Here is a 55,195-nt window from a genome sequence, read left to right as displayed (position 1 = left end):
CACTTTTTCCGTTGCCGACATCCGCAAGACGTTTCTGGAGTTTTATGCCTCCAAGGGCCACACGGTGGTGCCTTCCAGCTCGCTGGTGCCGGGCAACGATCCGACGCTGATGTTCACCAACTCGGGCATGGTGCAGTTCAAGGACGTGTTCCTGGGCACGGACAAGCGCCCCTACGTGCGCGCGGCTTCGGTGCAGGCCTGCCTGCGCGCTGGCGGCAAGCACAACGACCTCGAGAACGTGGGCTACACCGCCCGCCACCATACCTTCTTCGAGATGCTGGGCAACTGGTCTTTCGGCGACTACTTCAAGAAGGAGTCGATCGAGTGGGGCTGGGAGCTGCTGACGCAGGTCTTCAAGCTGCCGGCCGACAGGCTGCTGGCCACCGTCTACCACGAGGACGACGAGGCCTACGACATCTGGAAGAACGTGATCGGCCTGCCGCCCGAGCGCATCATCCGCATCGGCGACAACAAGGGCGGCAAGTACAAGAGTGACAACTTCTGGATGATGGCCGACACCGGCCCCTGCGGTCCGTGCTCGGAAATCTTCTATGACCACGGCGAACACATCGCCGGCGGCCCTCCGGGCAGCCCCGACGAGGACGGCGACCGCTTCATCGAGATCTGGAACCACGTGTTCATGCAGTTCGACATGAAGGAAGACGGCTCCGTGGTCAGGCTGCCCGCGCCCTGCGTGGACACCGGCATGGGCCTGGAGCGCCTGGCCGCCATCCTGCAGCACGTGCACAGCAACTACGAGATCGACCTGTTCCAGGCACTGATCCGGGCCGCAGCCCGCGAGACCCACGTCGAGGACCTGGCCAATCCTTCGCTGAAGGTGATCGCCGACCATATCCGCGCCACCTCCTTCCTGGTGGCCGACGGAGTGATTCCTTCCAACGAAGGCCGTGGCTACGTGCAGCGCCGCATCATCCGCCGCGCCATCCGCCACGGCTACAAGCTGGGCCAGAAGACGCCGTTCTTCCACAAGCTGGTGCATGACCTGGTGCTCCAGATGGGCGAGGCCTATCCCAAGCTCAAGGAGCAGGAAGCGCACATCACCAGCGTGCTCAAGGCCGAGGAAGAGCGCTTCTTCGAGACCCTGGCCCACGGCATGGAAATCCTGGACAACGCCCTGGCCGGCGGCACCCAGGTGCTGCCGGGCGACGTGGCCTTCAAGCTGCACGACACCTACGGCTTCCCGCTGGATCTGTCCAACGACGTGGCACGCGAGCGCGGCGTGACGGTGGACGAGGCCGGCTTCAAGGCCGCGATGGAGCACCAGAAGAATACCGCCCGCGCGGCCGGCAAGTTCAAGATGGACCGCGCGCTGGAGTACAGCGGCGCGGCCAACACTTTCACCGGCTACGAGCACCTGGCCGAGTCCGCAAAAATCGTAGCGCTCTACGCGGATGGCGAGAGCGTTTCCGAGCTCAAGAGCGGCCAAAGTGGCGTGGTGGTGCTGGATACCACTCCTTTTTATGCAGAATCCGGCGGCCAGGTCGGTGACCAGGGTGCTATCACCGCAGGCGCTTCGCGCTTTGCCGTGCAGGATACGCTCAAGATCAAGGCCGATGTCTACGGCCACCACGGCGTGCTCGAATCCGGCAGCCTGAAGGTCGGCGACGCCGTGCAGGCCGAGGTGGACACGCAGCTGCGCGCCGCCACCATGCGCAACCACTCCGTGACCCACATCATGCACAAGGCGCTGCGCGAAGTGCTGGGCGGCCATGTGCAGCAGAAGGGCTCGCTGGTCAATGCCGAGCGCACCCGTTTCGACTTTGCGCACAATGCGCCGGTCACGGCCGAGCAGATCCGCGAGATCGAAGCCCGCGTGAATGCCGAGATCCTGGCCAACACCGCCACCGATGCGCGCGTGATGGACATCGAGAGCGCCCAGAAGACCGGCGCCATGATGCTGTTCGGCGAGAAGTACGGCGAGACCGTGCGCGTGCTCGACATCGGCTCCAGCCGCGAGCTGTGCGGCGGCACCCATGTGCAGCGCACGGGCGACATCGGCCTGTTCAAGGTCGTGGGCGAATCGGGCGTGGCTGCCGGTGTGCGCCGTATCGAAGCCGTGACCGGCACCAATGCGCTGGCCTATCTGCAGTCGCTGGAATCCACCGTGGACCAGGCTGCGGCCGCCTTCAAGGCACCGGCTGCCGAGCTGACCCACCGCATCGGCGGTGCACTGGACCAGATCAAGGCCCTGGAAAAGGAAATCGCCGCGCTCAAGGGCAAGCTGGCTTCCAGCCAGGGCGACGAGCTGGCCACGCAGGCGGCCGATGTCAAGGGCGTGAAGGTGCTGGCCGCCCGGCTCGAAGGCGCCGACGCCAAGACGCTGCGCGAGACCATGGACAAGCTCAAGGACAAGCTGGGCGCGGCCGTTGTCGTGCTGGCCGCCGTGGACGGCGACAAGGTCCAGCTGGCCGCCGGCGTGACCAAGGCCGAGACCGCCAAGGTCAAGGCCGGCGAGCTGGTCAACTTCGTGGCCCAGCAGGTGGGCGGCAAGGGCGGCGGCAAGCCCGACATGGCCATGGCCGGCGGCACCGATGCCGGGGCTGTGCCTGCAGCGTTGGCCAGCGTGCAAGCCTGGGTGGCGGAGCGCCTGTAAGACGGGAGCAAAAGGCAGCCAGGCTGCCTTGCCTTCAAAGGAAAACGCTCCTCATCGAGGAGCGTTTTTCATGCTTAAAACTGGCGCAGACCAATGTCAGAGATGCCGAGCAAGAGCCTAGGCGGCGCCGCCGTCTCGCGGCGACGGCATCGTCCCCCCTTCCATAGCGCGCAGCGCGTAGAGAAAGGGGGAAGGCGCGAGCACCTCAGGGGGTTACTTTTTCCTGAACACCAGGTCCCACACGCCATGGCCCAGGCGCAGGCCGCGGTTCTCGAACTTGGTCAGCGGGCGGTAGTCGGGCTTGGCGGCATAGCCGTCGGCAATGTTCTGCAGCAGGGGCTCGGCACTCAGGACTTCGAGCATCTGCACCGCATAGGGCTCCCAGTCGGTCGCGCAATGGATGTATCCGCCGGGCTTGATGCGCGCGGCCAGCTTGGCGATCAGCGGTGGCTGGATCAGGCGGCGCTTGTTGTGCTTCTTCTTGTGCCAGGGATCGGGGAAGAAGATATGCACGCCGTCGATCGAGGCTTCGGGCAGCATGTTGTCTATGACTTCCACGGCATCGTGCTGCAGGATGCGGATGTTCTCGATCTGCTGCTCGCCGATACGCTTGAGCAGCGCGCCCACGCCGGGCTCGTGCACTTCGCAGCACAGGAAATTGTCATCGGGGCGCACGCGCGCGATATGGGCCGTGGCCTCGCCCATGCCGAAGCCGATTTCCAGGATCAGCGGGGCAGTACGGCCGAAGGCAGCTCCAGCGTCCAGCGCTGCCTTCCGGTATTGCAGCAGAAAACGCGGGCCCAGCTCTTCAAAAGCCTTGGCCTGGCCGGTGGTCGTGCGGCCGGCGCGGCGCACATAGCTCTTGATGGTCTTGGGATAGGCCACGCCCTCGGGGGCCTGGCCTTGGGGAGCTTGGGTGGAAACTTCAGCGCCGCTGGTATCGGTGGCGGCCACGGCTGAGGTTTCGGGTAGGGAGGAGGTAGAGGAAGTCACGGGTGGATTGTAAATAAGGACGGGTGCCGGCTGCAGCGCCAGCCGCAATGCCGGAGCGCGCCGGCGTTGCGTCAGTCGCGCTGGATTTCACGCCAGTGCCGTACCCAGAAGGCCAGTGCATCAGGCACGGTGGAAGCGGAATGATGCGGGGCCGGCAGGTCCAGGCAGGCTGCGGCTTGCGTCAGCGCTGCAAGAGGGTTGGAAAGATCCACGGCCGGCGCGCCATGCTGCTTGGAGAGTTTTTCGCCGTTGGCCATGCGCACCAGCGGCGTATGCAGATAGCGGGGAAGCGGAAGATGTAGGGCCTGCTGCAGCAGGATCTGGCGCGGCGTGTTGTCGGTCAGGTCTTCGCCGCGCACGATGTCGGTGATGCCTTGCTCGCCATCGTCCACCACCACGGCCAGCTGGTAGGCCCAGAGGCCGTCGGCCCGGCGCAGCACGAAGTCGCCCACAGTGGCAAGCACATCCTGCTGCTGCGGGCCCAGGCGCCGGTCCTGCCAGCACACCCGTCCTGCGGACATTGTTTCATCATTATTCATAGCTGCTTGCGCAGGTGTGCCAAGCGTTTGAGCTGGATCTGGTGGATACCGGTCGATCCAGCGCTGCAGCGCAAAGCGCCAGGCCCGTGCCGGCTTGCCATGCAGGCCGTTGCGACAGGTGCCGGGATAGGGGCGCTCCACATGGCGCTCATGGGCCAGCCCCATGGCCTGCCAGACCGCTTCGAGGTCCTTGCGCGTGCAGCCGCAGGGATAGGCCAGCCGGTCCTGCACGAGTTGCTCGAGCGCCTGGGCATAGAGCGCATGGCGCCGGGATTGCCAGACCACGGGCGCATCGGAATGCAGACCGCAGGCCGCCAGCTGACGCAGGATTTCCTGGTCGGCGCCGGGCTGGCAGCGTGGCGGGTCGATGTCTTCGATGCGCACCAGCCAGGTGCCGCCATGGGCGCGGGCATCGAGCCAGCTGGCCAGTGCGGCCACCAGCGACCCCGCATGCAGAGGGCCTGTGGGCGAAGGGGCAAAGCGGCCGGTATAGCCGGGCCGGAGAGGGATGGCGGACATAGAGGGCGCCCATCATAGCGGCGCGTGCGCCCGCTTGCCTGGAGTGCGTACTCAGGCCAGCGCCAGGCCCATCTCCAGTCCCGAGAGGAAGGCATCCTCGACACGGTGGCCCAGGCACCAGTCGCCGCAAAGGCCCAGTCCGCTGGACGGATCATGCAGATGCGGCCGGCCCAGCGGCGCCAGTGTCTGCGCCTGCGGCCAGAGATAGACGCTGGCATGGCGCGGTGCCACGCGTATTCCCGTGATCTCGCCAAAGGCCTTCTGCAGCTTGGACAGCACGCGCGAAGGATCGTCGCCGCGGTGCTCCTGCGACCACAGCGGATTGGCGTGCACGGTCCAGCGTTCGGTCTGGGCCCGGCCGGGCTTGGAGGACTCGCGGGCCACCCAGGCGATGCGGTCGTGCGTGGTGCGGGCCGCATTCCATTGCGGCCCCAGCGTGGTCAGGCCGGCCTGGGCCGCCATGGGGTAGGACAGCGTCATGGCCCAGCAGGGGGCCATCTCCACCAGGGCCAGCGATTGCGCCAGCTGGGCACCCTGCGGGGTGGACTGCAGCAGCTGGCGCGCCAGCGGCGCGGGCACGGCCAGCACCACGGCATCGAAACCGTCGGCATTTTGCTGGCCGTGGTCCTCGGTATCCAGCGTCAGCTCCCACTGGTGCCTGCCGGCGCGGCGCGGGCTGCCGGCCACATGGTGCACCAGCCGTGTCACGGACTGGCCCAGGTGCAGCCGGCCGCCCTCCCACAGCGGTCCGGCCCAGGCCAGGGGCAGGGCCTGCATGTCAGGCGTGCCGACCCAGTGGGTCTCGCGTGCCGGAGGCGCTTCCTGCGTCTTGCGGCCCTGGGCGTTGCGGATCTGGACGCTGCTCACGCTCCAGGCGCGCACCGTGCCGGGCGCCGTGTCCAGCGCCATCTGGAAGCGCGTATCGCGCACGGTGAAGAACTGGGCGCCGATGTCGAAGCTGCCATAGGGGCCGCTGACCGAGCGCAGCCGGCCGCCGGCCTGGGACAGGCGCTCGTAGACATGGACATCGTGGCCGGCCTGCATCAGCGTGCGGGCGCAGGCCAGGCCGGCAATGCCGGCGCCGACCACGGCGATGCGCCGGGGATGGTCCGATGCGGCAGGCTGGGGGTAAGCTGAAGCGGAGCGCGAAGCTTTGGTGGCCGAGGAAGCACGGGAAGCGTTCATGAACAAGCCTTTTCAACACAGGTCCGTCATAGCGTAGCAGCTATTCAAAGCATAGCAAGCGGTATTGCGCATGGTCTGACCGGGCCGGAGCCGGCACAGGGGGGACAGCGGTGCCGATGCTGCAACGCATCACAGCCAGCCACTCTACACCCGGCGCATGACGCCAGGCCGCCCGGCGGCGTTCAATGGCGGTGATGGTTTTCCATGAGGGCCTTGCGTGTGGCCGGGCTTTCCAGCTGCGCTATCCACCATTGCAGCGCCCGCCCCGGCGTATGCTGGGGAGCGCCGGACCAGGCATAGTGCACGCGCAGCGTGCGCTTGGAGCGCTGGACCTGGCGGGTGACCAGCAGCCCGGCCTCCAGATAGGCCTGGACCATGCCGCGCGGCAGGAAGCCGCAGCCTATGCCGCGGATCTGTGCCTCCACCTTGGCCTGCATGCTGTCCACGGTCAGCACGTCCTGGCCGTCGATCAGACCGTAGCTGATGTTGCTGCGCACGCCCGAATCGGCCACGGCAATCAGCCGGTGCTGCAGCAGTTCCTCATCGGAAATCGGCTCTTGCGCCTGGGCCAGCGGGTGGTGCGGCGCCACGGCGAAGATGAAGTCGGCCTCGCCCATCTCGCGCGTCTGCAGGTCCGCGGCGTTGCTGGTGTTGACGACCACGCCTATGGCCAGGTCGGCCTGGCCGCTGGTCAATGTCTCCAGGGTGCCGCTCAGGATGGCCTCCTTGAGCTTGAGGCGGGTGGGCGGCTTGAGGGCGTAGAAAGCCTCGATCAGCTCGAAGATCGGCGTGCGCGCGACGGCACCGTCCACGACGATGGTCAGCTGCGGCTCCCAGCCCGTGGCCACGCGCTTGACGCGGTGTGCCACGGCATCGATCTCCTGCAGCAGCCGCGCGCCTTCGGCCAGCAGGGCCTGGCCGGCCTCGGTGGGCTGGGCATGGCGCGAGCGGCGGTCGAACAGCAGCACGTCCAGAGCGTCCTCTATCTGGCGCACGCGGTAGGTCAGCGCGCTGGGCACCAGTCCCAGGGAGCGTGCAGCGGCGGCAAAGCTGCCGGTTTCCGAGATGGCCTGCAGCATGGCCAGGCTGTCGGGGGTCAGGACGTCGCGGGAGCTGGGCATGGTGGTATCGGAGGACTATTCAAAGTTTTCGAATGATGCCATCAATGCTCCTCAGCCACGGCATGGGGGGGCGCTTCTACAGTGGAGCCATCGAGATTTGATTGACGCTTCGCAAAGAAAGGACTCCACCATGATGACTCTGCGCCGATCCCAGGAACGCGGCTTTGCCGACCATGGCTGGCTGAAGTCGTTCCACAGTTTTTCGTTTGCCGGCTACTACGATCCGCGCCACATGGGCTTTGGCAACCTGCGCGTGATCAACGAGGACCGCATCGCTCCGGGCACGGGCTTTGGCGCCCACGGCCATCGCGACATGGAAATCATCAGCTACGTGCTGGAAGGCGGGCTCTCGCACAAGGACAGCATGGGCAATGAGCAGACCATCGTGCCTGGCGAGGTGCAGCGCATGAGCGCCGGCACGGGCGTGGTGCACAGCGAGCACAACCATGCCGCGGGCCAGACCACGCATTTCCTGCAGATCTGGCTCTTGCCGGCGCGCACCGGCGTCGAGCCCGGCTATGAGCAAAAGGCCTTTCCCGCAGCCGAAAAGCGCGGCCACCTGCGCCTGGTGGCATCGCCCGACGGCGCCGAGGGCTCGGTGTCCATAAATGCCGATGCCCGCCTGTTCGCCGGCCTGTTCGATGGTGGCGAATCCTTCGACATGGCACTGCCGGCCGGCCGCAAGACCTATGTGCACCTGGTGCGCGGCAAGCTGACGGTCAATGGGCAACGGCTGACAGCCGGCGATGCGGCACTTCTGGAAAATGAAGCCGCCTTGCGTCTGGACGCGGGCGAACAGGCAGAAGTGCTGGTGTTCGATCTCGAGGCCTGAACGGTTTCCGTGCGTGTCTGGTTCCCCGGGCTTGCACCGGCGCGCATGCGGTAGGGCGGTGGCCGGTAAGGCCATGCCCTGGCGCTTGTGGTGTGTGCGAGCCGTTTCACCTGTCATTGAGCGGCCACAGCCGCAAGGAGTTTGTATGCTGAATCAACTGAAGAATCCCCTGGCCCTGATTGGCCGCATCCTGATCGCCGCACTGTTCGTGCCGGCAGGCCTGCAGAAGCTCACCGGCTTTGCCGGTACCGTGGGCTATGCCGCTTCCGTGGGCATGCCTTTGCCGCAAGTCGGCGTGGCTGTGGCCCTGGTGGTGGAGATCGTGGGCGGCCTGGCCTTCCTGCTGGGCTGGGGTACGCGCTGGGTGGCTCTGGTCCTGGGCTTCTTCACGCTGGTGGCCTCTTTCTTCTTCCACAACTTCTGGGGCGTGCCGCCCGAGGCGGCCATGATGCAGCAGCTGCTGTTCTGGAAGAACATCGCTGTTGTCGGCGGCCTGCTGGGCTTCGCGGCCCATGGCGCCGGCGACTGGAGCGTGGATGCCCGCAAAGCCGCCTGAGCTGCCTTGAATTTCGTTTAGGCTCTCATATGCCCCGCAGCCTCTGGCTGCCGGGGCTTTTTCACAGCCGGGCCGCCCCCAAGGTGAAATGTCCCTCCCGAAGGAGCTGCGCGCACGCGCATGAGGGAGCGTGGGGCGCGTTTTTCAAGTCAAGGAAGAGTACATGGCGAATATCGTGGTGGTCTACCACTCGGGCTACGGGCATACGCAGCGGCTGGCCCAGGTCGTGGCCCAGGGCGCGGCGGCGCAGCTGCTGGCCATCGATGCGGACGGCAATCTGCCGGCCGGCGGCTGGGAGCAGCTGGCGGCGGCCGATGCCATCGTGCTGGGCGCGCCCACCTACATGGGTGGGCCCAGCTGGCAGTTCAAGCGCTTTGCCGACGCATCGTCCAAGGCCTGGTTCGCCCAGGCGTGGAAGGACAAGCTGTTTGCCGGCTTCACCAACAGCGCCGGCGTGCAGGGCGACAAGCAGGTCACGCTCGACTATCTGTATCACCTGGCCATGCAGCATGGCGGCCTCTGGGTGGGCCTGGGCATGCTGCCGTCCAACACCAAGGCCGCGCAGCGCAACGATGCGAACTGGATGGGTGCCTATTCGGGCGCCATGGCGCAGTCGCCCTCGGATGCTTCGGTGGCCGAGATGCTGCCCGGCGACCTGGAGACGGCGCGCCAGTTCGGCGCGCGCGTGGCCCAGGCAGCGGCGCGCTGGGCCCGATAGGCGCTATTCAATCGGGATCGGCCAGCGCTGGACTGCATTGGATTTCATGATGTTTTCTATCTGGAATCCATGCGTGGCAGGCGCTGTCTGCTTCTCTTTATGAGCGGACCGTTTACCGCAAGTGCTTTTTGACGGGGCGGGGGTGGACCAGCGCCGTGCGCTCCAGGTCCGTGCCCAGCGCGTCGCGCTCGTCGAAGACGAAGCAGCCGCCGTTGTAGAACTTGCCGTCGGTTTCCTCGAAGTACTTGAGGATGCCGCCCTCGAGCTGGTAGACATGCTCCACGCCTTCGTCCTGCATGAGCAGGGCGGCCTTTTCGCAGCGGATGCCGCCCGTGCAGTAGCTGACCACGGTCTTGCCGACCAGTTGCGCCTTGTGCGCGCGCAGCGCGGGCGGAAATTCGGTGAACTTGTTCAGGCGCCAGTCGATGGTGCCTTCGAAGGCGCCTTCGTCGACTTCGTAGTCGTTGCGCGTGTCCAGGGTCACCACTTCTCGGCCCTCGTCGTCATGGCCCTGTTCCAGCCAGCGGCGCAGCGTGGCTGGCGCCACCGAAGGCGCGCGGCCGCCAGCCGGGCGGATGGAGGGGTGATCCATGCGGATGATCTCGCGCTTGACCTTGACCAGCATCTTGCGAAACGGTACGGCGTCGGACCAGCTTTCCTTGGGCGCCAGGTCGGCAAAGCGCTCGTCCTCGCGCAGCGCATCGACAAAGGCACGCACCTGGGCCGCCGGGCCGGCCAGGAAGAAGTTGATGCCTTCCTCGGCCAGCAGCACCGTGCCCTTGAGATCCAGGGCCTGCGCGCGTTGGGCCAGGATGTCGCGCAGTGCCGCGGCATCGGGCAGCGGCGTGAACTTGTAGCAGGAGATATTGAGGATTTCAGGCACGGGCAGGCATACGGTGGGGTTGCGGCGCTGCAGCCAGCGCACGCGGGCCGAAGGAAAAAGGACAGGGCCGGGCATCCGGGGGGGACGCCTGGAAAACACGAAGGCGACCGCCGGCCTTGCGCCGTAAAAAAGACGGGCTGCGCAAGGTGGCCCGGCAGGCATTCGGCGGTTCAGGCGCCGGTGGTCAGGACCGCCTTGATTTTATTGGCCAGCTGAGCCACTGCGAGCGACGCGGGTGCTCCCGGCATGGCCTGCAGCAGCAGCTGGCGGCGCATCACGGCCTCGCGCACGGCGGGGTCGATGGGAATGTCGCCCAGATGCGACAGGCGCAGCGGCTGGCCCGAGGCCGTGCTCACGAAGCGGTTGAGCACCTGCTGCAGCTGGCTGGTGATGGCGCGGCCGTCGCCTGGGCGCTGGGCCTGGTTGATGACCAGACGGATCTGCTGGCGCTTTTGCTGCGTGGCCAGCACCTTGATGGCCGCATAGGCGTCGGTCAGCGAGGTGGGCTCGGGCGTGGCAACCACCAGCACCTCCGTGGCCAGGGAAACCGAGAACAGCACCACGTCGGAAATGCCGGCGCCGGTGTCGAGCAGAATGATGTCGTAGCGCGGAGCCAGCAGCTCGATGGTGCGCATGAACTGGGTGCGGATCTCGGGCGTAAGGCGCGAATATTCGATCATGCCCGAGCCGGCGAGCAGCACGGAGTAGCCGCCGGCCGTGGGCAGGATGGCCTCGTCCAGCGAGGAGCGGCCGGTGAAGACATCGTGCAGCGTGATCTTGGGATTGAGGTTGAGCACCACGTCCAGATTCGCCAGGCCCAGGTCCGCATCCAGCACCAGCACCTTGTAGCCATGGCGCGTGAGCGCCGCCGCCAGATTGACGGACACGAAGGTCTTGCCCACACCGCCTTTGCCGCTGGTCACCGCGATGATGTGCGCGCGTCGGGAACGGGCTTGCGCCTGCACGGCATCCCCCATCGAGATGCCGGCTGGAAAGGAAGGGCTGGGCGCCACAACGTCAGTCATCAGAAGGCTTTCTGACTTGGCTTGCAATGTCGGTGTTCACGTCGAGTTCAATCTCGTTATCGTTGTCATTGTCATCGAGCGATGGCTCGAACAAAGGCCCGAAAAGAAGGCTTTTTTCCTCGGCACTCACCGTGCTGTCGGGCGGCTCCTCGATCTGTATGCAGTTGCGGCCGCTGGATTTGGCCAGATACAGCTGCCGGTCGGCGCGCTCGGTCCACAGCGCCGAGGTGCTGCGTATCCATTGCAGCGCAAAGGCGCCGCCGATGCTGACCGTGACCTGCAGCGACAGCCCGGGCGAGATCACGATCGGCGTGCTCTCTATGCTTTCGCGCAGGCGCTCGGCCACGGACTGGCCGAAGGCTGCGGCGCACATGGGCAGCACGATGGCGAATTCCTCGCCGCCGTAGCGTGCCAGCGTATCCATGGGACGTATGCCCTGGGACAGGGTCTGGGCCACGGACTGCAGCACGCGGTCGCCGGCGATATGGCCGTGTTCGTCATTGATCTGCTTGAAGTGATCGATGTCCAGCATCAGCATCAGCGCGCTTTCGCCGGAGCGCGCCACACGGTCCATTTCGCGCTCGACCACCGAGCGGAAGTGCCGCCGGTTGGCCAGGCCTGTGAGCGGGTCGCGCAGGGACAGCGCACACAGGCCGTCGATCAGTGCCTGCAGATACTGGGTCGGCGAGTCGTTGGGCAATTGCATGCCCCCTGCGCTCGCACGAGCCACCAGGGAATGGGCTGTGGCCAAGCGCAGATCGCGTAGATATACGGATTGGAGAGGGGCGGGAGAAATCACAATTTGCTACGAAAACTCCAGCCAGTGTATCAGCGCTGCGGATGGCTGTGCAGGCGCATTGCCATCGTGTTGCGGCCCTGCGCGGGCGCTTTGTGTCAACCCTGTGGCAGCGCGGCCAGGAATTCCGCATCGGTGCGGTACAGGCGCAGATGCTGGCCCTGGTGGGACAGCATGCCCGCGCGCTCCAGCCGCTGCTGCACGGGCAGCTTGAGCCCCACCACATGCAGGGTGCCGCCGCGCTGGGCCACCAGCCGCTCCAGGCGGGCAAAGGTCTCCACGCCGGTCACGTCGATATTGTTGATGGGCTGGGTCAGCAGTGCCAGATGCTTGGCATCGGCTTGCTGCTGCCACAGATCGCTGGTGAAGCGCTCCATGGCCGAGGCCGAGGCGAAGTCCAGGTCGGCGTCCATGCGCAGGGTGATCAGCCCGGGTGCCAGCGGCGGCAGCTGCCACAGCTGGCGGCTGCGCAGGCTGCCGTCGCCGTGCAAGCCCACTTCCAGGATGCGCGGATGCAGGCGCTGGTAGAGGAAATAGCCCAGGCTCAGCACGATACCGGCGAACACGCCCCAGTACATGCGCGGCGCGGTCAGCAGCGTGAGCGCCAGCGTAGCCACGCTGATGCAGCCTTCCACCAGCGAAATGCGAAACAGCTGGATGATGACCGAAGGCTTGATCAGATTGACCACCGCCGTGATGACGATGGCCGCCAGCGCCGCCTTGGGCACATGGTAGAGCCATGGAATGAACCACAGCACCACGATCACCACCAGCAGGATGGAGAAGACGTTGGAATAACCGGTCTTGGCGCCCGCCAGCAGATTGACGGCCGAGCGCGAGAACGAGGCGCTGGTGGCAAAGCTGCCGAACAGGCCGGCGCTGATCTTGGACAGGCCCTGGGCGACAAGGTCCTGATTCTCGTTCCAGCGCGTGCCGGCCTGCTGGTGCTCCACCTGGGCACTGGATGCAGTCTCGAGAAAGCTCACCAGCGAAATCACCAGCACGGGCATGACCAGATCGCCGAATTCTTCCCAGGACAGCAGTCCGGGCCACTGGAAATGCGGCAGGCCTGCGGGCAGGTGGCCCACCACGGCACCGCCGCCGTCGGCAAAGCCCGTGGCCCAGCTGACCAGCCCCGTGAGCGCGATGATGAAGATCGCCGAGGGGAATGCGGCGCGCCACTTCTTGGCTGCGACGAGCAGCACGATGCTGCCTAGGCCATAGGCAATGGAATGCCAGTCGAACAGATAGATGGAAGGGGAATGCCACAGTGCGGACCAGTCGCTGCGCAGGCCCAGCAGCGTGGGCAGCTGGGAGGCCAGGATGAGCAGGGCCGCGGCCTGGGTGAAGCCCGTGAGCACGGGCGAGGTCACCAGGTTGAGCAGCCAGCCTGCACGCACCATGCCCAGCATCCACTGCACCAGGCCCGACATGATGGCCATCCAGGCCGCCAAAGCCACCCAGTGCGCCGACCCCGGCTCGGCCAGGCCCATGAGCGAGGCACCGATCAGCAGCGCGCTCAGCGCCGTCGGCCCCACGCCCAGGCGGGGCGAAGGACTAAACACGATGGCCACCGCCGCGGGCACGATGGACGCGTAAATGCCCGTGATCAGCGGCATGCCGGCCAGGGCGGCGTAGGCCACTCCCTGGGGCAGCAGCATGAGCCCAACGGTCAGGCCGGCCCAGAACTCGCCACGCAGCAGTGCTGCCGTGGGCTTGGGCCAGGAAAGGAAAGGAAACCAGCGCGCCAGAGAATGCATGGACGCTATTGTCATGTGAACCAGCCGGGCTTGCAGGTCACATCGGCGATCCGAGCTTGTCCTACAGGCAGGCGCGGGCTCGTCGGATCGGCGAAGCATGTGCGCGTGGATACAGTCACTCATGTTTTAGAACAGATTAGGGGGTAAATCATGACTGTTATGACAAAGCGTTATGTGCAAATCATGGCCGTGACGGCCCTGGCCTTTGGTCTGGCGGCCTGCGGCAAGAACGACGATAGCCAGACGGCGGGGCAGAAGCTCGACTCCGCCATCTCGCAAACCAAGGAAGCGGCCGACAGCGCAGGCAAGAAGCTGGAAGAAGGTGCCAGCCAGGCGGGCAATGCCACCACCAATGCGCTGGACAAGGCCGGCGACAAGATCAGCAGCGCCGCCGATTCGGCCGGAGCCAAGATCGAAGAAGGTGCCGCCAAGGCTGGCCAGGCGCTGGACGATGCCGGCATCACCGCCGCCATCAAGGCCGAGCTGATCAAGGCGCCCGAAGTCAGCGCACTCAAGGTGGATGTGGATACCAAGGGCGGCGTGGTGACCCTCAGCGGCACCGTGCCCAGCGAGGCCGTGAAGAACCGCGCTGGCGACATCGCCAAGGGCGTCAAGGGCGTGGCCTCGGTGAACAACAACCTCGCCGTGCAGGCGAACTGACAGGCCGCGGCCTGAATCGAAAAAAGCCGGGTGGCTGCGGCCCCCGGCTTTTTCTTTTGTGCCGGCACCCGGTGCAAGCTGCGAGACACGGTTTCGAAATCATCCCGATTGCACTCCAACGCAGCTGTGTAGAGATCATTAACACGTTCTAAGATGCAGGCATGACCCAAGCAGACCACCGACCCGATCCATCGTGCGCTTCCCGGCTGCCCACGCAGCTGATCCACCATCCCTACCAGCCGCCGCAGGACTTTGCCGGCCCCCAGCCCGCCGTGCACAAGGCCTCTACCGTGTTCTTCGAGAACGTGCAGGCCATGCGCGAGCGCCGCTGGCTGGACAAGAGCAGCTATACCTACGGCCTGCATGGCACCCCGACCACCTACACGCTGGAAGAGCGGCTGTGTGCCCTGGAAGGGGGGCTGCAGTGCCTGCTGGTGCCCAGCGGCCTGGCGGCGATCGCCACCGTGTCCCTGGCCCTGCTGCGGACTGGCGACGAGGTGCTGATCCCCGACAACGTCTACGGCCCCAACAAGACGCTGGCCGAAGGCGAGCTCGCGCATTTCGGCATCACCCACCAGTATTACGACCCCACGGATGTGGCCGATCTCGCTGCCCGCATCACGCCGGCGACCAGGCTGGTGTGGCTGGAGGCGCCAGGCTCCGTGACCATGGAATTCCCCGATCTGATCGCCCAGGTGCGCCTGTGCCGTGAAAAAGGCGTGACCACGGTGCTGGACAACACATGGGGCGCGGGCCTGGCCTTCCGCCCCTTCGACCTTCTCGGCGACGGCAGCCTGGGCGTGGATGTGTCCGCGCATGCGCTGACCAAATATCCCAGCGGGGGCGGCGACGTGCTCATGGGCAGCATCGTCACGCGCAACCAGCCGTTGCACATGCGCATCAAGCTCGCCCATATGCGCCTGGGCCTGGGCGTGGGCGCCAACGATGCCGAGGCCGTGCTGCGCAGCCTGCCCAGCATCGCGCTGCGCTACCACGCCCAGGACCGCGCGGCGCGCCAGCTCGCCCGCTGGCTGTCCACCCAAAGCGCGGTGGCGCAGGTGCTCCACCCGGCCTTGCCCGGGGCGCCCGGCCATGCGCACTGGCAGCAGCTGTGCGGCGCCAGCCGCGGCGGCGAGGGGCTTGAGGGCGTGGCCGCGGGCCTGTTCAGCGTGGTGATCGATGCACGCTTCGGGCAGGACGCCGTCGACCGTTTCTGCGACCACCTGCGGCTGTTCAGGCTCGGGTACAGCTGGGGCGGACCGGTCAGCCTCGTCGTGCCCTACGAGTTGTCCGAAATGCGCAGCCGCGCCACGCCGCATCTGCGCGCAGGCACCGTGGTGCGCTTTGCCATCGGCCTGGAAGATCCTGCAGACCTCCAGGCCGATCTGGCCCAGGCGCTGCACACTGCCTTTGGCTGATCCCCGGTTTGCTATTGAATAAGTAGCTGCTGGCGCATTGTGGCGAATGATTACGGCATTGATGGATGCTGTGTCTATCTTGCATCAAGCGCCAGCAGCTTTGTTTTCGATAGCGGCCTGCGGGCTTTCCGCAATGGCAGCGCCAGGCGGGCAAGGTAATTTGTGACCATTGCGCCCCTTTGGCCTGGCGGTGTACCGCTGCCGGCAGGGCGTCCTGGTTGCAAGGAGGTTCCCGCATGCAAGCTTCCCCTGTTACCGACACCCGTGCCCCGGCTGCGGCGCTGCATCCATGCCGGCTGCGCTGGAACCAGCCCTGGCAATGGCTGGCGCTGGGGGTCAGGGATGTCCTGCGCGCGCCGGCAATTGCCCTGTTTTACGGGCTGTGCTTCTGGGCCATGGCTTTGATGATGGCCTGGGTGTTCCGCGCCAGCCCCGAATACGCCATGGCCATGGCCAGCGGCTGCCTGCTGGTGGGGCCCTTCATGGCCATGGGGCTGTACGAGGTCAGCCGCCAGCTGGAGTTGGGCGGGGCACCGCGGTTTTCGGAGTCGCTGACCTGCTGGGAACGCAACCTGTCCGGCATGGGCATGCTGGTCATGGTGCTGCTGGTGCTGGAAATGCTCTGGGCGCGCGCCGCCATGGTGGTGTTCGCAGTGTTCTTCGACACCGGCATGCCCACGACGGCCACCCTGATGCAGACCCTGTTGCGCTGGGAAAACTGGGAGTTCCTGGCCGTCTATGCGGCCGTGGGCGGCGTGTTTGCGGCCCTGGTCTTCGCCAGTACGGTCGTGGCCCTGCCCGCCATGCTGGACCGCGGCACGGATGCGCTCACGGCCTGCATCACCAGCATGCGCGTGGTGTGCCTCAATCTGCCGGTCATGGCGCTGTGGGGCTTGCTGATCGCTGCGCTGGTGATTCTGTCGATGGGCTGGGGTGGCGTGTTCCTGCTGATCGTGGGGCCGGTGCTGGGCTGCGCGAGCTGGCATGCCTACCGGGACAGCGTGGCTGGCGATGCGGCTGCACCGGCCGGGGAGGAGGGCACATGACGGGCCGCAAGCAGGAAATCCGCAATGGCGGCGCAGCAGAGCGGCCGCTGGAAGGCACGCTGGCGCCGGCTGCCGGCCTGGATGCCGCCGCTGCGGCGCAGGAAGCCTTCAACGATCCGTATTTCGATGCCCATCCACCGGAGCCGGACACGGGCTGGGACTGCCTGGGGCGCGAGGACCTGCCAGGCTGAGCTAGCCTATTTGAGCAGGGGCCTGAGCTGCGGCCAGACGTTTTCCAGCATATGCGGCTGGGCCTTGGCGTTGGGGTGGATGCGGTCGGGCTGGAACCACTGGTCGCTGTCCCTGGCATCGCCGATGCCCGACAGCAGAAATGGCACCAGCGGCAGCTTTTCCTTGGCGGCGATCTGGGTGAACATGTCCGCGAACTGCTGGGTATAGGCGGCCCCGTAGTTCGGCGGCACCTGCATGCCGACCAGCAGTATCCGGGCCCCCGACTCCCGCGCCATCTTGACCATGGCCTGCAGATTGCCTTGCGTGCTTTGCAGCGCCAGGCCGCGCAGCGCGTCGTTGCCCCCCAGTTCCAGCACCAGGACCGAGGGCTTGTGCTGTGCCAGCAGCGCCGGCAGCCGCGAGCGTCCGCCGGCCGTGGTCTCGCCGCTGACGCTGGCGTTGACGACCGGCAGCGGGTTTTTTTCGGCCTGCAGCCGTTGCTGCAGCAGCGAAACCCATCCCTTGCCGCGTGCCAGCCCGTATTCGGCGCTCAAGGAGTCGCCCAGCACCAGCACCGGTCCCGGGGGCACTGCCGGCTTGGCGTGGGTGGGCGCTGCCAGGGCGCTGCCACCTGCAATCCCGAGGGCCAGGCCGAGCAAGATACAGTGGCGGCGTTGCGTTAGGCTGCGGCTGGCGCTTTTGCAAAATTCCATCGTCCAATCTTTCATGTCAGAAACCACTGCCCTTCCTCTGATCGCTGTCGAGCATGTGTTCAAGTCGGTGACCGATTCCACGGGGTCGCTGGATATTTTGCGGGATATCCATCTGGACTTCGCCGAGCGTGAAACCGTGGCCATCGTGGGCGCATCGGGGTCGGGCAAGAGCACGCTGCTGTCCATTCTGGCCGGTCTCGATACCCCCAGCCGCGGCACGGTGCGCTTGCAGGGGAAGGACCTGTTTGCGCTGAGCGAGGACGAACGGGCCGCCGTGCGCGCGCAGAAGATCGGCTTTGTGTTCCAGAGCTTTCAGCTGCTGGGCAATATGACGGCGCTGGAGAACGTGATGCTGCCGCTGGAGTTGGCCGGCGCACGCGATGCACGCAGCCGCGCGGCGGAGATGCTGGAGCGCGTGGGGCTGGGCGAGCGCCTGAACCGCTATCCCAAGGTGCTGTCCGGCGGCGAGCAGCAGCGCGTGGCGCTGGCGCGTGCCTTTGTGGTCGAGCCCGCCGTGCTGCTGGCCGACGAGCCCACGGGCAGCCTGGACTTCGCCACCGGGCAGAGCGTGATGGAGCTGATGTTCGCGCTCAACCGCGAGCGCGGCACCACGTTGGTCCTGGTCACGCACGACCGCGCCATTGCCGAGCAGTGCGAGCGCAGCATCACCATCGAGGCTGGTCGCGCGATGGCGTCGCCGCGGGCAAAGCGCGCCGCCTGAAGTGTGGGAGATGAAAATGGCCCGAAGACCAATCTGGTAAAGCGCGGAATGCTCCCGAATCGGGAGCAATCGCGAAGTGCCGGGTGTGGGGGTGTTCAGACGGCTGGGATTTCCAGCCCCTGGCGGCGCTCGGCGCCGCGGCAGGCGGCGGCCGTGAACAGCACATCGGTGGAGGAGTTCAGCGCGGTTTCGGTGGAGTCCTGGATCACGCCGATCACATAGCCCACGCCCACGACCTGCATGGCCAAGTCGTTGCTGATGCCGAACAGGCTGCAGGCCAGGGGAATCAGCAGCAGCGAGCCGCCGGCCACGCCCGAGGCGCCGCAGGCGCAGACCGCGGATACCACGCACAGCAGCAGGGCGGTGGGAATGTCCACGGCAATGCCCAGCGTGTTCGCGGCAGCCAGGGTCAGCACGCTGATGGTGATGGCTGCGCCGGCCATGTTGATGGTGGCGCCCAGAGGGATGGAGATGCTGTAGGTTTCTTCGGCCAGCTGCAGCTTTCGGGCCAGCGCCAGGTTCACCGGAATGTTGGCGGCCGAGCTGCGCGTGAAGAAGGCCGTGACGGCGCTTTCGCGCAGGCAGGTCAGCGTCAGCGGATAGGGGTTGCGGCGCGTCTGGGTCCAGACGATGGCGGGGTTGACGACCAGCGCCACGAACAGCATGCAGCCCACCAGGACCAGCAGCAGCTGCGTGTAGTCCTTCAGCGCTTCCAGGCCGCCTGCCGAGAACGTGGCGGCTACCAGGCCGAAGATGCCCAGCGGCGCCAGCCGGATCACGCCCTGGATGATCTGGGTGATGGCCTGGCCCAGGTCTTCCAGCACCGTGCGGGTGGTGGGGTTGGCATGGCGCAGCGCAATGCCCAGCGCCACGGCCCAGGCCAGCACGCCGATGTAGTTGGCCTCCAGCAGCGCATGCACGGGATTGTCGAAGGCGCTCTTGAGCACGTTCATCAACACCTGGGTGATATCGCCCGGCACGCCCTGCACGGCCGGCGCTGCGCGAAAGTGGATGACCGAGGGAAACAGCGTGCTGGCGGCCACGGCCACGCAGGCGGCGGCCAGCGTGCCCACGGCGTACAGCCACAGCACGGGCTTGATCTGGGTTTCCTGGCCCGGGCGGTGGTTGCTGATCGCCGCGATCACGAGCAGGAACACCAGCACCGGCGCAATGGCCTTGAGCGCGGAGATGAAGAGCGTGCCCAGGATGGACACGGAATCCGCGGCCGAGGGCCAGAGCCAGGCCAGCAGGCCGCCTGCCACCAGGGCCAGAAGGATTTGCAGCACCAGGCTGCGACGGATGCGATCAAGCAAGGCGTTGAGCATGCAGGTCAAACAGAAAAAAAGTGAAACATGCCGATGGCGCAATACGGATTCCCTAGGGAGGTATTGCAAGGCGCTGCCGGATGGACGCCGGATCGGCTTCCGCCTGCGCAGACCGCTGCTTCGGCGTGGGTGGGGAGCCGCCATTCTTGCCGCAAGGCATCCGGCTTCAGGTCAGCGAAGCCGGCATCCGGCTGTCCGGCCTTGCCGGCGACGGGGTCGCAGGGCATGGCGGGGCAGGGTGGCTGCAGTGCAGCCCGTGGAATATGCATATGCGGGTTTGGCCGCCCGGGTGGCGCAGTGTAGCGGCAGAGCAAAAACACAGTCGCCCGGACTGGCATGGCCATGTGCCGGGGGAAGGCGCGTGCAAACCCGGGATAATGGCGCCCCATGTCGTCTCCCAAAGTCCTGTTCGGTTTCCACGCTGTTGGCGTGCGCCTGAAGACCGCTCCCCAGTCCATCATCGAAGTCTATTTCGAGGCAACGCGCCGCGACGCGCGCATGCGCCAGTTCCTGGAGCGGGCCAAGGAGGCCGGAGTGCGCCTGATCGAGGCCGATGCCATGCGCATCGCCAAGCTGGCCGGCAGCCATGGACACCAGGGCGTGGCCGCGCGCGTGGAGGAGCTCAAGGACACCCGCACGCTGGACGAGCTGCTGGACGACCTGGAGGCAGAGGGCGTGAAGGCGCCGCTGCTGCTGGTGCTCGACGGCGTGACCGATCCCCACAACCTGGGCGCCTGCCTGCGCGTGGCCGACGGGGCCGGCGTACATGCGGTGATCGCTCCCAAGGACCATGCGGCCGGCATCAATGCCACCGTGGCCAAGGTGGCCAGCGGCGCGGCCGAAACCGTGCCTTATTTCATGGTGACCAACCTGGCGCGCACGCTCAAGGAACTGCAGGAGCGCAATATTTGGGTCATCGGCACCAGCGGCGATGCCGACAAACATCTCTACCAGATGGATCTGACGGGCCCCACGGCCCTGGTGCTGGGCGCCGAAGGCGACGGCATGCGCCAGCTCACCCGCAAGACCTGCGACGAGCTGGTCAGCATTCCGATGCAGGGCGCGGTCGAGAGCCTGAACGTGTCGGTGGCCAGCGGCGTGTGCCTGTACGAAGCGCTGCGCCAGCGTCTGGCAGCCAAGGCCTGACCGCTCGACCGGCGCGCTCCTGAAGGCTCTGTCCCGGCGGCGCCTGGCTCAGTGCGAAGGTGCGAGGCGCCCCAGGGTGTCTTCTGACTTCTGGCGCATGATGCTGCGCACTGCGCCTGCCAGGTCCAGCATGGAAAAGGGCTTGAACAGCACCGTGCTGCCTTCCAGCGCCGGGATCTGCTCCTTCAGGTGTTCGCTGGAGTAGCCGGTGGTGAACAGCATGGGCATGCGCCGGCCTTCGGCATGCAGCTGATCGCGCATTTCCAGGGCCGTGAGCCGGCCCGGCATGCGGATGTCCGAGATGATGAGGTCCACCTCCATGCCGCCTTGAATGTAGCGCATGGCCACTTCCGGGTTGTAGGCCGTGGCGACCTGGTAGCCCAGCTCGTACAGCACCTGCGCCATGGCATTGCGCACCGACAGGTCGTCCTCGATGATCAGAATGGTTTCCATCGCGCCTTCGGCCAGGGCTTCTTCGTCCTGCTCCACCGGCAGGGCCTGGCTGGCCCGTGGCAGGTACAGGTGAAAGCTCGTACCCTGGCCCTCGGCCGACTCCACTTCGATCAGCCCGTCGGACTGGTCGACGAAGTTCTTGACCATGGGCAGGCCCAGGCCGGCACCCTTGCCTTCGGCCTTGGTGGTGAAGAAGGGCTCGAAGATGCGCTCTTTGACCTCGTCGCTCATGCCGCAGCCATCGTCGCTCAGGCAGATGTGCACATACTCGCCCCGGGCGCCGGGCCGGTCCAGGACCGCGTTCTCGAGCTGCAGCGTGATGTGCCCGCTGCCGCCGACCGCGTCGCGCGCATTGATGGCGAGATTGATCAGCGAATTCTCGAAGTACATCCTGTCCGTGCGTATGGGCCACAGGCTCTCGGGCATGCGGATCTGGAAGGCGGTTTCCGCGCCCACGGCCTTGGCCAGCAGGTCTTCGATGTCGCGCACCAGCGCTTTGGGGTCGGCGGCTGCCAGGCTCAGCGGCCTGCGGCTGCTGAATCCGGTAAGGTGCGAGGCCATCCGGCCGGCCTTCTTGATCGTTTCGTGGATCACGTCCACATGCTCGCGCTGGCGCGGATCGGACAGGCTTTTTTCCAGCAGGCCGGCATGCAGGCCGGTGACGAACAGCAGATTGTTCAGGTCATGCGCGACGCCGGCCGACAGGTTGGACACCAGGTCCATTTTCTGCGCCCTGGCCAGATCGTCCTGGGCCTGGCGCAGCTCGCCCTGGATGCGATGCAGCTTGTGCTTGAGCAGGGCGAGCTGCTCGTGCAGGCGGTCTTCGCCCTGCTTGATGGCTTCCAGGTTGATGTTGAAGCCCATCCAGTACAGGACCTCGCCCCGGTCGTTCTTGACCGGCTCCAGCGTGGAAAAATGCCACAGGTAGCGCCCGTCGTGGCGCCTGATGCGCAGCCGGTAGCCCGAGGGCGCTTCGGTGATCAGGGCGCGTGACAGGCTGGCATTGACGCTGGCCAGATCGTCGGGATGCACCAGGTCGATCCAGGTGGCATCGCCGAGGTCCACATGCTGCGCATGGTGGAACGCATAGCGCTTGAGCGCCCGGTTGATCCAGGCAATCTCGCCGCGCGGTGTGGCAATCCATATCTGCTGGGGCAGCCGGTCCAGGCAGGCTTCGAAACGGTCGATGCGCGAAAGGTCGGCCGCCGGATGGGCTGCTTCGGCTTCTGCGGTGGCCGGGGCTGCCGGCATGGGCAGCAGGTAGCACTGCAGCGCGCAGGGCTGGCCGTTGTCGAGAACCGGCAGAAAGTGCCAGATGCCCAGGGCCTGGGGGCAGGAGATGCCGGTATCGATCCGGGCGGCCAGGCATTCGTCGATGGCCTGCTGAAACGGGGCACAGGCAAAGCCGCCGTCGGCCAACGGGGAGGCGTTGCGGGCGAGCAGGTCCTGCAGTGCCTGGTTGGCAAACTCCAGGCGCAACCCGGGCCAGGCAATGAGGCCCATGGGGAGGGCGGCCGTGCTCATTACCTGCTGGAGTGCATCCAGTCTTGCCAGTGGGGACATCATGATGGGACTTCAGTTTCGCAAAGCAGCATGCGTGCGCTGGCAGTGTAGGCGTGCTTTCTGCTGGTTATATGGTTCCGCTTCCAAATTAACAAAGGTTAATACAGCGCCTGGAAGCCGGCCGCATGCTCTAAAAAAGCCGGGCCGGTTCAGCACTGGAATGCGTGCTTCCTACGCTACCACAGCCAGGGTGGCGCGGGCATGCATTCCTTCTATGTCATCAGCAGGCAAGGGGAAGGCGCGGGTGCAATCCGCAGCCGCCGCTTCCCGCCGGGAGGCTGCAAGATGGCCGCTCTGCCTGGGGCAGTGCGAAGCCCGAAGGCGTGGCAACAGAGACGGAAGAGGGGCAGGCAGCTGTCAGAGTGCGCTGCCGCCGTCCATTTCCACCAGTGTCTGGAAGCCGCCCCAGAACATGCGCTTGGCATCGAAGGGCATGCTGGCCGGGTCCATGCCGGCGATGCGCGGGTCCTTCATGACGGCGGCGTTGATGCGGTCGCGCTCCTCGCGCGAGGCATAGACGATCCACGAGAACACCACGGTCTCGTCGTCCTGGAGCTGAACGGCCTGCGGGAACGAGGTGCGCTTGCCCATGGGTACGTCGTCGCCTACGCATTCCCAGTATTGCAGCGCGCCGTATTCCATCCACACCTTGCCGGCGTCCTGGGTCAGCCGGCGGTAGGCCTCGATATGTGCGCGGGGCACCGGCAGCACGAATCCGTCAACGTAATGCATGGCAGTCTCCTTGGTGGCGGGGGTCTACAGCGTGGCAGCCAGCGCTTCCAGCTGGTCTGCGCAAATGCCCCAGCCGGTGTGAAAGCCCATGGCCTCGTGCTGCTGGCGCGCCTCCTCGGTCCAGTGGCGCGCGATGGCGGTGTAACGCGTCTGCGTGCCTTCGGGTTCGAAAGTCACGATGGCCGTGAAGAACGGCTTGGCGGAGGGCACCCAGCCGGCGGTATAGGCATCGGTGAACACGATGCGGCGGTTGGGTACCACTTCCAGGTACACGCCGGCGTTCGGATATTCCTTGCCATCGGGATCGCGCATCACGATCACGCTGCCGCCGCCCGGGCGCAGGTCCACCTCGGCGCGCGCGATCGTCCAGGGGCTGGGCACGAACCATTGCTTGAGCAGCGCGGTATCGGTCCAGCAGCGAAACAGCTTGTCGGCCGGCGCCGCCAGCAATCGGGTCAGGACCAGATCGTTGGGGTGCTGGGGGGAAGGGGATTGGGTCATGGCAGAGCCTCCTTTTCAATGAATGGCCGGCGAGGTTTCGCCGGCCTGCAGATTCGCATGCAGCAGGGTGAAACCCAGTGCGGCGGCAAGCAGCGCAAACAGCGCGCCTGCGCCAAAGGCCCACTGGTAGCCGCCCAGCAATGCCCCCAGGGCATCGCTGCCGCGAGCGGTCAGTGCCGCCGTGCGGCCTGCGGCCAGACTGGCCAGCACGGCCAGGCCCAGCGCGCCGCCCAGCATGAACGCGGTGTTGACCAGACCCGAGGCCAGGCCGGCGTCGGCGGGCGAGACATCGTGCATGGCGGCCATCAGCATGGGGTTGAAGGCCACGCCCGCGCCCAGGCCCAGCAGCAGCATGCCGGGCAGCACGTCAAGCCAGAAACCGCCGGAATCAGCCGCCAGGGGGGCGCGCGCGAACAGCAGCAGCCCCGTAGCGGCCAGCAACAGCCCTGCGGCCAGCGGTGCGCGGATGCCGAAGCGCATCACCAGCCTGGCCGACCAGCCCAGCGACAGCGCCGCCATCACCAGATTGGCCGGCAGGAAGGCCAGGCCCACCTGCATGGGCGTATAGCCCAGCACCTGCTGCAGGTACAGCGCCGACATGAAGAACCAGGCGAACATGCCGGCCGACCACAGCACGGCACAGATATTGGAGATGCAGATATTGCGCCGCCGGAACAGCGCCAGCGGCACTAGTGGATGGGCCGAGCGCGATTCGATGAAGAGGAATAGCGCCATCAGCAGCGCAGCGGCACCCAGCAGGGCAAGCGTCCGGGCCGAGTCCCAGCCGGCCGTGTTGCCGCCGACCACCCCGTAGACGGCCAGCATCAGCGACAGCGTGACGGTGGCGGCGCCGGCCACATCGAGCTTCGCGCCGCTGCCCGGGGCAGCGGTGGCCGGCAGCAGCAGCCGGCTGGCCAGGTACACGGCCACGCCTATGGGCAGGTTGACGAGGAAGATCCAGTGCCAGCCCACGCTGGTCAGCAGGCCACCCAGCAGCACGCCCAGGCTGCCGCCACCGGCGCAGACAAAGCCGTAGACCCCCATGGCGCGCGTGCGCTCCCGGGTTTCGGTGAACAGGTTCATGATCAGCGACAGGGCCACGGCCGACACCACGGCGCCGCCCAGGCCCTGTATGGCACGCGCCGCCACCAGGACCTCCTGCGAGGGCGCCAGTCCGCAGGCCAGCGAGGCCAGGGTGAAGAAGGCCAGGCCTGCGAGGAACATGCGGCGGTGGCCGTACAGATCGCCCAGCCGCCCGCCCAGCAGCAGGCAGCCGCCGAAGGTGAGCATGTAGGCGTTGACCACCCATACCAGCGAGGTCTCGGTGAAGCCCAGGTCGGCACGTATCGATGGCAGGGCGACATTCACGATGGTGCTGTCCAGCACGATCATGAGCTCGCCCAGGCACAGCACGATCAGTGCCAGCCAGCGGCGTCGGGAATGGGCGGCGGTCTCCATGCCGTTACGCCGAGCGCCCGTCGTAATGGCGCACCGGAATCGCGCCGAGGTCCACATCGTCCACGCAGCGCATGTTGATGGCCGCCATGGCCTGGCCCTGCGGGCTGGTGCCCTCTCCATAGAGGTGGATGCCGCAGTCCGGGCAGAAACGGTGGCGGATGACGTGCTTGTTGAAGGTATAGGTGCTGCTGTTGCCTTCCGGCGTGAGCAGCTTCAGATTTCCGCGTGGAGTGAACCACAGCAGCGAGCCGCGGCGCCGGCACATGGAGCAGTTGCAGGTCAGCACCTCGCCGACCTCGCCCTCGAACGTGAATGCATTCCTGCCGCAATGGCAGCTGGCTTGGTATTGCATGGCAAGTGGACAGCGGTTGGAAAGCTCACTGCATCGAGTGCAGGCCGATCATGTTGCCCTCTGGGTCCTGCACGATGGCGCAGTGGCCGTAGGGACCGATGGAGAACTTGGCGCGGTGGACCTGGCCGCCTGCGGGCTCGACGCGGGACTGCTCCACGGCGCAGTCCTCGCAGGCGAAATACACCATGGTGCCGCCTGCGCCCGAAGGCACGCCCTCCATTTTCACCAGCATGCCGCCGGCACCCGGGCGCTCCGTCTCCATCGGAAAGGCCAGCATGCGCACGCCCCCGGAAGTGCCGTCAGGCGGGGCCAGCGGCTCCAGCGTGCACTGGAAGACGGTTTCGTAGAACCGGCGCGCACGCTCCATGTCCTGCACGTAGATCTCGAACCAGACAACGGGATTGGGTTTCATGATGAGTCTTCCTTCTGATGGAGGGAAACAAGCGGCCCCGCGCAGCGGCACGGCATGCCGCGGCCTCTCAGGCGCTGCGGCGCGTGAGCACCACATGGGCAGCCTTGCCCGAAGGAGCGAACTGCGTGCATTCGTACCCCAGGGCCGGCAGGTCGATGTCCCCGAGCAAATGCTCCCCGCTGCCGAGCAGCACGGGGGCGATGGCGATGTGCAGCTCGTCGATCAGGCCGGCAAGCAGGTACTGCCGCAGGGTGGCGACGCCGCCGCCGATGCGCACATCCTGCGCCCCTGCCGCGGCGCGTGCCTGCTGCAGTGCTTCGTGGATGCCGCCGGTGACGAAGTGGAAAACCGTGCCGCCTTCCATCGTGACCGACGGGCGCGCGTGGTGGGTGAGGACAAAGACCGGCACGTGGTAGGGCGGGTTGTCTCCCCACCACCCTTTCCACTCCATGTCGGGCCATGGTCCGCGCACGGGGCCGAACATGTTGCGCCCGAGAATCCAGGCACCCACATTCCTGAAGCCGCGCGCGGCGAAATCCTCGTCCACGCCCGTGGTCCCGCCGTCGGCGCCGAACACCATGCGTTGGAACGTGCGCGTGGGCAAGGCCCACTGGTGCAGCTCCCTGCCTCCGGCCCCCATGGGGTGGTCGAGATCCTGGCCGCGGCCCGCACCGTAGCCGTCCAGGGAGATGGTGAAGCTCTCAACGCGTACCTGTGGCATCTGCATACCCTTTTCTTCACGTAGGGCGGCCCGAATGGCGCACGGGGCGCACAAGCGGACTTGCCGGGCTCAGCCCTGGCGGACGTTGACCATCCAGGGCGTGCCGAAACGGTCCTTGACCATGCCGAAGCCCTGCGACCAGAAGGTCTTGGCAAAAGGCATGACGGTCTGCCCGCCCTGCGCCAGGGCGTCGAAGAAACGCTGGCCTTCGGCCGTGCTGTCGGCCTGGATGGACACCCACAGGCCCTGGGCCGGCTGGTAGCCGCCGCAAGTGGCATCGGCGCCCGGCATGGCGTCCGAGCCCATCAGCGACTGGTCCTTGATCTGCAGATGCACATGCATGATGCGCTGCCTGGCCGACTCGGGTATCGGCGGCATGCCTTCCTGGGCCGGCATTTCGCCGAAGGTGCCCTGGTAGACGATGCTGCCGCCGAATAGCTTGGCATAGAAGGCGAAGGCTTCGGCGCAGTTGCCGTCGAAGTTCAGGTAGGGGGTGAATTGCATGCTGCTGTCTCCTGTGGGTTGAGGAAAAGGAATTCCGGAAGCCGGCCGGGGCCTCCAGGCTATTGCCGCAATATGTTGTTCATGTGTACGGTGTTCACTTATTATGGAGATTAAAATGGACGCTGTCCACATTTTGAAGTGGAGGCTGCATGCAGGCTGTGAGGATTCGTTTGCGTCCGTATCCAGACCTTCATGGAGCGCTGTTTGCCGCTGCCGGATCCGCCATGAGTTCATCGAGAGCAAGAAAAACCTATCACCACGGAGATTTGCGCCAGGCCCTGGTGCAGGCCGGGCTGGAGCTGGCGCGGGCCGGCGGCCCCGAAGCCGTGGTGCTGCGCGAGGCCACGCGCCGCGCCGGCGTGGCGCCCAATGCCGCCTACCGGCATTTCGCGAACCGCGAAGCGCTGTTTGGCGCGGTACGCGCCGCGGCGCTGGGCGCGCTGGCCCGGGCCATAGAGCAGGAAATGGATGCGGCGCGCGGCATCGAGGATGCGGCCCAGCGCTCGCGCGCACTGCTGGCGGCCGTGGGGCGCGGCTATCTGGGCTTTGCGCAGGCCGAGACCGGCTGGTTCCGCTCCGCGTTCGCCTGGGGCGCCTACGATGTGGAAGTCGCGCCCGACGCGGCGCATACGGCATCCATGGGACTCAATCCCTTCGAACTGCTGGGCTATGCGCTGGATGCCATGCGCGATGCGGGCGTACTGGCGGCCGAGCGCCGGCCCGGCGCCGAATTCCTGGCCTGGTCCGCCGTGCACGGCATGGCCCTGCTCATGATCGACGGCCCGCTGCGCCACGCGCCGCCGCCCATGCGCCAGGTGCTGGCGCTGCGCCTGCTCGATATGGTGGAAAAAGGCCTCTGAGGTTTTCAGTCCGGTCCGCACAACCTGCACATGACAAACAATATTCCCACCGGGCCGCAAGCCGGCTGTGCCACCACGATGGCCCTGGTGCGGCAATGGCTGGCCCAGGCCCAGGGCAGGCACAAGGGGCTTGCCGTGCTCACGGGCGCCGGTGTCAGCGCCGAGTCCGGCGTGCCCACGTTCCGCGACGACAGCACCGGCTACTGGGCTCGCTTCAGGCCGGAGGACATGGCCAGCGAAGCCGGCTACCGGCGCGACCCGCAGCATGTCTGGCGCTGGTATGAATACCGGCGCGAGCTGGTGCGCAACGTGCAGCCCAATGCCGGCCACCTGGCGCTGGCGCACTGGGCGCAACGCCATCCCGCAGGCATGACCCTGATCACGCAGAACGTGGACGGCTTGCACCAGAAGGCCGGCAGCCCTGACGTGCTGTGCCTGCATGGCGAGCTGCTCAAGAACCGCTGGCTCAACCACCGCTGCGCGCAGTGTGACCTCGCGCATCCGGCCGCAGGCGAGCCGCCGTACTGCCCCGCCTGCGGCAACTTGGTGCGCCCGGCCGTGGTCTGGTTTGGCGAGTCCCTGCCCCAGGGCATCTGGGCCGAGGCCGAGCAGGCGGCCCAGAACTGTACGCTGATGCTGGTGGTGGGCACCTCGGGCGCCGTCTACCCGGCAGCCGGCCTGGCACAGATTGCGCGGCAGGCCGGGGCCCGCGTGGTGGTGATCAATCCCCGTCCGACCGAACTGGATGCCATGGCCCATGCCCTGCTGCACGGCCCTTCGGCCGAACTGCTGCCGCAACTGCTTTGCGAAGATTGATGCCTGCTACTGAATGAGAAGCTGTCGGCGCTTGATGGGTAAGCGTTGCAGCCTGTTTTTGCTGTATTCCTAAACCCAGCCCATGGCGCCCAGCAGCGCCCCCGCACCCAGCAGCCACAGCAGATGCACGCGTGTGCGCCAGACGATGAGGGTGCAGGCCAGGCTCAGCAGCCATAGCCGCCACTCCCGGGCCGGCTGGCCGCCGGCGCTGCCGGCACTGCTCAGGAGCCAGCCCGTGGCCAGCAGCAGGCCCACGACCAGCGGAGCCATGCCCTGCTTGAAGGCGCGCACGCTGCGCCGGCCCTGGTTGCGCTGGCCCCAGCGCGAGGCCTGCCAGGCCAGCAGCGAACTGGGCAGCAGAATGCCGCCCATGCAGACCAGCACGCCCAGCAGACCGAACAGCCAGGCCGGCAGGCCGCTGCCGCCGCCGGCGTTGAGGCCGATGTTCCAGCCCAGCAGCGCGATGAACAGCACATTGGGCCCGGGCGCAGCCTGGGCGATGGCGATGGAGCTGGTGAACTGCGTGTCGCTGAGCCAGCCGCGGCCGTCCACCAGAAAGCGGTGCATGTCGGGCGCCGTGGCAATGGCGCCGCCCACGGCCATCAGCGACAGCGAAAGAAAGTACAGCAGCAGCTGCATCCAGTCGGACGGCTGCATATGGATGGCCAGTTGCTGGGCGGCCTGGACTGTCGTGGCGGCGCTCATGGGGCCAGCTTTCTCCAGGTCAGCACGCAGCCTGCACCGCCCACTGCAAGCAGCACCCAGAACAGCGGCAGGCGCAGCAGCGCCATGGCGGCAAACGCGGCCAGGGCCAGTGCATAGCCGGGCCAGCGGCCCAGCGGATGGCGGGCCAGCGTGGCTGCCAGCTTCAGGCCCATGCCGGCCACCAGGCCCGCGGCCACGGCGCCCATGCCCCGCAGGGCGCCGGCCATGGCGGGATGGGCGGCAAATTGCGAATACACGATGGTGAGCGTGATGACCAGCAGCATCGGAAAGCTCAGCATGCCGCAGACGCCGGCCACGGCGCCGCGCCAGCCGAAATAGCGCTCGCCGAGCATGATGGACAGGTTGACCACATTGGGGCCGGGCATGATCTGGGCCACGGCCCAGTCCTCGATGAATTCCTCGTTGGTCAGCCAGCGCTTTTTTTCGACCAGCTCGCGCTGCACCACGGCCAGCACGCCGCCGAAGCCCTGCAGCGCCAGGAAGGTGAAGGACCAGTACAGGTCGCGCAGGCTGGCCGGGCGCGGCCTGGCTGGTGGCAGGCCGGCCGGGGCCGCTGATGCTGTGGGGGGAGAGGCGGCTGGAGTGGTCATCGGGGGCCTTGTGCCCGTGGCGCTGGTGCGAGTGGCGATCTAGCCGTCGATGCTAATGCCTGCCGGTGCAGGCGCAGGCCTCGTTGGCATCTGCCTATGTGAAGCCGGCATCTGCAATGGCGATGGCAGCACCGCGCGATGCGGCGGGAGCCTCACAGTTCGCCGAGGATCTGCTCCAGGTCCGCCTCGTCCGCATCGGCTTCCAGGCGCAGGCTGCCCTGGATGTGGTCCAGGTGGCTGAGCATCAGCTGCTCGGCCTGCTCGCTGTGGCCCGCTGCAATGGCATGGACCACGGCCTCGTGCTCGTCCACCAGGCAGCAGGTGTTGACGGCGGATTCGTAAAGCGAAATCGTCAGACAGGTCAGCGTGGACAGTTCGCGCATGCTGCGCAGCAGGGCGGAATTGCCGGCCAGCTCGGCCAGCAGCACGTGAAATTCGCCCGACAGGCGCACGGTGGCGCGTTTGTCGGCGTTCTCGCGCGCTTCGCGCTCCTGCTTGAGATGGGCCTGCAGCCGGCGCATCTTGGCGCTGTCCATGCATTGCACCAGGCGGCGCACGATACCGGGCTCGATCAGCCGGCGCGCCTCGAAAACGTCCAGCGCCTGCTCGATGGTCGGCTTGGCCACAAAGGCGCCACGCTGGGGAAACAGCTCCACCATCTGGTCGCGCGCCATGCGGGCCAGCACCTCGCGCACGCGCGCGCGGCTGGTGTTGAAGATGCTGGCCAGCCTGTCCTCGCCCAGCTTGGTACCGGGCAGCAGGCGATGCTCGTGGATGGCCGTGGCGATGCGCGAAGCCATTTCATCCACGGTGATTTCGGATCGGGAGGAACTGCTTCGATTGTTCACTTTTGAGGCGGTTTTTGTTGACATGCTTAGGAATTCTAGGGCCTGTTCACGCAATCCGATCCGTATGCGCCATATGAACAGGCCCCGGGCCGTGCGGCATGCCGCCGGCAGCTGCGCTCCCTGTGGCTATCCCGCAAACCGTTCAGGGCAGTTGGCCGAAAAGCCGGGTCAGCCCTGGAGGAAGGTTCTTGAAGTCCTTGCGCGGCGGCTTGGCGAAGCTGCCGACGCGCGCCGGTGCGGGCGCCAGCGACACCAGGCTTTGCGCGTGGTTGACGGCGCTGGAGACGCCATCGACCGCGGGTACGGGCAACTGGTGCTTGATGGAGCGGGCCAGGCCCGCCAGCGGCGCACCGGCGATGATCAGCACGTCCGCGCCGTCCTCCTGCACGGCGGCTTCGCACAGGGCCTGCAGGCGGGCCGCATGGTCGTCCTGCACGCTGCCGATGTCGCGCAGCGGCTCGTCCAGGCAGCGGATGCTGGCCAGGCGGCCGTCCAGGCCGTTGCGTTCCACCATGTCGCGGTACCAGGCGGTGATGCGCCGGGAGATGGCGATGATGGAAAAGCGCTTGCCCAGCATGCAGGCGCTCATGAGCGCGGACTCGGTCATGCCCAGCACGGGAATGTCCAGCGCCTCGCGCAGGCCTTCGAGGCCCGGGTCGCCAAAGGCCGCGAGGATGACGGCGTCATGCCTGTGCGCATGCTCGGCGGCCAGCTCGGCCACGGCGTAGGCGGCGATCATGGCCTCGAAACGCGTCTCGATATAGGCCACGCCCATGGGCGCGGTCAGCATGGTGATCTCCGTGCCCGGCGCGGCGGCCAGCCTGGCCTCTTTCTCGATGAGGGCGGTGACGCTCTCGGAGATGTTGGGGTTGATGATGAGCAGTTTCATGGTGCGTTTGTACTGGAACTTCAGAAGCGGGTCTGGTGGCGCTTGGGCAGCAGAGTGGGTGCGCCGCGCTGCAGGAAGCGGCCGCCGCCGGCGCGGCCGTGGAATTGCTCGCCATCCCAGATCACCTGGCCGCCAGACACCGTGAGGCAGGGCCAGGCCTTGAGTTCATGGCCTTCGTAGGGCGTGTAGTCCACGTTGTGGTGCAGGTCCTGGTTGCGCACGCTGCGCTGGCCTTCCTGCCAGACCACGAGGTCGGCATCGGCGCCGATGGCAATGCTGCCCTTGCGCGGATGCAGGCCGTAGACCTTGGCGGGATTGGTGGAGGTGAGTTCCACGAAGCGGTTGAGCGTCATGCGGCCGGCCAGCACGCCGTGCGTGTACAGCAGGGACAGGCGGGTTTCGATGCCCGGAATGCCGTTGGGTATGTGGCCGAAGGACACTTCCTCGCCACCGGGCTTCTTGCCTTCGGGCGAGTCGTAGTTGAACGGCGCGTGGTCCGAGGAGAACACGGTGAACAGGCCGTCGTTGAGGCCGTTCCAGATCACTTCCTGGTTGGCCTGGTTGCGCGGCGGGGGGCTGCACACGCACTTGGCGCCGTGGTAGCTGTCGTCGATGCCCAGATCCTCGGCGGTCAGGAACAGATACTGCGGGCAGGTCTCGGCCATGATGTTCATGCCGTGCGAACGTGCCCAGCGGATCTGCTCCACGGCCTCGCGGCCCGAGACGTGGACGATGAGGATGGGCACGTCGGCCAGCTCGGACAGCGCGATGGCGCGGTGCGTGGCTTCGCGCTCCACCAGCATGGGGCGCGAGACCGCGTGGTAGCGCGGCGCGGTGCGGCCGCTGGCTTCCAGGCGCTTGGTCAGCCACTGGATGCAGTCGGCGTTCTCGGCATGGATCATGGCGGTGGCGTCGTACCTGCGCGCCACGTCCAGCACATCGAGGATCTGGCCGTCGTTGAGCTTCAGATCGTCATAGGTCATGTAGATCTTGAAGGAGGTGTAGCCTTCGCGGATCAGTTCGGGCAGTTCCTTTTCCAGGACCTCGGGTGTCGGGTCGCTGACGATCATGTGGAAACCGTAGTCCACATGCGCCTTGCCCTCGGCACGGCGGTGGTAGTCCTGCACGGCGGCGCGCAGCGACTGGCCCCTGGCCTGGGCCGCAAACGGAATCACCGTGGTGGTGCCGCCGCAGGCCGCGGCGCGCGTGCCGCTGTCGAAGTCGTCGGCCATGCGCACGGGCGGTTCCATGGGCTGGTCCAGGTGGCAGTGGGCGTCGATGCCGCCGGGCGTGACCACGCGGCCCGCGGCGTCGTATTCGCGGGCGCCGGCGGGCAGGTGGGCGCCGAGCTGGACGATCTTGCCGTCACGGATGGCGATGTCGGCATCAAAGATGTCGCTGGCGGTGGCAACGCGCGCATTGCGCACTACGAGATCAAATTCGCGGGATGTCATGCTGAATGTCAGAGTTTCGGGGTGTCGGTGGGATCGGCCGGTGCTCCGGCCCGTCCCTGGTGTTGCGATGCGAGTTCGAGTTCGCGCGTCAGGGCCTTGCGGCTGGCGGGCGTGGGCTTGGCATGCGCCTGGTTGTCCAGGGCCGGCAGCACGTAGTCGTTGACCATGCGCCGGATGGCCAGCACGTTCTGGGATTCGCGCAGGCCGCCTTCGATGGGCAGCATGCTGGTCATGACCACGACGGCATTGCGCTCGGGCAGGACCACGATGAACTGGCCCTTGAAGCCCATGGCGTGTGTCTCGGGCTCGGTGGCAACGATGTCGTTGATCCACCAGTAGTAGCCATACCAGGGGGCCGAGGTGGGCGCGGTCATGGTGCGCACCCAGGCCTGCGAGACGATCTGCCGGCCTTCCCAGCGGCCGCCGGTCAGCACCAGCTGGCCGAGCTTGGCCATGTCGACGGCGCGCAGGCGCAGGCCCCAGCCGGAGGAGACCAGGCCACGCTCGTCGGCGCGCTCCCAGGCATAGTGGGTCATGCCCATGGGCTTGAAGAGCCTGGCCTCGGCAAAGTCCTGCAACGGCATGCCGGCGTCGGCGCCCAGCGTGGCGCTGGCCAGGATGGGATTCACGTCGGTGTAGTCGAAGGCCGTGCCGGGCGCGACCTTGGGCGTGGTCTCGGCCGCCAGCTTCAGGCGGTCGGGTGCGCCGTAGTAGATCGGGTCGTCGGTGGGCTTGAAGTCGTAGAACAGGCCGGTGGACATGGACAGCACGTGCCAGAGCTCGATGGCCTGCTTGTCGGCCAGGGCCTTTTCCAGGTCGGGCCGCACCCTGGCGAGGATAGGTGCCACCTTCTCGTCGAGCTTGCTCTTGCCTTCGTCCACCAGCACGCCGGCGGCCAGCGCCGTCACGTTCTTGGTGATGGAGTACAGCTCGTAGTTGTGATTGCGCGTCAGGCCCTTGCTGTAGCGCTCGTAGATCAGCTTGCCGTCCTTGACGACGAGGAAGCTGCGCACGTCGAGGTTCTCCTTGCGGATCATCTGCGACAGCTGCACCAGCGGGCGCGAATCGACGCCCACGCTCTCGGGCGAGGCGGTGGGCAGGTCCGAGGCCTGGGCGAACAGGGGCGCGGCGGTGGCCAGCGCCAGGCTGATGGCGCCGCAGATGCGGCGGATGCGAAGCGTGCTCATGGGTGTTCTCCGTAAGAGGTTCCGTGCCCGGGTGCCAGGTCGATGCCCCTGCAATCCCCGGCGTGACTGCTGGGCGTTCTCCATCGAGGAGGCCGGGCGGCTGCGGTACTTAGACCGGGATCTTCTTGCTGTAGTCGATCAGGATCGAAGAGCAGATGAACAGGCCCGCGCCGGCGGCGGCGAAGAGCATCATGGCCATGTCGTAGGAGCCGGTGGCCTGGACGATGACGCCCACCAGGATCGGCACGCCGATGCCGGCGCAGTTGCCGCCCAGGTTCATGACGCCGCCCAGGAAACCGACGCGGTTGCGGGTGCCCAGGATGGAGGGCACGCACCAGAACAGGCCGCACCAGCGCAGGAAGAACAGCGTCACCGACAGCAGGATCACGATGGTCACGGGATCCTTGAAGCGGGCCACGTTGTAGATGGCGACGGTGGCGATCACCGAGGCGATGCCGAACAGCGTGCGCAGCACCTTGGCCTGGGAAGCGCCTGCGGCCTTCCACTTGTCGGCGATCCAGCCGCCGACCATCTCGCCGACGAAGCCCGAGAAGAACATGATGAACACGGCGCCGCCCATCTGCTTGATATCCATGTTGTGCACCTTGGACAGGTAGGTGGGCATCCAGGTCAGCAGGCCGTAGAACAGGGCGTTGAAGCACATCCAGCCGAAGAACATGCCCCAGACCGAGCGGTACTTGAAGAAGTCCATCACCTTGCCGCTGCTGTGGGTGGGCTCGGCGGCCAGGTCGGCGGCGTGGGATTGCTCGATGAAGGACGCCTCGGCCTCGTTGACGCCGGGGTGCTGGCGCGGATGGTTGCGGATGTACCACCAGGCGAAGACGCCGGCGATCATGGTGCCCACGCCGGCCACCACGAAGGAAATGCGCCAGGAGTCGAAGTGGGTCAGCAGGCCCGCGATGATCAGCGCGCCCAGGGCTGCGCCCAGCGGAGCGCCGCCATCCAGCAGCGTGGCGCCGCGGCCGCGCTCGTTCTGGGTCATCCAGATGCCGTTGAGCTTGCCGCCGGCCGGATAGATGGGGGCCTCGGAGGCGCCCAGGCCCAGGCGGGTGATCAGCAGCGACACCCAGCCCGTGCAGGCCGCGGCGATGGCCTGGAAGAAGCCCCAGCCCAGCGTGGAGAAGACGATCACGACACGCGGGCCGAAGCGGTCGGCCAGCATGCCGCCGGGAATCTGCATGAAGGCATAGGTCCAGAAGAAGGAACTCATCAGCAGGCCCTGGATGGCGGGGCTGAGGTCGAACTCCTTGGCGATCATGGGCATGGCCACGGACAACGATGCGCGATCGATGTAGTTGATCGCGATCAGGAACAGCATCATCAGGAAGATCTTCCAGCGCACCTTGGTCGGTGCCGCCGCCGCATGCGGCGTGGAAATTGCGGTGGGGATTTGCATCTCGGGTCTCGCTCCATCGGTTGGTTAGTTGTTCGATGTGAGGCTGAAATCTAAATGTCGACAATATTGTCGACAATATCGTAAACACCTAGTTGGAGATCTATCCCTGAACTGCTCTTCTGAAACCCTGCAGGCTTGCGACTCCGGTATCGCCTGGCTGGAGGTTTGGTGACGAATCTTCTTCAATTGACTGTCGACAATATTGTTGACGTTTCTTGCGGCGGGGAGAACAATACCGGCCAGCCGCTTCGCCGGTTCCTCATACAACGGAGACAAGCAAGATGACTGCAACTACGACCTGCCTGGGCGTGCTCACGCCTTCTTCCAACACTGCGCTGGAGCCCCTGACCAGTGCGCTGGCCGCCAGCGCGGGCAACTGCTCGGCCCATTTTTCCCGCTTCACGGTGACCGAGATTTCGCTGGCCGAAGGTGCACTGAACCAGTTCGACGACAGCAAGATCCTGGCTGCCGCCGAGCTGCTGGCCGATGCCAAGGTGGACGTGATCGGCTGGAGCGGAACGGCCGCAGGCTGGCGCGGTTTCGACACGGACCTGCGGCTGTGCGGGCGCATCGCCGAGCGCACCGGCATCAAGGCCACGACGGCCATCCTGGCGCTCAACGAGCTGATGCAAAAGCTCTCCGTGAAGAAGCTGGCCATCGTCAGCCCCTACACGGCGGACGTGCAGCAATGCATCGTGAACAATTACCGCGCCGCGGGCGTGGAAACCACAGCCGAGCGCCATCTGGACATATCGGTCAACCACAGCTTTGCGCTGGTGGAGCCCGAGCGGCTGCTGCAGCTCATCGGCGATGTGATCGAGGAGGGCAGGCCCGACGCCGTCGTCACCTACTGCACCAATTTGCGCGCTGCGCACCTGGCTGAAGAGGTGGAGCGCCGTTGGGGCGTGCCGCTGCTCGATACCGTGAGCACCACGGTCTGGGGCATGCTGCGTGCGGCCGGGCGCGACCCCTCGGCCATCCAGGGCTGGGGCCGGCTGTTCGATGTTGCATGATGCGGGGCTTCGATATCGAACCTGAACGATTCCAGAGGAGACAACCATCGTGAAACTGCTTCGCTATGGCAGCGCGGGTGCGGAGCGCCCGGGGCTGCTGGACGCCGAGGGCGTGCTGCGTGACGCATCGTCCCTGGTGCCCGACTGGGGCCCGGGACAGCTGGGTCCGGATGCGCTGGAGCGCATCCGGCATGCGGACTGGAGCCGCCTGCCCAGGGTCGAGGGCGCGCCGCGCCTGGGCTGCCCCGTGGCGCAGGTGGGCAAGCTGGTCTGCGCCGGCCTCAACTACGCGGACCATGCGGCCGAGGCCGGGCTGCCCGCGCCGGCCGAGCCCGTGCTGTTCATGAAGGCCGTGACGGCCATCAGCGGGCCTGGCGATCCGGTGCAGTTGGTGCCGGGCGCGGACAAGGTCGACTGGGAGGTGGAGCTGGGCGTGGTCATCGGCAGCCGCGCGCGGCGCGTGACCGAGGCGCAGGCCCTGTCGCATGTGGCAGGCTACGTGCTGGCCAACGATGTGTCCGAGCGCAGCTGGCAGCTGGAGCGCGGTGGCACGTGGACCAAGGGCAAGAGCCATGACACGTTCGCGCCGCTGGGCCCCTGGCTGGTGACGGCCGACGAGATCGCAGATCCCCACCGCATCGGCCTGTGGCTGGAAGTCAACGGCAAGCGCATGCAGGACGGCAACACGGCCAACTTCATCTTCAGACTGCCCGCGCTGATCTCGTACATCAGCCAGTTCATGACGCTGGAGCCCGGCGACGTGGTGCTGACCGGCACGCCGGCGGGCGTCGGCCTGGGGCAAAAGCCCCCGGTGTTCCTCAAGCCTGGCGACGTGATGCGCCTGGGTGCCGACGGACTGGGCGAGCAGCGCCTGGTCTGCGAAGCTTCGGGCCACTGATGGCCATCTTCGGCGTCGCTGCAAAGCCTTGCCGTATGGCCGGTACTGGCTGCGGGTTCGCGCTTTGCCACAACCGCAAGCCTTCGACGGGCCCGGCGGTGTCCGCCGCACCCGGCATGGCCCTGCGGCGGCGCTAGCGCGTCAGCGCCATGCCGCCCTGCAGGCGCTCGCTGACGGCGGCAGCCATGTTGGCCGGTGCGTCCTTGAGCAATGCCGGCCACAGCGCCCGGGCCTGCAGCAGCGAATCCTTGAGCAGGCTGATGTGGCGCGGAATGCGCAGCAGCCCGCCGGCCTGCATGAGGGCGCGCAGCCCGTCCCAGTCCAGGCGGCGCAGCCTCTCGTCGATGGCGCGGTTGACCGCGTACTGGCCGGGTGGCGCATCGGCGAAGAAGGCTGCCACGCAGACCGGGTCGTACAGCGGTGCCAGCCGCGGATGGCGCCCGTCCGGGTAGACCAGAGCCCAGTTCTTCAGGTGGGCATCGGTATTGCCCATGAGCATGAAGGCCAGCATGCGCGCCAGGAATTCGCGCGTGTCCTGCACGGGCTCGGGGCTGAGCCGGTTGAGCACGCGCAGCATGACGGCCCAGTCGCGCAGCGGATCGGCGCCATGGTGCTGGCCGTACTTCTGGCGAGGCGCATAGCCCAGCACCTGGTTGAACTCTTCCATGTGGATGCGCTCGCCGCCCGGCAGGTGGTCGAAGCGCGCCACGGCCAGGATGGTGTCGAACGGCACCTGTTCGGGCAGCTCGGCCTCGGCGCGGCCCACGATGCTGGCCTGGGAGCAGCGCAGCCCCAGGGCCTGGCACAGCTGGTAGCCCATGTATTCGTTTTCCACCAGATCGGGATGGCGGCTGGTGGGCAGCTTGAGGATGGTGCTGCCCGCCTGCCCATGGCGGTGAATGGTGTAGCGCCGGCCGTTGTGCACGGCGCTGAACTTGGTGACCACGCCGGGCAGCGAGGCCGCATCGGCCACGGGGAATTCCACAAAACCCGGCTCCAGCACGTCCAGCCCCTGCGTGGTGTGCCAGTGGCGCACGGTGTCCGGCACGCCGGCCTGCGGCGGCACGGGCTCCACTTCCAGTGCGCCCATCAGGTCGTGGCCGGCGGCGGCCAGCAGCTCGAACTCGTCGTCGGGCGCGCAGCCGCGTTCGGCCGCAAGCCGTTCGCGGTTATGGCCTTCGGGCAGCAGGTTCTGGAAATACACGGGCCAGCGGCCGTCGGTGCGCACCAGACGCGCATCGCGCGCCGAAGCCAGGATCTGCCGCGTCGCCGCCTCGGTCTCGCCCGTATAGCTCAGCGAGAGCGTGGGGCGCGCGCTGTCCGCTATGTAGTCCTCGTCGAACGAGATGCGCAATATGTCGCCGTACTGGGACAGGTAGCCGATGCCGCGCCGACCGCCACCCTGGGCCGCGGGGCGGTGCATGTACAGGCGCAGATAGCGGATGGCGGTGCTCATGGCGGCGGTTGTGGCCGGGTGCAGGGCTTAGAGCCTGTCGACGATCGAAGGCGGCGCATCCGCCCCCTGCGGCTGCGCCAGGAACTTGCCGCCCGACTGTATGAAGGCCTGCAGCTGCGCGCGCAGGGCCGAGGGCACGGCGATCAGGTCCATGTCGAGCACGCGCGCCATCTCCTGCAGCGTGGAAAAGCGCGGATCCACATCGCCGGTTTCGGTGCGCTGCACGGCCATGCGCGACAGGCCGGCGCGCTCGGCCAGCTCGGCCTGGGTGATCTGGGCGGCCTTGCGCGCCAAGGCCAGGGTTTGGATAAGATCGGAAGTCATGATGCTTAATATACGCTTTATTTGAAAAATGAGTATATTCAGTATCTTTTTGGTGCTGTGCGTTGCCGATACGCTGCACCTGCTTCATGCGGCCGTCAAGCCCGCAATGCAGGCTGTGGCCCGGTATCCATGCCGAGGCTGCACAGGCGGTGCGCCGGCAGGACAATAATCCGGTGCTCTGGTGCAGCCGGCTTGTGCAGGTGCAGGCCGGGGCCGGTCAGGGCACAGGCGCTTGCGCCGCACCGTGGCGGCACAGGATTTCAAGGAGTTTCGAATTGGACTGGATAGCTTCCCAGATCAGCCACGAAGGTGTGAAGTGGTGGCTGTCCATTGGCTGGTCGCTGTATGTGGTGGTGGTCAGCGTCTGGATTCTGCTGCAGCGCAGCGCCCCGGTGGCCACGCTGAGCTGGCTGCTGTCCATGGCGGCGCTGCCCGGCCTGGGCTTGGCGATCTATTACTTCTTCGGGCCACAGCGCCTGAAACGCCAGCGCATCAAGCGGCTGCGCTCGCGCAAGCGCTCCAAGGTGCGTGCCAGCATGCAGAGGCTGCGCGATCGCATGCCCGAGGGGGACCTGCGCCTGCACCAGGTGGCGCGGCTGGTGGCCGCCACCAGCGATTTCCCGGTCAGCAGCGCCACCCGCATGCGGCTGCTGACGGGCGGCTCGGCCACCTTCGATGCCATTGCCGAGGCCGTGCGGGCCGCGCGCCACCATGTGCATCTGGAGTACTACATCTACGAACCGGACCGGACCGGCACGGCGCTGCGCGACCTGCTGGTGGAAAAGGCGCGCGCCGGCGTGGCGGTGCGGCTGCTGATCGACGCGCTGGGCTCCAAGAAGCTGGGGCGCAAGTTCCTGCAGCCGCTGCTCGACGCCGGGGCCCAGGTGGCGCGCTTTCACGACACCCGGATAGGCCGGCGCCTGCGGCCGGTGATCAATTTCCGCACCCACCGCAAGATCCTGGTCTGCGACGGGCTGGTGGGCTTCACGGGCGGCGTCAACGTCACCGACGAGGAAAACGAGCGCATCCGCAGCGATGCCTACCACGACGTGCACCTGCATGTGGAAGGCCCGATCGTGAACTGGCTGCAGACCGTGTTCATGGAGGACTGGGCTTATGCGCTGGAAAAGGCGCCGGCCCAGCTGGCGACCGACGTGGAGGTGGATGCGCTGCTGCCCGACATGCCCGACGGCGACATCCCCATGCAGGTCATCACCTCGGGCCCGGACAGCGGGCTGCATGCCATCTACCGCGCCCATCTGGCGGCCATCAATGCGGCCGAGCAGCGGATCTGGCTGACCACGCCGTACTTCGTGCCCACCGAGGCCGGCCTGGCCGCGCTCACCAATGCCTCGCTGCGCGGCGTGGATGTGCAGATCCTCGTGCCCAGGAAGTCCGATTCGGCCCTGGTGACGGGCGCTGCGCGCTCCTATTTCGACGAGCTGATCCGCAGCGGCGTGCGCGTCTACGAATACGAGGCGCGCATGCTGCACTCCAAGACCCTGCTGGTGGACGAGAACATCGCCATCATCGGCACGGCCAATTTCGACTACCGCAGCTTCTTCCTCAATTTCGAGGTCTGCGTGATCGGCTACGGCCCCGAGCTCAACCGGCATCTGGCCCAGCAGTTCATCGCCGATCTGCGCCAGTCCCATCCGGTCTCGTACAAGAGCGAAAGAGGACTGGGCCGGCGGCTGTTCAGCTCGGCCGCACGGCTGTGCTCGCCGCTGCTCTGAAGGAACCCCAGGCCATGACTTCCGTGGAGACCACAATGACCGATGCCTCGACCGACACCCGCCAGCGCTGGCTGGACTGGGGCCTGACGCGCAAGCGGCTGCTGGTGGTCACCGGCGCGGGCTGCAGCACCGAAGTCGGCATCCCCGACTACCGCGACGAGCAGGGCGCCTGGAAGCGGCCCCAGCCCGTGACCTTCCAGGCCTTCATGGGCGACGAACAGGTGAGAAGGCGCTACTGGGCGCGCAGCATGCTGGGCTGGCGCGTCATGGGCCAGGCCCGGCCGGGCACGGCCCACAAGGCGCTGGCCGTGCTGGAGCAAAAGGGCCGACTGGAGCTGCTGCTCACCCAGAACGTGGACGGCCTGCACAGCGCGGCCGGCAACCGGCAGACGCTGGACCTGCACGGCCGCATCGATATCGTGCGCTGCATGAACTGCGGCCGGCGCCATGCGCGCGCCGACCTGCAGCAGCGCCTGCTGGAGCGCAATCCGCAATGGGCACGCCTGTATGCGGCGCCCGCGCCCGACGGCGATGCAGATCTCGAGCACCGGGATTTCAGCGGCTTCGACGTGCCGGCCTGCCCGCATTGCGGCACCGGCCTGCTCAAGCCCGATGTGGTGTTCTTCGGCGAAAGCGTGCCGCGCGAGCGCGTGCAGGCGGGCCTGGAGGCGGTGGCGCGCTGCGACGGCGTGCTGATCGCGGGTTCCTCGCTCATGGTGTATTCGGGCTATCGCTTCGCCCTGGCCGCGGCCGAGCAGGGCAAGAGCCTGGTGGCCGTCAACCAGGGCCGCACGCGCGCCGATGCGCTGCTGGACTTCAAGCATGCCGGCGAAGTCGGCCAGGCCCTGATGGAGCTGGCGCAGGCGGCCTGAGGCTGCTGCTCCGGGTTGCTATTGATTGATGAGCTGCTGGCGCGCATCAGTTAAAGAATTTCGAATCGATAAAGGCTGGAATTGCCTGTTGACAGGCGCCGGCAGCTCCTGGTTTTGACAGTCCGGGTGCCTCGCAATCTCTGCGGGCATCCGGTTCGCGGGCATACTTCGGGCCCATGGCTCATACCTTTTTCTGGCACGACTACGAAACCTTTGGCGCCCAGCCGCGCTACGACCGGCCCGCGCAGTTCGCCGGCATCCGCACGGATGCCGAGCTCAACGAAATCGGCGAGCCCGTCATGTGGTACTGCCAGCCGGCCAACGACTATCTGCCCGATCCGCAGTCCTGCCTGATCACGGGCATCACGCCCCAGCGCGCGCTGGAGGAAGGCGTGACCGAGGCCGAGTTTTCGGCCCGCATCGAGGCCGAACTCGCCCAGGCCGGCACCGTGGGCGTGGGCTACAACACCATACGCTTCGACGACGAGATCACGCGCTTCATGTTCTGGCGCAATCTCACCGACCCCTATGCGCGCGAATGGCAGAACGGCTGCGGCCGCTGGGACCTGCTGGACGTGGTGCGCATGGTCTATGCGCTGCGCCCCGAAGGCATTGCATGGCCGACCAAGGAAGATGGCAGCGTGAGCTTCAGGCTCGAGGACCTGGCGCGTGCCAACGGCCTGCTGCACGAGCAGGCCCACGATGCACTGTCCGACGTGCGCGCCACGATTGCGCTGGCACGCCTGATCCGGCAAAGGCAGCCGCGGCTGTTCGACTTTGCCTTTGCGCTGCACAAGAAGGACCGCGTGCTGCAGGAAATGGGCCTGCCCGCCACGCAGGAGCATGCACGCCCCTTCCTGCATGTGACCGGCATGATCAGCCCCGCGCGCGGCTGCCTGGCCGTGATGTGGCCCCTGGCCACGCACCCGGTCAACAAGAACGAGATCATCTGCTGGGACCTGTCGCAGCACCCCGGCGAACTGGCCGGCATCGGTATCGAGGATTTGCGTCTGCGCCTGTTCACGCGCCAGGCCGAGCTGCCCGAAGGCGTGAGCCGTCTGCCAATCAAGAGCATCCACATCAACAAGTCGCCCATGGTGGTCGGCAGCCTCAAGACGCTGAGCCCGGCCATGGCCGAAAAATGGGGCGTGGACATGGAACTGGCAATGCAGCATGCGGCGGTGGCCCGCGACCTGCCCGACATGAGTGCGCAATGGAAGGCCGTCTTCACGCGCGAGGCGGGTGAGCCGCTGGACGCCGACCAGGATCTGTATGGCGGCTTTGTAGGCAACGAGGACCGCCGCCGTCTGGAGCGCATCAAGCGTCTCTCGCCACAGGAGCTGGCGCTGGACAAGACCGGTTTTGATGATGCGCGCCTGACGGAGCTGGTCTGGCGCTACCGCGCGCGCAACTTCCCGGCCACGCTGACCGCGGCGGAGCAGCGGCGCTGGGAGCAGCACCGCGCGGCCTGCCTGATCGAAGGGCGGGGCGGCGCGCGCACGGCCGAGCAGATGTTCGCCATGATCGATGCGCTGTCGGAAACCGCGGACGAGCGCGGCGAGGAGATCCTGGGCGATCTCTACGACTATGCCGACGCCATGCTGCCGGAAGCGGATTGAGCCCGGAGAGCGGCCCCCGCGGGGGACCGCTATCGTCAGCTCATGCGGCGCAGCAGCCCGTCCTTGAGCACGAACTGGTGCCACAGCGCGGCCGCCGCATGCAGGCCCACGGCTGCGAACACCAGGTTGGCGCCGGCCTCGTGGATGTTCTTGAGGCTGCGGCCCAGCGGCGCATCCACCGTCAGCGGCAGCATCCAGGAGGCGCCGAAAAAGGGGACGGGCTTGCCCGACCAGGCCACGGCCAGCACGCCCAGCACCGGCATGGCCAGCATCAGCAGGTAAAGCAGCCAGTGCATGGCACGGGCCGAAGTCTCCATCCAGCGCGGGCCGGGCGGCAGCGGCGGCACCCCGGTACTGGCGCGCACCGCCAGGCGCAGCGTCATGAGCAGCAGCACGGCGAGGCCGAAGCTCTCATGCCAGACGGCCATCTGCGCGCGCTCGGGCGAGCCTTTGGGGAAAAAGCCCTTGATCTCTATGGCCGCCACGGCCAGAGCGGCCGCGACGAAGACCAGCCAGTGCAGCAGCACCAGCGGGCGGGAATAGGTGTCTGAACGGGTCATGATGCATTCTTTTCGCTTTCGGCAAAAAACATATTGATGTCCATCATTTACCGCGCCGGATAGCCGGGCCGGCGCGATAGGGGGCTGCAGCCCGCCGTCGAAGGGCGGCCTCGGCGGCTTGCGAGGCGATCAATCGTCGAAGTCCCAGAGCTCATGCAGGTCCAGCCGCAGGCGGCTGTCGCTCTCCAGGGCCTCGCTGCGTGCCAGGCGCTCGGCCAGCAGCGCGTCGGCCAGCATGCGGCGCACGGCCAGCAGCTCGCCCAGGCCCGATTCGCCGGCACGGTAGCTGCGCAGGGCGCGGTCGGCGGCGCTGCGCTGCAGCGTGACCGCCTGCTCCTGGGCCAGCGCCGCCGCGCGCCTTCCGGTCAATTGCAGCCAGAGCACGTCGAACTGGGCCCCCAGTTGCCGCTGTGCAGCCAGGCGGCGCGACAGGGCCGCGTCGGCATCGGCCAGAGCGGCCGCGGCCTGGGCCTCGCGGTGGGCCGAGCCCAGCGGCAGGCTGAGGCTCACGCCTGCAAGACGTTCGGCGCCGCCGCGCTCGCTGGTGGCAAACACGCCGACCGTGGGGTCGGGGTGGCGCTCCAGGTCGGTGCGGCGCGCCTGGCGCAGCGCCAGTGCTTCCTCGGCCTGCGCCAGCAGGAATTCGTGGCTGTGCTCCACATAGCGCGCGCGCAAACCGGCCGGCTGCCCAGGCAGCGGCGGCAGGGGAGGCATGGCATCGGCGGGCGCGCCCAGCCCGGGAAAGCGCGCCTGCAGCTCGGCCAGGGCCGCGGCCCATGCGGCTTCGGCCGACGCCAATGCAGCCTGCATGCGTGCTTTTTCTGCCGTGGCCAGCTCGGCTTCCAGCCTGGCAGCATCGCCGGCGCGCAGGCGGCGCTCGGTGATGCGGGCCAGTTCCGTTGCGGCGTCCGCATTGTCTTGCGCAGCCTGGCGAACCTGGCCGGCGCGAAGCGCGGCAAACCACAGGGCCAGCAGCTGGCGGGCTGTCTCGTGCCGGGCGTCCTGGGCAGCCACGCGGCCCGTGGCCAGCGTGGCGTCGGCCAGTTCGGCATCGGCTTCGGACTTGCCCCACAGGCGCAGCGGGCGTTCGATGGCGATCTGGCCTTCACCGAAGCGCTGGCCCGTTCCATCGCGCACCCAGCGGCGCTGCCCCATGGCGCGCACCACGGTTTCATGCGGGCCGGCGCGCAGTCCGTCGGCGCGGGCCCGGGCACCGCGCCGGGCCGCATCGGCGGCCTGCACCGTGGGCGACTGCTCCACGGCTGCGCGCACCGCAGCCTCGGGCGGCAGGTAGCTCTGGGCCTGGGCCGCGCCCGCCAGCAACAGGGCCGCACCCCAGGCAGGCCGCAGAGGTTTCATGCTCATTTTCTTGAAAACTCGGTAAAAAAGGCATTCAGCCCTTGTCTGTAAAGTGCTGACAGCTCTCATTTTTGAGACTCCTTGGCGGCGCGGGGAACGCCGAAGCGCTCGAACAGCAGCGGCAGCAGCAACAGGGTCAGCGCCGTGGAGCTGACCAGGCCGCCGGCCACCACCACGGCCAGCGGCCGCTGGATTTCCGAGCCCGGCCCGCTGGCCAGCAGCAGGGGTACCATGCCCAGCGCGGTGATGCAGGCCGTCATCAGCACGGGTCGCAGGCGGTCGCGCACGCCCTGGCGCACGGCCCGGGTCAGCTCCGTGCCGCCCGCCAGCAGCGCGTTGAAGTGCGAGACCAGCACCACGCCGTTGAGCACGGCAATGCCCAGCAGCGCGATGAATCCCACCGAGGCCGGCACCGACAGGTATTCCCCCGCCGCGCGCAGCGCCGCCATGCCGCCCACCAGCGCGAACGGAATGTTGGCGATGACCAGCATCGCCTGCCTTGGCGAGCGGAAGGTCAGCACCAGCAGCACGAAGATGGCGGCCAGCGCCAGCGGCACCACAAGGGCCAGGCGCGCGGCTGCACGCTGCTGGTTCTCGAACTGGCCGCCCCAGACGATGCGCAGATCCTTGAGGCTGGCGTCCTTTGCCACGGCCGCCTGGGCCTCGCGCACAAAGCCGGCCAGGTCGCGCCCTTCGACGTTGACCTGCACCACGGCAAAGCGCGCGCCATCCTCATGGTCGATGCGCACCGGGCCATCCTGCGCAGCCAGCGTGGCCAGAGAAGTCAACGGCCAGTTCGTGCCGTCAGGCGCGGTCACCAGCAGGCCGGCCAGGCCTTCGGGGGACTGGCGCAGCGCCGTGCCGCCGCGCAGCAGCAGCGGCGTGCGTACCATGCCCTCGGGCACGATGCCTATGCGCTCGCCCTCGACCAGCGCGCGCAGCTGGGCCTGCAGGGCATCGCCGGAAAAGCCCGACTGGCCCAGCGCGGCGCGATTGAGCACCACCTGCAGGTACTGCACGCCGCTGTTGCTGGGCGCAATCACCTCTGCGGCGCCGGGTACGGTGCGCATGCTGGCCGCGATTGCCTGGGCCGCTGCATCGATCCTGGCCAGTTCGGTACCGAAGATCTTGATGGCCACGTCGCCGCGCGCGCCGGTCAGCATCTCGGACACGCGCATCTCGATCGGCTGGGTAAAGCCGTAGATCAGCCCCGGAAAGCCTTCGAGCACGCGGCGTATGGCGTCGGCGATGTCTTCCTTGCTGCCGCGCCATTCGGCACGCGGCTTGAGCACCAGAAAGGTGTCGGTCTCGTTGAGGCCCATGGGGTCCAGCCCCAGGTCGTCCGAGCCCGTGCGCGCGACGATGGAGCGTATCTCGGGCACCTCCCTGAGCAATGCCTGCTGCACGCGCCGGTCCATGTCCAGCGATGCCGCCAGCGAGATGGAGGGTGCCTTCTGCAACTGCACGATCAGATCGCCTTCGTCCATGGTCGGCATGAAGGTCTTGCCCACCGACAGGTACAGGGCCGCCGCCCCCGCCAGCGCCGCCACCGCGATGCCGAACACCACCGGCCGATGCACGAGGCTCCAGCCCTGCAGGCGCGCAAAGCCGCCCGCGAGCTTGCGCGTCAGCCAGGGCGCGTCGCCGGCATGGGCGCGCAGCAGCAGCGAAGCCAGCGCCGGAACCACGGTGAACGCGATCAGTACCGATGCCCCCAGGGCCAGCACGATGGTCAGCGCCACGGGGGAGAAGAGCTTGCCTTCCAGCCCCTGCAGCGTGAGCAGCGGCAGGAACACGATGGCGATGATGGACACCCCGGCCAGCATGGGCGCGGACACGGCAGAGACCGCACCGCGGATCAAGGCAAGGCGATCCACCGGCCTTGCCGGAGACGCCCCTGCGGGCGCATGCGCCAGTGCGGTCTCGATGTTTTCCACCACCACCACCGAGGCATCCACCAGCATGCCCAGGGCGATGGCCAGGCCGCCCAGGCTCATCAGATTGGCGGTCAGGCCCACATGGCGCATGAGCAGGAAGGTGGCCAGCATGGACAGCGGCAGCGTGGCCGCCACCACCAGCGCTGCACGCACGCCGCCGAGGAACAGGTACAGCGTGACCACCACCAGCACGCTGGCCTCGACCAGCGCGCGCACCACGGTGCCGGCCGCGCGCGATACCAGCTCGCCCCGGTTGTAAAACACCTGGGTGCGCATGCCCTGCGGCAGGCGCGGCGCCAGCTCGTCGAGCCGTGCCTGCACGGCCTCGACTAGGCTGCGCGCATCCACGCCGCGCAGCCCCAGCACCAGGCCCTCGACGGCCTCACCCTGGCCGTCGCGGCTCACGGCGCCGTTGCGCGTGGCCTCGCCCAGGCGCACCGTGGCCACATCGCCCACGGTGGCCGCGGTGCGTCCCTCCCGGGCAGGCTCGACCACGATGGCGCGCAGGTCTTCCAGCCCGCGCACCCCGCCTTCCACGCGCACCACCCAGTGCTCCTCGCCGCGGTCCAGGCGGCCCGCGCCATCGTTGCGGTTGTTGGCCTCCAGCGCCTGGCGCAGCCGCTCCAGCGTCACGCCGTGCGCACGCAGCCGCGCCGGATCGGGAATCACCTCGTAGCCGCGCACCGCGCCGCCCAGCGCGTTCACATCGGCCACGCCGGCCACGGTGCGCAGGGCAGGGCGTATCACCCAGTCCAGCACACGCCGGCGCTCGGCCAGCGAATAGCCATCGCCATCGACGGTGAACATGAACATCTCGCCCAGCGGCGTGGTGATGGGCGCCAGCCCGCCTTCGGCCGTGGCCGGCAGCTCGCGCTGCATGCCGGCCAGCCGCTCGGACACCTGCTGGCGCGCCCAGTACACGTCCGTGCCCTCGGCGAAGTCCACCGTCACGTCGCTGATGCCGTACTTGGAGACCGAGCGCACGATGGTCTTGTGCGGCAGGCCCAGCAACTCCTGCTCCACGGGCGTGGAAACGCGCTGCTCCACCTCTTCGGGCGTCATGCCCGGCACCTTGAGGATCACCTTGACCTGGGTGGGCGAGATGTCGGGGAAAGCGTCAATGGGCAGATGGACATAGGCCCAGGCGCCGGCCAGCGCCAGGGCCAGGGCCGCGAGCAGCACCAGCGCCCGCTGGCGCAGCGAAAAATCGATCAGCCGTGCCAGCATCACTCACCTCCGGCGAGCAAGCCCTTGAGCGCGGCGATGCCGGTGACCGCGATGCGCGCATCGGGCGGCAGCGTCCCGCGCACCACGGCCGTGGCCTCGTCGCTGGCGTCCACCTGCACGGGAGCAAAGCGCACGCCCTTGCCGGTGGCCAGGAACACGCCGGTCTGGCCCTGCCAGTGCGCGAGCGCCGCGGCCGGAATGCGCAGCCGTTCGCCGGCCCGGGCCGCATTCTTCAAGGCCAATGTGGCCGTGACGCTTTCGCCCAGGCGCAGATCGCCGTTCCTGCTCAAGGCCACGCGCACGCGCATGCCGGCCGAGCCGTCGCCTACGGGCGCCATACCCGCCACCTGGCCAGTGGCGCCGCGGGAGCCCACCTGCACGCTGTCGCCCAAGGAGGGCAGAGGCACTTCACGGCCCAGCAGCAGGTCCAGCTCCAGTGCCTTGGTGTCGGCCACGCGCACCAGCGGTGCCGAAGCCTCGACGCGCGCTCCGGGCTGTACCAGGACCTCGGTCACGATGCCGCTCCGGGGCGCGAGCAGCCGGGCCTCGTTGCCGGCCAGCATCACGCCGCTGGCCGACAGCTCGGCCCGCCGGGCCTGCGCCATCGCGGCGGCCTCCGTGGCGCGGGCCTGGGTAGCCTGCCAGCGGCTGGCGGCAATGATGCCGTCGTCGTAGAGCGATCGGTCGCGCGCCAGCGATTGCCGGGCCAGGCGCGACTGCGACTCGGCCTCGGCCAGGGCGCGCCGTGCCTCATACAGCTGGGGGCTGGTGAAGGCGGCCACGGCCTGGCCGGCGCGTACCGCTTGGCCCAGCGCCACCAGCACCTGCGGTACGGCGCCCGCATAGGGCGCGGCAACCACGGCATGGGCATCGGGTCGCAGCACCACGCGTGCATGGGTTGTTATTTCGAGCTCGGCAGAGCTCTGCATGGACTGGAAGCGCACGCCCAGCGTGCGTGCCTGCTCGGGGGAGAGGGCCACGGCATCAGCGGCCATGCAAAAAATGGGGGCACAAGCCGGCAGCGCGAGTGCGCCCGCCAGCAGCCAACGGTGGAAGAACATTCCTGACTCCGGAAAACGAATGGAAGCCATCCGCGCATGCGCGGATGCCGACAGGCCTTGCACAGGCCCGGGAGTTCAGGAAAGAAGAGGCGGCGCCTGCGCCGGAGAGGGCCGTATCACACGCCCGCGCCAGCGTGGGATCCGGCATGCAGGTTCCGGCCCTGGCATGGGCCTGGATGCCACGCAGCGCATGCGCGCGGCGCGCAGGCCCAGGGTCAGCAAAGCCAGGCCCATGACGGCCAGCAGCGGCATGGGCAGCAGGTCCAGCGGCTGCAGCGCATCCTGCACGTCGACTTCGAAAGGCTCGGCTTGGGCCAAGTGGGAGTGCAGGTCGTCGGCAGTGCCGTGTCCGGTGAAAAGATGGAAATGAGAATCAGCCATTCTCGAAGGCATCGCGTGTACATGCAGGCCAGCTTGATTCGGGGTTCCGAAATGGCCGTGCAGCAGCGGAATCAGCAGTTGCGCCACCATGATCAGCAGCACCGCGCTCCGCAGAGAAAGTCTCTGGATCGCACGCGACATGGGGGCCGATTGTAGCGCCGTGCCCGGCGGCGGCAACCGGCAACCGCCTGTGGCGCTCGCCCATCGAGGCCGGCTCGAGCAGATCGCGCAGATGCTTAGGGCGCCGTGGACCGGCGCAGATTGGCGCGCGCCTGCGGCTCGAGCCGGGCGTGGAAATACGGTGTCGCATAGATGGCCTTGCGCTGCAGAAAGCCCCGCAGCACCTGCCTGCGCTTGATGCCGTAAACCAGGCGCGGCACCCAGGCATATTCGGCGCGCACCTGGGTGTCGTACTCCGCAAAGCGCGCAGGGCTGGCGCCCAGGATCGCGAGATCTATGTCCACCAGCAGCTGCGCATCGCCGTCCTGGGGCGTGGCTTCATGGCAGGTGGCCATGACGAGCGCATGCACGCGGCGGCAGGCCGCCTCGTCCACGCCGCCGTCTTCCAGCACCCGGGCGGCCCACTGTGCGCTGCGCAGCTCGTTGTCCTTGCCCTTGACGTCGTAGACGGCATCGTGGAACCAGAGCGCGATCTCCACCTCGGCCGGGCGCAGTGCCTGGTCCTGCACGGCTTCGAAATGCGCAAGGCATTCGGCCAGATGCTGCTGGGTGTGGTAGTGGCGCTGGGGCTCGGCATAGGCTGAAAGCAGCGTCTGCAGCAGGCCTTCGGCAGGCGTGGCGCCCAGCCCGTGCCAGGCACGCTGCCAGGAGCGCAGGAACAGGGATTGCATATCCGTCGTGGTGGCGTTCATTTCCGTCATCAACCAAAGAAGCGGTAGCACACGGCAATCGCTGCCACCACGCCGGCCAGCTCGGCCAGCAGCGCGCAGGCCACCGCATGGCGTGCGCGCTGTATGCCCACGGCGCCGAAGTACACGGCCAGCACGTAGAACGTGGTCTCGGTGCTGCCCTGCACGGTGGCGGCCGTGAGCGCGGCAAAGCTGTCCACGCCCTGGCTCTGCATGGTCTCGATCAGCATGGCGCGTGCGGCGCTGCCCGAAAACGGCTTGACCAGCGCCGTGGGCAGGGCGTCGACAAAGCGGGCATCCATGCCCGCGGCATCGACCACCCAGCGTATGCCCGAGAGCACATATTCCAGCGCGCCCGAGGCGCGGAACACGCCCACGGCGCAGAGCATGGCCACGAGGTAGGGCAGCAGGCCCTTGGCCACGTCGAAGCCTTCCCTGGCGCCTTCGATGAAGCTGTCATAGACGGCCACCTTCTTCCAGGCACCCAGGGCCACGAACAGCACGACCAGCGCAAACAGCGTGAGATTGCCCATGAGCGAGGACAGGTGCGCCAGCGCAGAGGCGCTCAGCGTGGTGAGGAAGGCCATGAAGCCCGCCAGGGCCAAGCCCACGGGCAGCAGATAGGCCAGCACCACGGGGCTGAAAATCGGCAGCCGCTGCACCGCGGCCACGCTCAGCAGACCGACCAGGGTGGAAGCCGATGTGGCCAGCAGAATCGGCAGAAAGACCAGCGTGGGATCCGGCGCGCCCTGCTGCAGCCGGTACATGAAGATGGTGACGGGCAGCAGCGTGAGCGAGGAGGCGTTGAGCACCAGGAACAGGATTTGCGCATTGGTGGCGGTGTCCGGGCGCGGATTGAGCTCCTGCAGCGCGCGCATGGCCTTCAGGCCCATGGGCGTGGCCGCGTTGTCCAGGCCCAGGCCGTTGGCGGCGAAATTGAGCGTGATCAGCCCCAGGGCCGGGTGGCCGCGCGGCACCTCGGGCATGAGCCTGGCAAACAGCGGGCCCAGCATCCTGGCCAGCCATTCCACGATGCCGGCTTTCTCTGCAATGCGCAGAAAGCCCAGCCACAGGGTGAGCGTGCCGAACAGCAGCACCATGACTTCGACCGAGAGCCTGGCCATGGCAAACAGGGCCTGGACCATGGCGGCAAACACCTCGGCCTGACCGCCGACCAGCCACTGTGCGAAAGCGGCAATGGCTGCCACGAGAAAAAAGCCTAGCCACAAGGCATTGAGCATAGAAATATTTTTCTGGGTTGATGCGAACGGATAGCCACGGAGTTTCGCACCACCGGCAGGTCATTCAGGCCGCCTGCACATAAAAACGCCGTGCTGCGTGCCCCGGAACTCGAACGGGAGTGCCGCGCTGCGGCTCAGGGCGTGCGAACAATGCGCAGCAGCTGCCCGCTGGCCTCGTCGGTCAGCACATAGAGCCAGCCGTCCGGCCCCTGGCGCACGTCGCGCACGCGCCGGCCCAGCCGGGGCAGCACGGGCTCGGTACCCGTGATGCGGCCGCCCTCGACGGTCAGCCGCTCCAGGCGCTGGGCCTTGAGCGCGCCCACGATGAGACTGCCCTTCCATTGCGCACCATAGCGCTCGCTGGTGACGAAAGCCATGCCCGAGGGCGCAATGGACGGCACCCAGTAGTGCAGCGGCTGCTCCATGCCGGCCTTTTGCGTGATGCCATCGCCTATCTTTCCGCCGCCGTAGTTCTCGCCATAGGTGATCACGGGCCAGCCATAGTTCCTGCCGGGCTCGGGCCGGTTGACCTCGTCGCCGCCTTGCGGTCCGTGCTCATGCATCCATAGCGTACCTTCGGCGTCCAGGGCGGCCCCCTGGGAGTTGCGATGGCCATAACTCCAGATTTCCGGCAAGGCGTCGCTGCGGCCGGCAAACGGATTGTCCCCGGGCACGCTGCCGTCCTTGTTGATGCGCACGATCTTGCCCAGGTGGCTTTGCAGGTCCTGCGCCTGCTCCTTGTGGCTGAAGCGTTCGCCCAGGGTCAGGAACAGGCTGCCGTCGCTCTGGCCTTTGACCTTGCGCTCGACGATGCGGCAGCCGAAATGCAGATTGCTCGCGTACTTGGGGCGCTGGCTGAAGACGATCTTCACCTGCTCGAGCCGGCTGGCATCGGCCGAAAGCCTGGCGCTGGCCAGCGCCGTGCTGTTCTTGCCCGCATCGGCTCCCCGGCCGGGCTCGGAAAAGCAGAAATACAGCATGCGGCTGTGCGCGAAGTCGCTGTCCAGCACCAGGTCCAGCAGGCCGCCCTGGCCCGCGGCCCCCACGGCAGGCAGGCCCTCAATCGGCCGGCCGAGCCGGCCGTCGCGTTCCACCACACGCATGCGGCCCGGGCGCTCGGTGACGAGATAGCGGCCATCGGGCAGAAAGGCCAGGGCCCAGGGGTGTTCGAGGCCCTGGGCGATGGGCTGCGCGGAAAGCTCCACCTGCGGTGCCGGGATGGCCGGGGACGGGAGAGTGGCCAGGGCTGTGGCAAGCATGGCCTGCGTCCGTGCAGGCACGCGGCGGCAGGCAGATGCGGCAAACAGGGGCATGTCGTACTCCAGGCAGGTGGGGCGCGGCTGCGCATACCGGCCATTGTGGCAAAGCGCCACGGCCTGGCTGCGCCTTGCAACTTCGGCGGACAGGGGCATGAAGGCATCCGGGACTGTCAGGCTCTGGCCCTGGGCCGAGCATGGCCGGTGCGGCAGGTGTATAACCGCGCTTCGAAATTTTTCAGCCGGCCGCGCGGCAAGCGCAGGCCATCCACCACTCATCAAGGAATCGCACCCATGGGCGCGCAATGGAAAGCAAAGGGCAAGGCACTGGTGGCCGACGCCAAAGGCAAGCTGTTCGGCAAGCTGGTCAAGGAAATCACGGTTGCCGCCCGTCTGGGTGGCGGCGACCCGTCCTCCAACTCCCGCCTGCGCATGGCTGTTGAAGCTGCCCGCAAGGCTTCCATGCCCAAGGACACGCTGGAGCGCGCGATCAAGAAGGGCTCGGGTACCGGAGCCGACGCCGTCAACTATTCCAGCGTGCTGTTCGAGGGCTATGCGCCGCACCGTGTGCCGGTGATGGTCGAATGCCTGACCGACAACCCCAACCGCACGGCGCCCAATATGCGCGTGTGCTTCCGCAAGGGCCAGCTCACGGCCGTGGCCTGGGACTTCGACCATGTGGGCATGATCGAAGGCGAGCCCGAGAGCGGCGCCGACGTGGAACTGGCTGCGATCGAGGCCGGCGCCCAGGACTTCGAGCCTGGCGACGAAGAGGGCGTGACCTTGTTCATCACCGAGCCCACCGACCTGGACACCGTCTCCAAGGCGCTGCCCGAGCAAGGCATCAAGGTGCTGTCGGCCAAGCTCGGCTACAAGGCCAAGAATCCCGTCAGCATGTCCAGCCTCTCTGCCGAGCAGCAGGAGGAAGTGCAAGCCTTCCTGGCCGGCCTGGAAAACGACGACGACGTGCAGCACGTGTACGCGGGCCTGGTGGACTGAGTTCCGTTCGCTGTCGTAAAAAAGGAGCCGCGCCACTGCGGCTCTTTTTTTGTGGCGTGCTTTCCTACCAGGCTGTTCGCCTAGGCATCCCTATACTCGCCCGGCATTCGATCCCCCAGGCCCGGCCGATACCACTTTTCATGTTTCTTCTGCGCACGACATT

Annotated in this window: 53 protein-coding genes (1 of these 53 cut by a window edge); 18 read left to right on the top strand and 35 right to left on the bottom strand. The window is 67.2% G+C overall.

Annotated features, from left to right (window positions below):
- Positions 1 to 2,614: the 3' portion of an alanine--tRNA ligase gene (gene alaS, locus Cte04_RS16515; RefSeq protein WP_066480710.1), read on the top strand. 11 nt of this gene lie to the left of the window's left edge; only the last 2,614 of its 2,625 coding nucleotides appear in the window; its start codon lies off the left edge, out of view; it ends in the stop codon at positions 2,612 to 2,614.
- Positions 2,615 to 2,827: 213 nt separating this feature from the next.
- Here alaS and trmB read toward each other — a convergent pair whose 3' ends face one another.
- From trmB to Cte04_RS16495, 4 genes are all read right to left on the bottom strand, one after another.
- Entirely contained in the window at positions 2,828 to 3,568 is a 741-nt protein-coding gene (trmB, locus tag Cte04_RS16510; protein ID WP_066480708.1) for a tRNA (guanosine(46)-N7)-methyltransferase TrmB, read from the bottom strand.
- A gap of 110 nt (positions 3,569 to 3,678) precedes the next feature.
- The gene (gene gluQRS / locus Cte04_RS16505) at positions 3,679 to 4,665 is read right to left on the bottom strand and encodes a tRNA glutamyl-Q(34) synthetase GluQRS (RefSeq protein WP_066480706.1); all 987 of its coding nucleotides are present in this window, start codon (positions 4,663 to 4,665) and stop codon (positions 3,679 to 3,681) included.
- Between the two features lie 51 nt (positions 4,666 to 4,716).
- Positions 4,717 to 5,850, bottom strand: coding sequence for an NAD(P)/FAD-dependent oxidoreductase (locus Cte04_RS16500; protein ID WP_066480814.1), 1,134 nt, complete (start codon positions 5,848 to 5,850; stop codon positions 4,717 to 4,719).
- A gap of 182 nt (positions 5,851 to 6,032) precedes the next feature.
- A complete protein-coding gene (locus Cte04_RS16495; RefSeq protein ID WP_066480704.1) occupies positions 6,033 to 6,971 on the bottom strand; it encodes a LysR family transcriptional regulator in 939 nt (312 codons plus the stop codon).
- Positions 6,972 to 7,101: 130 nt separating this feature from the next.
- Here Cte04_RS16495 and Cte04_RS16490 point away from each other — a divergent pair, with 130 nt between their 5' ends.
- From Cte04_RS16490 to Cte04_RS16480, 3 genes are all read left to right on the top strand, one after another.
- The gene (locus Cte04_RS16490; protein ID WP_066480699.1) at positions 7,102 to 7,803 is read left to right on the top strand and encodes a pirin family protein; all 702 of its coding nucleotides are present in this window, start codon (positions 7,102 to 7,104) and stop codon (positions 7,801 to 7,803) included.
- A gap of 145 nt (positions 7,804 to 7,948) precedes the next feature.
- Positions 7,949 to 8,359, top strand: a complete 411-nt coding sequence (locus tag Cte04_RS16485; RefSeq protein WP_066480693.1) for a DoxX family protein — start codon at positions 7,949 to 7,951, stop codon at positions 8,357 to 8,359.
- 163 nt (positions 8,360 to 8,522) lie between these two features.
- Positions 8,523 to 9,077, top strand: coding sequence for a flavodoxin family protein (locus tag Cte04_RS16480; RefSeq protein ID WP_066480692.1), 555 nt, complete (start codon positions 8,523 to 8,525; stop codon positions 9,075 to 9,077).
- Positions 9,078 to 9,189: 112 nt separating this feature from the next.
- Here Cte04_RS16480 and Cte04_RS16475 read toward each other — a convergent pair whose 3' ends face one another.
- The 4 genes from Cte04_RS16475 to Cte04_RS16460 form a co-directional block, all read right to left on the bottom strand.
- Complete coding sequence (locus Cte04_RS16475) at positions 9,190 to 9,960, bottom strand: sulfurtransferase (RefSeq protein ID WP_066480812.1); 771 nt, start codon at positions 9,958 to 9,960, stop codon at positions 9,190 to 9,192.
- 170 nt (positions 9,961 to 10,130) lie between these two features.
- The gene (locus tag Cte04_RS16470) at positions 10,131 to 10,985 is read right to left on the bottom strand and encodes a MinD/ParA family protein (protein WP_066480691.1); all 855 of its coding nucleotides are present in this window, start codon (positions 10,983 to 10,985) and stop codon (positions 10,131 to 10,133) included.
- Complete coding sequence (locus Cte04_RS16465; protein ID WP_066480690.1) at positions 10,978 to 11,784, bottom strand: GGDEF domain-containing protein; 807 nt, start codon at positions 11,782 to 11,784, stop codon at positions 10,978 to 10,980. The genes Cte04_RS16470 and Cte04_RS16465 overlap by 8 nt, the downstream gene beginning before the upstream one ends.
- Positions 11,785 to 11,879: 95 nt before the next feature.
- Positions 11,880 to 13,541: a SulP family inorganic anion transporter gene (locus Cte04_RS16460; protein ID WP_066480688.1), complete on the bottom strand. Its 1,662-nt coding sequence runs from the start codon at positions 13,539 to 13,541 to the stop codon at positions 11,880 to 11,882.
- Positions 13,542 to 13,691: 150 nt separating this feature from the next.
- Here Cte04_RS16460 and Cte04_RS16455 point away from each other — a divergent pair, with 150 nt between their 5' ends.
- The 4 genes from Cte04_RS16455 to Cte04_RS16440 all read left to right on the top strand — a co-directional run bounded on the left by Cte04_RS16455 (position 13,692) and on the right by Cte04_RS16440 (position 16,856).
- Positions 13,692 to 14,201 (top strand): BON domain-containing protein, encoded by a 510-nt coding sequence (locus tag Cte04_RS16455; protein ID WP_066480685.1) that lies wholly within the window; start codon positions 13,692 to 13,694, stop codon positions 14,199 to 14,201.
- A gap of 161 nt (positions 14,202 to 14,362) precedes the next feature.
- The gene (locus tag Cte04_RS16450) at positions 14,363 to 15,619 is read left to right on the top strand and encodes a PLP-dependent transferase (protein WP_066480676.1); all 1,257 of its coding nucleotides are present in this window, start codon (positions 14,363 to 14,365) and stop codon (positions 15,617 to 15,619) included.
- A gap of 236 nt (positions 15,620 to 15,855) precedes the next feature.
- Positions 15,856 to 16,665 carry a DUF2189 domain-containing protein gene (locus tag Cte04_RS16445; RefSeq protein WP_066480671.1) on the top strand — a complete coding sequence of 270 codons (810 nt, stop codon included), beginning with the start codon at positions 15,856 to 15,858 and terminating at the stop codon, positions 16,663 to 16,665.
- Positions 16,662 to 16,856 (top strand): hypothetical protein, encoded by a 195-nt coding sequence (locus tag Cte04_RS16440; RefSeq protein WP_066480668.1) that lies wholly within the window; start codon positions 16,662 to 16,664, stop codon positions 16,854 to 16,856. The genes Cte04_RS16445 and Cte04_RS16440 overlap by 4 nt, the downstream gene beginning before the upstream one ends.
- A gap of 6 nt (positions 16,857 to 16,862) precedes the next feature.
- Here Cte04_RS16440 and Cte04_RS16435 read toward each other — a convergent pair whose 3' ends face one another.
- Positions 16,863 to 17,564, bottom strand: coding sequence for an arylesterase (locus Cte04_RS16435; protein WP_066480665.1), 702 nt, complete (start codon positions 17,562 to 17,564; stop codon positions 16,863 to 16,865).
- Here Cte04_RS16435 and Cte04_RS16430 point away from each other — a divergent pair.
- Positions 17,563 to 18,270, top strand: coding sequence for an ABC transporter ATP-binding protein (locus Cte04_RS16430; RefSeq protein WP_066480661.1), 708 nt, complete (start codon positions 17,563 to 17,565; stop codon positions 18,268 to 18,270). The two genes, Cte04_RS16435 and Cte04_RS16430, sit on opposite strands and share 2 nt — an antisense overlap.
- Positions 18,271 to 18,365: 95 nt before the next feature.
- Here Cte04_RS16430 and sstT read toward each other — a convergent pair whose 3' ends face one another.
- Positions 18,366 to 19,595, bottom strand: coding sequence for a serine/threonine transporter SstT (sstT, locus tag Cte04_RS16425; RefSeq protein ID WP_066480659.1), 1,230 nt, complete (start codon positions 19,593 to 19,595; stop codon positions 18,366 to 18,368).
- A 387-nt stretch (positions 19,596 to 19,982) separates the two neighbouring features.
- On the opposite strand from sstT, the gene rlmB reads away from it, so the two are divergent.
- On the top strand, positions 19,983 to 20,741 hold the full coding sequence (rlmB, locus tag Cte04_RS16420) for a 23S rRNA (guanosine(2251)-2'-O)-methyltransferase RlmB (protein ID WP_066480656.1): 759 nt from the start codon (positions 19,983 to 19,985) through the stop codon (positions 20,739 to 20,741).
- 48 nt (positions 20,742 to 20,789) lie between these two features.
- Here the strand turns inward: rlmB and Cte04_RS16415 are convergent, their stop codons facing one another.
- The 8 genes from Cte04_RS16415 to Cte04_RS16380 all read right to left on the bottom strand — a co-directional run bounded on the left by Cte04_RS16415 (position 20,790) and on the right by Cte04_RS16380 (position 27,437).
- Positions 20,790 to 22,718 carry an ATP-binding protein gene (locus tag Cte04_RS16415; protein ID WP_245633409.1) on the bottom strand — a complete coding sequence of 643 codons (1,929 nt, stop codon included), beginning with the start codon at positions 22,716 to 22,718 and terminating at the stop codon, positions 20,790 to 20,792.
- 396 nt (positions 22,719 to 23,114) lie between these two features.
- Positions 23,115 to 23,489, bottom strand: a complete 375-nt coding sequence (locus Cte04_RS16410; protein WP_066480655.1) for a DUF1428 domain-containing protein — start codon at positions 23,487 to 23,489, stop codon at positions 23,115 to 23,117.
- A gap of 24 nt (positions 23,490 to 23,513) precedes the next feature.
- Positions 23,514 to 23,990 carry an SRPBCC family protein gene (locus Cte04_RS16405; protein ID WP_066480654.1) on the bottom strand — a complete coding sequence of 159 codons (477 nt, stop codon included), beginning with the start codon at positions 23,988 to 23,990 and terminating at the stop codon, positions 23,514 to 23,516.
- A 15-nt stretch (positions 23,991 to 24,005) separates the two neighbouring features.
- Positions 24,006 to 25,448 carry a DHA2 family efflux MFS transporter permease subunit gene (locus Cte04_RS16400; RefSeq protein ID WP_066480653.1) on the bottom strand — a complete coding sequence of 481 codons (1,443 nt, stop codon included), beginning with the start codon at positions 25,446 to 25,448 and terminating at the stop codon, positions 24,006 to 24,008.
- 4 nt (positions 25,449 to 25,452) lie between these two features.
- The gene (locus tag Cte04_RS16395; protein WP_066480651.1) at positions 25,453 to 25,800 is read right to left on the bottom strand and encodes a GFA family protein; all 348 of its coding nucleotides are present in this window, start codon (positions 25,798 to 25,800) and stop codon (positions 25,453 to 25,455) included.
- A gap of 25 nt (positions 25,801 to 25,825) precedes the next feature.
- Entirely contained in the window at positions 25,826 to 26,212 is a 387-nt protein-coding gene (locus Cte04_RS16390; RefSeq protein ID WP_066480650.1) for a VOC family protein, read from the bottom strand.
- Between the two features lie 67 nt (positions 26,213 to 26,279).
- Complete coding sequence (locus Cte04_RS16385; protein WP_066480801.1) at positions 26,280 to 26,933, bottom strand: dihydrofolate reductase family protein; 654 nt, start codon at positions 26,931 to 26,933, stop codon at positions 26,280 to 26,282.
- Between the two features lie 69 nt (positions 26,934 to 27,002).
- Positions 27,003 to 27,437 (bottom strand): VOC family protein, encoded by a 435-nt coding sequence (locus Cte04_RS16380; protein ID WP_066480649.1) that lies wholly within the window; start codon positions 27,435 to 27,437, stop codon positions 27,003 to 27,005.
- 224 nt (positions 27,438 to 27,661) lie between these two features.
- Between Cte04_RS16380 and Cte04_RS16375 the strand changes: the two genes are divergently transcribed.
- Together Cte04_RS16375 and Cte04_RS16370 are read left to right on the top strand one after the other, a co-directional pair.
- Positions 27,662 to 28,297, top strand: coding sequence for a TetR/AcrR family transcriptional regulator (locus Cte04_RS16375; RefSeq protein WP_066480644.1), 636 nt, complete (start codon positions 27,662 to 27,664; stop codon positions 28,295 to 28,297).
- Between the two features lie 30 nt (positions 28,298 to 28,327).
- Positions 28,328 to 29,113: an SIR2 family NAD-dependent protein deacylase gene (locus tag Cte04_RS16370; RefSeq protein ID WP_066480634.1), complete on the top strand. Its 786-nt coding sequence runs from the start codon at positions 28,328 to 28,330 to the stop codon at positions 29,111 to 29,113.
- Between the two features lie 69 nt (positions 29,114 to 29,182).
- Here the strand turns inward: Cte04_RS16370 and Cte04_RS16365 are convergent, their stop codons facing one another.
- From Cte04_RS16365 to Cte04_RS16335, 7 genes are all read right to left on the bottom strand, one after another.
- Entirely contained in the window at positions 29,183 to 29,818 is a 636-nt protein-coding gene (locus Cte04_RS16365; RefSeq protein WP_066480629.1) for a chromate transporter, read from the bottom strand.
- Positions 29,815 to 30,429, bottom strand: a complete 615-nt coding sequence (locus tag Cte04_RS16360) for a chromate transporter (RefSeq protein ID WP_066480626.1) — start codon at positions 30,427 to 30,429, stop codon at positions 29,815 to 29,817. Before Cte04_RS16360 ends, Cte04_RS16365 begins: the two co-directional genes overlap by 4 nt.
- A 152-nt stretch (positions 30,430 to 30,581) precedes the next feature.
- Complete coding sequence (locus Cte04_RS16355; protein WP_066480625.1) at positions 30,582 to 31,229, bottom strand: GntR family transcriptional regulator; 648 nt, start codon at positions 31,227 to 31,229, stop codon at positions 30,582 to 30,584.
- Positions 31,230 to 31,419: 190 nt separating this feature from the next.
- Positions 31,420 to 32,166 carry an aspartate/glutamate racemase family protein gene (locus Cte04_RS16350; protein WP_066480619.1) on the bottom strand — a complete coding sequence of 249 codons (747 nt, stop codon included), beginning with the start codon at positions 32,164 to 32,166 and terminating at the stop codon, positions 31,420 to 31,422.
- Positions 32,167 to 32,186: 20 nt separating this feature from the next.
- Positions 32,187 to 33,620, bottom strand: coding sequence for a dihydropyrimidinase (gene hydA, locus Cte04_RS16345; RefSeq protein WP_066480617.1), 1,434 nt, complete (start codon positions 33,618 to 33,620; stop codon positions 32,187 to 32,189).
- Positions 33,621 to 33,628: 8 nt separating this feature from the next.
- Positions 33,629 to 34,807, bottom strand: coding sequence for a serine hydrolase domain-containing protein (locus tag Cte04_RS16340; protein ID WP_066480615.1), 1,179 nt, complete (start codon positions 34,805 to 34,807; stop codon positions 33,629 to 33,631).
- A 109-nt stretch (positions 34,808 to 34,916) separates the two neighbouring features.
- On the bottom strand, positions 34,917 to 36,224 hold the full coding sequence (locus Cte04_RS16335) for an MFS transporter (RefSeq protein WP_066480614.1): 1,308 nt from the start codon (positions 36,222 to 36,224) through the stop codon (positions 34,917 to 34,919).
- Between the two features lie 281 nt (positions 36,225 to 36,505).
- On the opposite strand from Cte04_RS16335, the gene Cte04_RS16330 reads away from it, so the two are divergent.
- On the top strand, positions 36,506 to 37,237 hold the full coding sequence (locus Cte04_RS16330) for a maleate cis-trans isomerase family protein (RefSeq protein WP_066480612.1): 732 nt from the start codon (positions 36,506 to 36,508) through the stop codon (positions 37,235 to 37,237).
- 49 nt (positions 37,238 to 37,286) lie between these two features.
- Entirely contained in the window at positions 37,287 to 38,135 is an 849-nt protein-coding gene (locus Cte04_RS16325) for a fumarylacetoacetate hydrolase family protein (protein ID WP_066480610.1), read from the top strand.
- 133 nt (positions 38,136 to 38,268) lie between these two features.
- On the opposite strand, the gene Cte04_RS16320 is transcribed toward Cte04_RS16325, so the two are convergent.
- A complete protein-coding gene (locus Cte04_RS16320; protein ID WP_066480608.1) occupies positions 38,269 to 39,591 on the bottom strand; it encodes a type II toxin-antitoxin system HipA family toxin in 1,323 nt (440 codons plus the stop codon).
- A 27-nt stretch (positions 39,592 to 39,618) separates the two neighbouring features.
- The gene (locus tag Cte04_RS16315; protein WP_066480606.1) at positions 39,619 to 39,915 is read right to left on the bottom strand and encodes a type II toxin-antitoxin system RelB family anti-toxin; all 297 of its coding nucleotides are present in this window, start codon (positions 39,913 to 39,915) and stop codon (positions 39,619 to 39,621) included.
- A gap of 275 nt (positions 39,916 to 40,190) precedes the next feature.
- Between Cte04_RS16315 and cls the strand changes: the two genes are divergently transcribed.
- The 3 genes from cls to sbcB all read left to right on the top strand — a co-directional run bounded on the left by cls (position 40,191) and on the right by sbcB (position 44,142).
- The gene (cls, locus tag Cte04_RS16310; RefSeq protein WP_066480604.1) at positions 40,191 to 41,651 is read left to right on the top strand and encodes a cardiolipin synthase; all 1,461 of its coding nucleotides are present in this window, start codon (positions 40,191 to 40,193) and stop codon (positions 41,649 to 41,651) included.
- 35 nt (positions 41,652 to 41,686) lie between these two features.
- On the top strand, positions 41,687 to 42,523 hold the full coding sequence (locus Cte04_RS16305) for an NAD-dependent protein deacetylase (RefSeq protein WP_066480602.1): 837 nt from the start codon (positions 41,687 to 41,689) through the stop codon (positions 42,521 to 42,523).
- 176 nt (positions 42,524 to 42,699) lie between these two features.
- Positions 42,700 to 44,142, top strand: coding sequence for an exodeoxyribonuclease I (sbcB, locus tag Cte04_RS16300; RefSeq protein ID WP_066480600.1), 1,443 nt, complete (start codon positions 42,700 to 42,702; stop codon positions 44,140 to 44,142).
- 35 nt (positions 44,143 to 44,177) lie between these two features.
- Here the strand turns inward: sbcB and Cte04_RS16295 are convergent, their stop codons facing one another.
- From Cte04_RS16295 to Cte04_RS16260, 8 genes are all read right to left on the bottom strand, one after another.
- Positions 44,178 to 44,702 carry a cytochrome b gene (locus tag Cte04_RS16295; RefSeq protein WP_066480597.1) on the bottom strand — a complete coding sequence of 175 codons (525 nt, stop codon included), beginning with the start codon at positions 44,700 to 44,702 and terminating at the stop codon, positions 44,178 to 44,180.
- Between the two features lie 129 nt (positions 44,703 to 44,831).
- The gene (locus tag Cte04_RS16290; protein WP_066480796.1) at positions 44,832 to 46,061 is read right to left on the bottom strand and encodes a TolC family protein; all 1,230 of its coding nucleotides are present in this window, start codon (positions 46,059 to 46,061) and stop codon (positions 44,832 to 44,834) included.
- 65 nt (positions 46,062 to 46,126) lie between these two features.
- On the bottom strand, positions 46,127 to 49,225 hold the full coding sequence (locus Cte04_RS16285) for an efflux RND transporter permease subunit (RefSeq protein ID WP_066480595.1): 3,099 nt from the start codon (positions 49,223 to 49,225) through the stop codon (positions 46,127 to 46,129).
- A complete protein-coding gene (locus Cte04_RS16280; protein WP_066480590.1) occupies positions 49,225 to 50,286 on the bottom strand; it encodes an efflux RND transporter periplasmic adaptor subunit in 1,062 nt (353 codons plus the stop codon). The genes Cte04_RS16285 and Cte04_RS16280 overlap by 1 nt, the downstream gene beginning before the upstream one ends.
- Positions 50,287 to 50,361: 75 nt before the next feature.
- On the bottom strand, positions 50,362 to 50,667 hold the full coding sequence (locus Cte04_RS16275) for a hypothetical protein (RefSeq protein WP_245633408.1): 306 nt from the start codon (positions 50,665 to 50,667) through the stop codon (positions 50,362 to 50,364).
- A gap of 236 nt (positions 50,668 to 50,903) precedes the next feature.
- Positions 50,904 to 51,518 carry an HD domain-containing protein gene (locus Cte04_RS16270; RefSeq protein ID WP_066480791.1) on the bottom strand — a complete coding sequence of 205 codons (615 nt, stop codon included), beginning with the start codon at positions 51,516 to 51,518 and terminating at the stop codon, positions 50,904 to 50,906.
- A 29-nt stretch (positions 51,519 to 51,547) separates the two neighbouring features.
- Positions 51,548 to 52,777 (bottom strand): spore maturation protein, encoded by a 1,230-nt coding sequence (locus Cte04_RS16265; protein ID WP_066480585.1) that lies wholly within the window; start codon positions 52,775 to 52,777, stop codon positions 51,548 to 51,550.
- A 134-nt stretch (positions 52,778 to 52,911) separates the two neighbouring features.
- Entirely contained in the window at positions 52,912 to 54,090 is a 1,179-nt protein-coding gene (locus Cte04_RS16260) for a PQQ-dependent sugar dehydrogenase (RefSeq protein WP_066480788.1), read from the bottom strand.
- Positions 54,091 to 54,327: 237 nt separating this feature from the next.
- Here Cte04_RS16260 and Cte04_RS16255 point away from each other — a divergent pair, with 237 nt between their 5' ends.
- Positions 54,328 to 55,032 (top strand): YebC/PmpR family DNA-binding transcriptional regulator, encoded by a 705-nt coding sequence (locus Cte04_RS16255; RefSeq protein WP_066480582.1) that lies wholly within the window; start codon positions 54,328 to 54,330, stop codon positions 55,030 to 55,032.
- The last annotated feature ends 163 nt before the right edge of the window (positions 55,033 to 55,195 follow it).

The organism is Comamonas terrae, from assembly GCF_001544075.1.
Classification (GTDB): domain Bacteria; phylum Pseudomonadota; class Gammaproteobacteria; order Burkholderiales; family Burkholderiaceae_C; genus Comamonas; species Comamonas terrae.
Note: the sequence above shows the minus strand (reverse complement) of the source record. Positions and strands in the feature narration are given on the sequence as shown.

What these genes read in the sequence shown, in the direction of transcription:
- Cte04_RS16405 (WP_066480654.1), bottom strand. Translation starts at nt 23,990, where the DNA reads ATGACCCAATCCCCTTCCCCCCAGCACCCCAACGATCTGGTCCTGACC.
- sstT (WP_066480659.1), bottom strand. Translation starts at nt 19,595, where the DNA reads ATGCTCAACGCCTTGCTTGATCGCATCCGTCGCAGCCTGGTGCTGCAA.
- Cte04_RS16280 (WP_066480590.1), bottom strand. Translation starts at nt 50,286, where the DNA reads ATGTTCTTCCACCGTTGGCTGCTGGCGGGCGCACTCGCGCTGCCGGCT.
- Cte04_RS16330 (WP_066480612.1), top strand. Translation starts at nt 36,506, where the DNA reads ATGACTGCAACTACGACCTGCCTGGGCGTGCTCACGCCTTCTTCCAAC.
- Cte04_RS16500 (WP_066480814.1), bottom strand. Translation starts at nt 5,850, where the DNA reads ATGAACGCTTCCCGTGCTTCCTCGGCCACCAAAGCTTCGCGCTCCGCT.
- Cte04_RS16350 (WP_066480619.1), bottom strand. Translation starts at nt 32,166, where the DNA reads ATGAAACTGCTCATCATCAACCCCAACATCTCCGAGAGCGTCACCGCC.
- Cte04_RS16490 (WP_066480699.1), top strand. Translation starts at nt 7,102, where the DNA reads ATGATGACTCTGCGCCGATCCCAGGAACGCGGCTTTGCCGACCATGGC.
- Cte04_RS16470 (WP_066480691.1), bottom strand. Translation starts at nt 10,985, where the DNA reads ATGACTGACGTTGTGGCGCCCAGCCCTTCCTTTCCAGCCGGCATCTCG.
- Cte04_RS16455 (WP_066480685.1), top strand. Translation starts at nt 13,692, where the DNA reads ATGACTGTTATGACAAAGCGTTATGTGCAAATCATGGCCGTGACGGCC.
- Cte04_RS16460 (WP_066480688.1), bottom strand. Translation starts at nt 13,541, where the DNA reads ATGCATTCTCTGGCGCGCTGGTTTCCTTTCCTTTCCTGGCCCAAGCCC.
- Cte04_RS16335 (WP_066480614.1), bottom strand. Translation starts at nt 36,224, where the DNA reads ATGCAAATCCCCACCGCAATTTCCACGCCGCATGCGGCGGCGGCACCG.
- Cte04_RS16340 (WP_066480615.1), bottom strand. Translation starts at nt 34,807, where the DNA reads ATGAGCACGCTTCGCATCCGCCGCATCTGCGGCGCCATCAGCCTGGCG.
- sbcB (WP_066480600.1), top strand. Translation starts at nt 42,700, where the DNA reads ATGGCTCATACCTTTTTCTGGCACGACTACGAAACCTTTGGCGCCCAG.
- Cte04_RS16265 (WP_066480585.1), bottom strand. Translation starts at nt 52,777, where the DNA reads ATGCTCAATGCCTTGTGGCTAGGCTTTTTTCTCGTGGCAGCCATTGCC.
- Cte04_RS16315 (WP_066480606.1), bottom strand. Translation starts at nt 39,915, where the DNA reads ATGACTTCCGATCTTATCCAAACCCTGGCCTTGGCGCGCAAGGCCGCC.
- Cte04_RS16255 (WP_066480582.1), top strand. Translation starts at nt 54,328, where the DNA reads ATGGGCGCGCAATGGAAAGCAAAGGGCAAGGCACTGGTGGCCGACGCC.
- Cte04_RS16360 (WP_066480626.1), bottom strand. Translation starts at nt 30,429, where the DNA reads ATGACCACTCCAGCCGCCTCTCCCCCCACAGCATCAGCGGCCCCGGCC.
- Cte04_RS16270 (WP_066480791.1), bottom strand. Translation starts at nt 51,518, where the DNA reads ATGCAATCCCTGTTCCTGCGCTCCTGGCAGCGTGCCTGGCACGGGCTG.
- Cte04_RS16415 (WP_245633409.1), bottom strand. Translation starts at nt 22,718, where the DNA reads ATGAGCACGGCCGCCCTCCCCATGGGCCTCATTGCCTGGCCCGGGTTG.
- Cte04_RS16290 (WP_066480796.1), bottom strand. Translation starts at nt 46,061, where the DNA reads ATGAAACCTCTGCGGCCTGCCTGGGGTGCGGCCCTGTTGCTGGCGGGC.
- Cte04_RS16430 (WP_066480661.1), top strand. Translation starts at nt 17,563, where the DNA reads ATGTCAGAAACCACTGCCCTTCCTCTGATCGCTGTCGAGCATGTGTTC.
- Cte04_RS16260 (WP_066480788.1), bottom strand. Translation starts at nt 54,090, where the DNA reads ATGCCCCTGTTTGCCGCATCTGCCTGCCGCCGCGTGCCTGCACGGACG.
- Cte04_RS16365 (WP_066480629.1), bottom strand. Translation starts at nt 29,818, where the DNA reads ATGAGCGCCGCCACGACAGTCCAGGCCGCCCAGCAACTGGCCATCCAT.
- Cte04_RS16440 (WP_066480668.1), top strand. Translation starts at nt 16,662, where the DNA reads ATGACGGGCCGCAAGCAGGAAATCCGCAATGGCGGCGCAGCAGAGCGG.
- Cte04_RS16395 (WP_066480651.1), bottom strand. Translation starts at nt 25,800, where the DNA reads ATGCAATACCAAGCCAGCTGCCATTGCGGCAGGAATGCATTCACGTTC.
- Cte04_RS16275 (WP_245633408.1), bottom strand. Translation starts at nt 50,667, where the DNA reads ATGGCTGATTCTCATTTCCATCTTTTCACCGGACACGGCACTGCCGAC.
- Cte04_RS16435 (WP_066480665.1), bottom strand. Translation starts at nt 17,564, where the DNA reads ATGAAAGATTGGACGATGGAATTTTGCAAAAGCGCCAGCCGCAGCCTA.
- Cte04_RS16385 (WP_066480801.1), bottom strand. Translation starts at nt 26,933, where the DNA reads ATGCCACAGGTACGCGTTGAGAGCTTCACCATCTCCCTGGACGGCTAC.
- Cte04_RS16305 (WP_066480602.1), top strand. Translation starts at nt 41,687, where the DNA reads ATGACCGATGCCTCGACCGACACCCGCCAGCGCTGGCTGGACTGGGGC.
- Cte04_RS16370 (WP_066480634.1), top strand. Translation starts at nt 28,328, where the DNA reads ATGACAAACAATATTCCCACCGGGCCGCAAGCCGGCTGTGCCACCACG.
- Cte04_RS16295 (WP_066480597.1), bottom strand. Translation starts at nt 44,702, where the DNA reads ATGACCCGTTCAGACACCTATTCCCGCCCGCTGGTGCTGCTGCACTGG.
- Cte04_RS16320 (WP_066480608.1), bottom strand. Translation starts at nt 39,591, where the DNA reads ATGAGCACCGCCATCCGCTATCTGCGCCTGTACATGCACCGCCCCGCG.
- gluQRS (WP_066480706.1), bottom strand. Translation starts at nt 4,665, where the DNA reads ATGTCCGCCATCCCTCTCCGGCCCGGCTATACCGGCCGCTTTGCCCCT.
- Cte04_RS16445 (WP_066480671.1), top strand. Translation starts at nt 15,856, where the DNA reads ATGCAAGCTTCCCCTGTTACCGACACCCGTGCCCCGGCTGCGGCGCTG.
- Cte04_RS16355 (WP_066480625.1), bottom strand. Translation starts at nt 31,229, where the DNA reads ATGGCTTCGCGCATCGCCACGGCCATCCACGAGCATCGCCTGCTGCCC.
- hydA (WP_066480617.1), bottom strand. Translation starts at nt 33,620, where the DNA reads ATGACATCCCGCGAATTTGATCTCGTAGTGCGCAATGCGCGCGTTGCC.
- Cte04_RS16390 (WP_066480650.1), bottom strand. Translation starts at nt 26,212, where the DNA reads ATGAAACCCAATCCCGTTGTCTGGTTCGAGATCTACGTGCAGGACATG.
- rlmB (WP_066480656.1), top strand. Translation starts at nt 19,983, where the DNA reads ATGTCGTCTCCCAAAGTCCTGTTCGGTTTCCACGCTGTTGGCGTGCGC.
- Cte04_RS16380 (WP_066480649.1), bottom strand. Translation starts at nt 27,437, where the DNA reads ATGCAATTCACCCCCTACCTGAACTTCGACGGCAACTGCGCCGAAGCC.
- Cte04_RS16375 (WP_066480644.1), top strand. Translation starts at nt 27,662, where the DNA reads ATGAGTTCATCGAGAGCAAGAAAAACCTATCACCACGGAGATTTGCGC.
- Cte04_RS16495 (WP_066480704.1), bottom strand. Translation starts at nt 6,971, where the DNA reads ATGCCCAGCTCCCGCGACGTCCTGACCCCCGACAGCCTGGCCATGCTG.
- Cte04_RS16485 (WP_066480693.1), top strand. Translation starts at nt 7,949, where the DNA reads ATGCTGAATCAACTGAAGAATCCCCTGGCCCTGATTGGCCGCATCCTG.
- Cte04_RS16410 (WP_066480655.1), bottom strand. Translation starts at nt 23,489, where the DNA reads ATGCATTACGTTGACGGATTCGTGCTGCCGGTGCCCCGCGCACATATC.
- Cte04_RS16285 (WP_066480595.1), bottom strand. Translation starts at nt 49,225, where the DNA reads ATGCTGGCACGGCTGATCGATTTTTCGCTGCGCCAGCGGGCGCTGGTG.
- Cte04_RS16400 (WP_066480653.1), bottom strand. Translation starts at nt 25,448, where the DNA reads ATGGAGACCGCCGCCCATTCCCGACGCCGCTGGCTGGCACTGATCGTG.
- Cte04_RS16450 (WP_066480676.1), top strand. Translation starts at nt 14,363, where the DNA reads ATGACCCAAGCAGACCACCGACCCGATCCATCGTGCGCTTCCCGGCTG.
- Cte04_RS16480 (WP_066480692.1), top strand. Translation starts at nt 8,523, where the DNA reads ATGGCGAATATCGTGGTGGTCTACCACTCGGGCTACGGGCATACGCAG.